Annotated in this window: 58 protein-coding genes and 4 tRNA genes (2 of these 62 only partly in view); 33 read left to right on the top strand and 29 right to left on the bottom strand. The window is 68.3% G+C overall.

Going from position 1 to position 55,452, the window contains the following annotated elements; genetic code table 11:
- A protein-coding gene (locus MAA44156_RS01175) for a DUF6541 family protein (protein WP_029248345.1) crosses the window boundary here: on the bottom strand, positions 1-391 show its beginning. 1,583 nt of this gene lie to the left of the window's left edge; only the first 391 of its 1,974 coding nucleotides appear in the window; the start codon lies at positions 389-391; the stop codon falls past the left edge of the window.
- A gap of 118 nt (positions 392-509) precedes the next feature.
- On the opposite strand from MAA44156_RS01175, the gene MAA44156_RS01170 reads away from it, so the two are divergent.
- Positions 510-1,706: a cysteine desulfurase-like protein gene (locus MAA44156_RS01170; RefSeq protein WP_003872602.1), complete on the top strand. Its 1,197-nt coding sequence runs from the start codon at positions 510-512 to the stop codon at positions 1,704-1,706.
- A 4-nt stretch (positions 1,707-1,710) separates the two neighbouring features.
- Here MAA44156_RS01170 and MAA44156_RS01165 read toward each other — a convergent pair whose 3' ends face one another.
- Positions 1,711-2,682, bottom strand: coding sequence for an NAD(P)H-quinone oxidoreductase (locus MAA44156_RS01165; protein WP_031344654.1), 972 nt, complete (start codon positions 2,680-2,682; stop codon positions 1,711-1,713).
- Positions 2,683-2,719: 37 nt separating this feature from the next.
- Here MAA44156_RS01165 and MAA44156_RS01160 point away from each other — a divergent pair.
- Positions 2,720-2,806, top strand: a tRNA-Ser gene (locus tag MAA44156_RS01160).
- A gap of 8 nt (positions 2,807-2,814) precedes the next feature.
- Here the strand turns inward: MAA44156_RS01160 and MAA44156_RS01155 are convergent.
- The 4 genes from MAA44156_RS01155 to MAA44156_RS01140 are packed head-to-tail and all read right to left on the bottom strand — an operon-like array spanning position 2,815 to position 6,282.
- On the bottom strand, positions 2,815-3,933 hold the full coding sequence (locus MAA44156_RS01155) for an Rv2629 family ribosome hibernation factor (protein ID WP_009974499.1): 1,119 nt from the start codon (positions 3,931-3,933) through the stop codon (positions 2,815-2,817).
- Positions 3,934-3,973: 40 nt separating this feature from the next.
- Positions 3,974-4,165, bottom strand: a complete 192-nt coding sequence (locus MAA44156_RS01150; RefSeq protein ID WP_003872605.1) for a hypothetical protein — start codon at positions 4,163-4,165, stop codon at positions 3,974-3,976.
- Between the two features lie 28 nt (positions 4,166-4,193).
- Complete coding sequence (gene lipE / locus MAA44156_RS01145) at positions 4,194-5,438, bottom strand: lipase LipE (protein ID WP_009974500.1); 1,245 nt, start codon at positions 5,436-5,438, stop codon at positions 4,194-4,196.
- 19 nt (positions 5,439-5,457) lie between these two features.
- The gene (locus MAA44156_RS01140) at positions 5,458-6,282 is read right to left on the bottom strand and encodes a crotonase/enoyl-CoA hydratase family protein (protein ID WP_009974502.1); all 825 of its coding nucleotides are present in this window, start codon (positions 6,280-6,282) and stop codon (positions 5,458-5,460) included.
- A 14-nt stretch (positions 6,283-6,296) separates the two neighbouring features.
- Here MAA44156_RS01140 and MAA44156_RS01135 point away from each other — a divergent pair, with 14 nt between their 5' ends.
- Positions 6,297-6,893, top strand: coding sequence for a TIGR03086 family metal-binding protein (locus tag MAA44156_RS01135; protein ID WP_011723422.1), 597 nt, complete (start codon positions 6,297-6,299; stop codon positions 6,891-6,893).
- Positions 6,894-6,973: 80 nt separating this feature from the next.
- Here MAA44156_RS01135 and MAA44156_RS01130 read toward each other — a convergent pair whose 3' ends face one another.
- Together MAA44156_RS01130 and hisC are read right to left on the bottom strand one after the other, a co-directional pair.
- Positions 6,974-7,435, bottom strand: a complete 462-nt coding sequence (locus MAA44156_RS01130) for a DUF4334 domain-containing protein (RefSeq protein WP_003872609.1) — start codon at positions 7,433-7,435, stop codon at positions 6,974-6,976.
- Between the two features lie 10 nt (positions 7,436-7,445).
- On the bottom strand, positions 7,446-8,513 hold the full coding sequence (gene hisC / locus MAA44156_RS01125; RefSeq protein WP_009974504.1) for a histidinol-phosphate transaminase: 1,068 nt from the start codon (positions 8,511-8,513) through the stop codon (positions 7,446-7,448).
- Between the two features lie 83 nt (positions 8,514-8,596).
- Between hisC and MAA44156_RS01120 the strand changes: the two genes are divergently transcribed.
- Both MAA44156_RS01120 and MAA44156_RS01115 read left to right on the top strand, forming a co-directional pair.
- Positions 8,597-8,685: transfer RNA gene (locus MAA44156_RS01120), tRNA-Ser, on the top strand.
- A 34-nt stretch (positions 8,686-8,719) separates the two neighbouring features.
- Positions 8,720-8,792: transfer RNA gene (locus MAA44156_RS01115), tRNA-Arg, on the top strand.
- Positions 8,793-8,816: 24 nt separating this feature from the next.
- Here MAA44156_RS01115 and MAA44156_RS01110 read toward each other — a convergent pair.
- Together MAA44156_RS01110 and MAA44156_RS01105 are read right to left on the bottom strand one after the other, a co-directional pair.
- A complete protein-coding gene (locus tag MAA44156_RS01110; RefSeq protein ID WP_009974505.1) occupies positions 8,817-9,335 on the bottom strand; it encodes a hypothetical protein in 519 nt (172 codons plus the stop codon).
- 19 nt (positions 9,336-9,354) lie between these two features.
- Complete coding sequence (locus tag MAA44156_RS01105; protein ID WP_009974507.1) at positions 9,355-10,419, bottom strand: phosphotransferase family protein; 1,065 nt, start codon at positions 10,417-10,419, stop codon at positions 9,355-9,357.
- A gap of 90 nt (positions 10,420-10,509) precedes the next feature.
- Here MAA44156_RS01105 and MAA44156_RS01100 point away from each other — a divergent pair, with 90 nt between their 5' ends.
- From MAA44156_RS01100 to MAA44156_RS01080, 5 genes are all read left to right on the top strand, one after another.
- Positions 10,510-11,454 (top strand): class I SAM-dependent methyltransferase, encoded by a 945-nt coding sequence (locus MAA44156_RS01100; protein WP_009974509.1) that lies wholly within the window; start codon positions 10,510-10,512, stop codon positions 11,452-11,454.
- Positions 11,455-11,610: 156 nt separating this feature from the next.
- A complete protein-coding gene (locus tag MAA44156_RS01095; RefSeq protein WP_009974510.1) occupies positions 11,611-11,850 on the top strand; it encodes a hypothetical protein in 240 nt (79 codons plus the stop codon).
- Between the two features lie 21 nt (positions 11,851-11,871).
- Positions 11,872-12,027 carry a DUF6131 family protein gene (locus tag MAA44156_RS01090; RefSeq protein WP_003873402.1) on the top strand — a complete coding sequence of 52 codons (156 nt, stop codon included), beginning with the start codon at positions 11,872-11,874 and terminating at the stop codon, positions 12,025-12,027.
- Between the two features lie 110 nt (positions 12,028-12,137).
- Positions 12,138-12,842 (top strand): two-component system response regulator TcrX, encoded by a 705-nt coding sequence (gene tcrX, locus MAA44156_RS01085; RefSeq protein WP_003876976.1) that lies wholly within the window; start codon positions 12,138-12,140, stop codon positions 12,840-12,842.
- Between the two features lie 100 nt (positions 12,843-12,942).
- A complete protein-coding gene (locus tag MAA44156_RS01080) occupies positions 12,943-14,433 on the top strand; it encodes a sensor histidine kinase (protein WP_009974514.1) in 1,491 nt (496 codons plus the stop codon).
- Between the two features lies 1 nt (position 14,434).
- Here MAA44156_RS01080 and MAA44156_RS01075 read toward each other — a convergent pair whose 3' ends face one another.
- The gene (locus MAA44156_RS01075) at positions 14,435-14,920 is read right to left on the bottom strand and encodes a lipoprotein LpqH (RefSeq protein WP_003873405.1); all 486 of its coding nucleotides are present in this window, start codon (positions 14,918-14,920) and stop codon (positions 14,435-14,437) included.
- A gap of 141 nt (positions 14,921-15,061) precedes the next feature.
- Between MAA44156_RS01075 and MAA44156_RS01070 the strand changes: the two genes are divergently transcribed.
- Positions 15,062-16,936 (top strand): alkyl/aryl-sulfatase, encoded by a 1,875-nt coding sequence (locus MAA44156_RS01070; RefSeq protein WP_029248346.1) that lies wholly within the window; start codon positions 15,062-15,064, stop codon positions 16,934-16,936.
- 10 nt (positions 16,937-16,946) lie between these two features.
- On the opposite strand, the gene MAA44156_RS01065 is transcribed toward MAA44156_RS01070, so the two are convergent.
- From MAA44156_RS01065 to MAA44156_RS01040, 6 genes are read right to left on the bottom strand one after another with little or no spacing between them, the layout of a single operon-like run.
- The gene (locus MAA44156_RS01065) at positions 16,947-17,915 is read right to left on the bottom strand and encodes an NADPH:quinone oxidoreductase family protein (protein ID WP_009974517.1); all 969 of its coding nucleotides are present in this window, start codon (positions 17,913-17,915) and stop codon (positions 16,947-16,949) included.
- Complete coding sequence (locus MAA44156_RS01060; RefSeq protein ID WP_010948797.1) at positions 17,915-18,538, bottom strand: TetR/AcrR family transcriptional regulator; 624 nt, start codon at positions 18,536-18,538, stop codon at positions 17,915-17,917. Before MAA44156_RS01060 ends, MAA44156_RS01065 begins: the two co-directional genes overlap by 1 nt.
- Positions 18,519-19,802, bottom strand: coding sequence for an acyl-CoA dehydrogenase family protein (locus MAA44156_RS01055; RefSeq protein ID WP_009974518.1), 1,284 nt, complete (start codon positions 19,800-19,802; stop codon positions 18,519-18,521). The genes MAA44156_RS01060 and MAA44156_RS01055 overlap by 20 nt, the downstream gene beginning before the upstream one ends.
- A gap of 21 nt (positions 19,803-19,823) precedes the next feature.
- Positions 19,824-20,588, bottom strand: a complete 765-nt coding sequence (locus MAA44156_RS01050; RefSeq protein WP_009974520.1) for an SDR family NAD(P)-dependent oxidoreductase — start codon at positions 20,586-20,588, stop codon at positions 19,824-19,826.
- 1 nt (position 20,589) lies between these two features.
- Complete coding sequence (locus MAA44156_RS01045; protein WP_009974521.1) at positions 20,590-21,648, bottom strand: phosphotransferase family protein; 1,059 nt, start codon at positions 21,646-21,648, stop codon at positions 20,590-20,592.
- A gap of 55 nt (positions 21,649-21,703) precedes the next feature.
- Complete coding sequence (locus tag MAA44156_RS01040) at positions 21,704-22,387, bottom strand: methyltransferase domain-containing protein (RefSeq protein ID WP_009974523.1); 684 nt, start codon at positions 22,385-22,387, stop codon at positions 21,704-21,706.
- Between the two features lie 76 nt (positions 22,388-22,463).
- On the opposite strand from MAA44156_RS01040, the gene MAA44156_RS01035 reads away from it, so the two are divergent.
- Both MAA44156_RS01035 and MAA44156_RS01030 read left to right on the top strand, forming a co-directional pair.
- Positions 22,464-23,072 (top strand): histidine phosphatase family protein, encoded by a 609-nt coding sequence (locus tag MAA44156_RS01035; RefSeq protein ID WP_009974524.1) that lies wholly within the window; start codon positions 22,464-22,466, stop codon positions 23,070-23,072.
- Positions 23,073-23,106: 34 nt separating this feature from the next.
- Positions 23,107-24,159 carry a phosphotransferase family protein gene (locus MAA44156_RS01030; protein WP_009974526.1) on the top strand — a complete coding sequence of 351 codons (1,053 nt, stop codon included), beginning with the start codon at positions 23,107-23,109 and terminating at the stop codon, positions 24,157-24,159.
- Here the strand turns inward: MAA44156_RS01030 and MAA44156_RS01025 are convergent.
- Positions 24,156-24,506 carry a LapA family protein gene (locus tag MAA44156_RS01025; RefSeq protein ID WP_003873747.1) on the bottom strand — a complete coding sequence of 117 codons (351 nt, stop codon included), beginning with the start codon at positions 24,504-24,506 and terminating at the stop codon, positions 24,156-24,158. The genes MAA44156_RS01030 and MAA44156_RS01025 overlap by 4 nt on opposite strands.
- 98 nt (positions 24,507-24,604) lie before the next feature.
- On the opposite strand from MAA44156_RS01025, the gene MAA44156_RS01020 reads away from it, so the two are divergent.
- The 5 genes from MAA44156_RS01020 to MAA44156_RS01000 are packed head-to-tail and all read left to right on the top strand — an operon-like array spanning position 24,605 to position 28,647.
- Positions 24,605-25,552: an ABC transporter substrate-binding protein gene (locus MAA44156_RS01020; RefSeq protein ID WP_009974530.1), complete on the top strand. Its 948-nt coding sequence runs from the start codon at positions 24,605-24,607 to the stop codon at positions 25,550-25,552.
- Position 25,553: 1 nt separating this feature from the next.
- Positions 25,554-26,648, top strand: a complete 1,095-nt coding sequence (locus MAA44156_RS01015; protein WP_009974532.1) for an ABC transporter ATP-binding protein — start codon at positions 25,554-25,556, stop codon at positions 26,646-26,648.
- Positions 26,648-27,334: an ABC transporter permease gene (locus MAA44156_RS01010; protein WP_009974533.1), complete on the top strand. Its 687-nt coding sequence runs from the start codon at positions 26,648-26,650 to the stop codon at positions 27,332-27,334. The genes MAA44156_RS01015 and MAA44156_RS01010 overlap by 1 nt, the downstream gene beginning before the upstream one ends.
- Complete coding sequence (locus MAA44156_RS01005; protein ID WP_003874135.1) at positions 27,331-28,047, top strand: ABC transporter permease; 717 nt, start codon at positions 27,331-27,333, stop codon at positions 28,045-28,047. Before MAA44156_RS01010 ends, MAA44156_RS01005 begins: the two co-directional genes overlap by 4 nt.
- Positions 28,048-28,647 (top strand): putative glycolipid-binding domain-containing protein, encoded by a 600-nt coding sequence (locus tag MAA44156_RS01000; RefSeq protein WP_003876987.1) that lies wholly within the window; start codon positions 28,048-28,050, stop codon positions 28,645-28,647.
- Here MAA44156_RS01000 and MAA44156_RS00995 read toward each other — a convergent pair.
- The gene (locus MAA44156_RS00995) at positions 28,610-29,554 is read right to left on the bottom strand and encodes a prephenate dehydrogenase (protein WP_011723483.1); all 945 of its coding nucleotides are present in this window, start codon (positions 29,552-29,554) and stop codon (positions 28,610-28,612) included. The genes MAA44156_RS01000 and MAA44156_RS00995 overlap by 38 nt on opposite strands.
- 142 nt (positions 29,555-29,696) lie before the next feature.
- Between MAA44156_RS00995 and MAA44156_RS00990 the strand changes: the two genes are divergently transcribed.
- From MAA44156_RS00990 to MAA44156_RS00965, 6 genes are all read left to right on the top strand, one after another.
- Positions 29,697-30,218: a tRNA adenosine deaminase-associated protein gene (locus MAA44156_RS00990; RefSeq protein ID WP_003874138.1), complete on the top strand. Its 522-nt coding sequence runs from the start codon at positions 29,697-29,699 to the stop codon at positions 30,216-30,218.
- Complete coding sequence (locus MAA44156_RS00985) at positions 30,215-30,673, top strand: nucleoside deaminase (protein WP_009974536.1); 459 nt, start codon at positions 30,215-30,217, stop codon at positions 30,671-30,673. The genes MAA44156_RS00990 and MAA44156_RS00985 overlap by 4 nt, the downstream gene beginning before the upstream one ends.
- 29 nt (positions 30,674-30,702) lie before the next feature.
- A tRNA-Ser gene (locus tag MAA44156_RS00980) sits at positions 30,703-30,792 on the top strand.
- A gap of 100 nt (positions 30,793-30,892) precedes the next feature.
- Entirely contained in the window at positions 30,893-31,882 is a 990-nt protein-coding gene (locus tag MAA44156_RS00975) for a glycoside hydrolase family 6 protein (protein WP_023862022.1), read from the top strand.
- A 92-nt stretch (positions 31,883-31,974) separates the two neighbouring features.
- Positions 31,975-32,448 (top strand): CAP domain-containing protein, encoded by a 474-nt coding sequence (locus MAA44156_RS00970; RefSeq protein ID WP_009974538.1) that lies wholly within the window; start codon positions 31,975-31,977, stop codon positions 32,446-32,448.
- Between the two features lie 584 nt (positions 32,449-33,032).
- Complete coding sequence (locus MAA44156_RS00965; protein WP_009974539.1) at positions 33,033-33,929, top strand: hypothetical protein; 897 nt, start codon at positions 33,033-33,035, stop codon at positions 33,927-33,929.
- 27 nt (positions 33,930-33,956) lie between these two features.
- Here the strand turns inward: MAA44156_RS00965 and MAA44156_RS00960 are convergent, their stop codons facing one another.
- From MAA44156_RS00960 to MAA44156_RS00945, 4 genes are all read right to left on the bottom strand, one after another.
- Positions 33,957-34,478, bottom strand: coding sequence for a hypothetical protein (locus MAA44156_RS00960; RefSeq protein ID WP_023880452.1), 522 nt, complete (start codon positions 34,476-34,478; stop codon positions 33,957-33,959).
- A 40-nt stretch (positions 34,479-34,518) separates the two neighbouring features.
- On the bottom strand, positions 34,519-36,153 hold the full coding sequence (locus tag MAA44156_RS00955) for a putative alpha/beta hydrolase (RefSeq protein ID WP_029248348.1): 1,635 nt from the start codon (positions 36,151-36,153) through the stop codon (positions 34,519-34,521).
- A 185-nt stretch (positions 36,154-36,338) separates the two neighbouring features.
- Positions 36,339-36,527 carry a hypothetical protein gene (locus tag MAA44156_RS00950; protein ID WP_009974545.1) on the bottom strand — a complete coding sequence of 63 codons (189 nt, stop codon included), beginning with the start codon at positions 36,525-36,527 and terminating at the stop codon, positions 36,339-36,341.
- A 188-nt stretch (positions 36,528-36,715) separates the two neighbouring features.
- The gene (locus MAA44156_RS00945; RefSeq protein WP_023880451.1) at positions 36,716-37,849 is read right to left on the bottom strand and encodes a glycoside hydrolase 5 family protein; all 1,134 of its coding nucleotides are present in this window, start codon (positions 37,847-37,849) and stop codon (positions 36,716-36,718) included.
- Between the two features lie 327 nt (positions 37,850-38,176).
- On the opposite strand from MAA44156_RS00945, the gene MAA44156_RS00935 reads away from it, so the two are divergent.
- From MAA44156_RS00935 to MAA44156_RS00915, 5 genes are read left to right on the top strand one after another with little or no spacing between them, the layout of a single operon-like run.
- The gene (locus tag MAA44156_RS00935; RefSeq protein WP_009974548.1) at positions 38,177-38,563 is read left to right on the top strand and encodes a DUF2237 family protein; all 387 of its coding nucleotides are present in this window, start codon (positions 38,177-38,179) and stop codon (positions 38,561-38,563) included.
- Positions 38,564-38,570: 7 nt separating this feature from the next.
- Positions 38,571-39,836 (top strand): sulfotransferase family protein, encoded by a 1,266-nt coding sequence (locus MAA44156_RS00930; RefSeq protein WP_009974549.1) that lies wholly within the window; start codon positions 38,571-38,573, stop codon positions 39,834-39,836.
- An 11-nt stretch (positions 39,837-39,847) separates the two neighbouring features.
- Positions 39,848-41,086 carry an MBL fold metallo-hydrolase gene (locus MAA44156_RS00925; protein ID WP_023880450.1) on the top strand — a complete coding sequence of 413 codons (1,239 nt, stop codon included), beginning with the start codon at positions 39,848-39,850 and terminating at the stop codon, positions 41,084-41,086.
- Positions 41,083-41,565 (top strand): VOC family protein, encoded by a 483-nt coding sequence (locus MAA44156_RS00920; RefSeq protein ID WP_009974551.1) that lies wholly within the window; start codon positions 41,083-41,085, stop codon positions 41,563-41,565. Before MAA44156_RS00925 ends, MAA44156_RS00920 begins: the two co-directional genes overlap by 4 nt.
- A 13-nt stretch (positions 41,566-41,578) precedes the next feature.
- Positions 41,579-42,553 (top strand): LLM class flavin-dependent oxidoreductase, encoded by a 975-nt coding sequence (locus MAA44156_RS00915; RefSeq protein ID WP_009974552.1) that lies wholly within the window; start codon positions 41,579-41,581, stop codon positions 42,551-42,553.
- A gap of 11 nt (positions 42,554-42,564) precedes the next feature.
- Here MAA44156_RS00915 and MAA44156_RS00910 read toward each other — a convergent pair whose 3' ends face one another.
- A complete protein-coding gene (locus MAA44156_RS00910) occupies positions 42,565-43,221 on the bottom strand; it encodes a GntR family transcriptional regulator (RefSeq protein WP_009974553.1) in 657 nt (218 codons plus the stop codon).
- Between the two features lie 61 nt (positions 43,222-43,282).
- On the opposite strand from MAA44156_RS00910, the gene MAA44156_RS00905 reads away from it, so the two are divergent.
- Genes MAA44156_RS00905 through MAA44156_RS00895 form a run of 3 tightly spaced genes read left to right on the top strand, consistent with a single transcriptional unit; the run spans position 43,283 to position 46,759 of the window.
- Complete coding sequence (locus MAA44156_RS00905) at positions 43,283-44,638, top strand: LLM class flavin-dependent oxidoreductase (protein WP_009974557.1); 1,356 nt, start codon at positions 43,283-43,285, stop codon at positions 44,636-44,638.
- The gene (locus MAA44156_RS00900) at positions 44,631-45,815 is read left to right on the top strand and encodes a CaiB/BaiF CoA transferase family protein (RefSeq protein ID WP_009974558.1); all 1,185 of its coding nucleotides are present in this window, start codon (positions 44,631-44,633) and stop codon (positions 45,813-45,815) included. Before MAA44156_RS00905 ends, MAA44156_RS00900 begins: the two co-directional genes overlap by 8 nt.
- A 17-nt stretch (positions 45,816-45,832) precedes the next feature.
- On the top strand, positions 45,833-46,759 hold the full coding sequence (locus MAA44156_RS00895) for an HpcH/HpaI aldolase/citrate lyase family protein (RefSeq protein ID WP_009974559.1): 927 nt from the start codon (positions 45,833-45,835) through the stop codon (positions 46,757-46,759).
- On the opposite strand, the gene MAA44156_RS00890 is transcribed toward MAA44156_RS00895, so the two are convergent.
- From MAA44156_RS00890 to prpD, 4 genes are read right to left on the bottom strand one after another with little or no spacing between them, the layout of a single operon-like run.
- Positions 46,756-50,139, bottom strand: a complete 3,384-nt coding sequence (locus tag MAA44156_RS00890) for a pyruvate carboxylase (protein ID WP_023880448.1) — start codon at positions 50,137-50,139, stop codon at positions 46,756-46,758. The genes MAA44156_RS00895 and MAA44156_RS00890 overlap by 4 nt on opposite strands.
- A 5-nt stretch (positions 50,140-50,144) precedes the next feature.
- On the bottom strand, positions 50,145-51,272 hold the full coding sequence (locus MAA44156_RS00885; RefSeq protein WP_009974560.1) for a bifunctional 2-methylcitrate synthase/citrate synthase: 1,128 nt from the start codon (positions 51,270-51,272) through the stop codon (positions 50,145-50,147).
- Positions 51,273-51,283: 11 nt separating this feature from the next.
- A complete protein-coding gene (gene prpB, locus MAA44156_RS00880; protein WP_009974562.1) occupies positions 51,284-52,186 on the bottom strand; it encodes a methylisocitrate lyase in 903 nt (300 codons plus the stop codon).
- Positions 52,186-53,691, bottom strand: coding sequence for a 2-methylcitrate dehydratase PrpD (gene prpD, locus MAA44156_RS00875; protein ID WP_031351809.1), 1,506 nt, complete (start codon positions 53,689-53,691; stop codon positions 52,186-52,188). The genes prpB and prpD overlap by 1 nt, the downstream gene beginning before the upstream one ends.
- Positions 53,692-53,801: 110 nt before the next feature.
- Here prpD and MAA44156_RS00870 point away from each other — a divergent pair, with 110 nt between their 5' ends.
- A complete protein-coding gene (locus MAA44156_RS00870; RefSeq protein WP_009974563.1) occupies positions 53,802-55,235 on the top strand; it encodes a short-chain fatty acyl-CoA regulator family protein in 1,434 nt (477 codons plus the stop codon).
- On the opposite strand, the gene MAA44156_RS00865 is transcribed toward MAA44156_RS00870, so the two are convergent.
- Positions 55,225-55,452, bottom strand: the 3' portion of a protein-coding gene (locus tag MAA44156_RS00865) for a ribokinase (protein WP_009974569.1). It continues 657 nt past the right edge of the window; only the last 228 of its 885 coding nucleotides appear in the window; its start codon lies off the right edge, out of view; the stop codon is at positions 55,225-55,227. The genes MAA44156_RS00870 and MAA44156_RS00865 overlap by 11 nt on opposite strands.

Here is a 55,452-nt window from a genome sequence, read left to right as displayed (position 1 = left end):
TGCTCGGGATGGTCTGCCAGTGGGCGGCCAGGCCGCGGTAGGCCGCCCACATGATCAGGAACGCGCCCAGCAGCACACCGGCCGCCACGGCGGCGGCCGGCCAGCGGCTCACCGCGCGGGCTTCGGCGTCGCGGTCGCGGAAGCGGGCCAGCAGCAGCTGCAAACCGGTCATCAGCAGGCACACGACCACCAGCGCGGCCAGCGCGGTCCAGCCGTTCCACGGTATTCCGATGGCGCCGAACGGAATAATGGCCAGCGCGACCATGCCGTAGGTCAGCGCCGGGCCCACCGCGACAGCGATCGGCCACGTCAACTGACTGATACGTGCGATGATCGCTCCGGGCGCTATCAGCAAAAACAATGCAATGAGCGTTCCGAACCAGAGCCCCACTCGACTAGTATGGCTGGCCGGGTGCCCTGGCTCGGGAGGCCACCGACTGGCCGGAACGTGTGTGGCACCCGCTACCGTCACAGTTTCGCGGAAAAGCGGAAGCTTTAAGGTGGCCTGCATGGCATACGACGTCGCCCGGGTGCGCGGACTGCATCCGTCGCTGGGTGACGGGTGGGTGCACTTCGACGCCCCGGCCGGGATGCTGATCCCCGACTCCGTTGCGACCACCGTGTCGACGGCTTTCCGCAGGTCCGGACCCACCACCGTGGGGGCGCACCCGTCGGCGCAGCGCAGCGCCGCCATCTTGGAGGCGGCCCGGGCGGCGGTGGCCGACCTGTTCAACGCCGAACCCGCGGGCGTGGTGCTCGGCGCCGACCGGGCGATCCTGTTGTCGGCGCTGGCCGAGGCCTCGTCGTCGCGGGCCGGGCTGGGCTACGAGGTGATCGTCAGCCGCCTCGACGACGAAGCCAACATCGCGCCCTGGCTGCGGGCGGCGCACCGGTACGGCGCCAAGGTCAAGTGGGCCGAGATCGACATCGAGACCGGTGAGCTGCCGACCTGGCAGTGGGAGGGGCTGATCGGCAAGTCCACCCGGCTGGTGGCCGTCGCGTCGGCGTCGGCCACGCTGGGCACCGTCACCGACCTGCGGGCGATGACCAAGCTGGTGCACGACGTCGGCGGGCTGGTGGTGGTCGACCATTCCGCCGCGGCGCCCTACCGGCTGCTCGACGTGAAGGAGACCGACGCCGACGTGGTGGCGGTGAACGCCGCCGCGTGGGGCGGCCCGCCGATCGGGGCGATGGTGTTCCGCGACCCGGCGCTGCTGAATTCGTTCAGTTCCATCTCGGCCGACCCCAAAGCGACCGGCGCGGCCCGGCTGGAGATCGGTGCACACCAGTTCGGCCTGCTCGCCGGGGTGGTGGCCAGCATCGAGTACCTGGCCTCGCTGGACGAATCCGCGCGCGGCACCCGGCGCGAACGTCTGGCGGTGTCCATGCAGTCGGCCACCTCGTATCTGAATCGGATCTATGACTACCTGATGGTGTCGCTGCGCTCGCTGCCGCTGGTGATGGTGATCGGGCGCCCGGAGGTGCGCATCCCGGTGGTCAGCTTCGCCTTGCACGGCGTGCCCGCCGAACGCGTCGTACAACGGTTGGCGGACAACGGAATTCTGGCCGTCACCAACGAGAGTTCCCGCGCGCTGGACGTGCTGGGCGTCAACGACGTCGGCGGCGCGGTCACGGTGGGGCTGGCGCACTACTCGACGACGGCCGAGGTCGACCAGTTGGTGCGCGCGCTGGCGTCCCTGGGCTGAACCGTCAGACGGTCAGCACGATCTTCCCGGTGACCTCCGAGGCGACCAGCCGTCGGTGCGCGTCGCCGGCCTGCTGGATGGGCAGCCGGGCGCCGATGATCGGGCGCACCCGGCCGTCGGCGATCATCGGCCACACCGAGGCGGTGACCGCCTGCACGATCTCGGTTTTGCTGTTCGGCCCGCTCACTGGGCGCCCGCGCAGCGTGGTGCCGATCACCCGGGCGCGTTTGGCGAGCAGCTTGCCGATGTTGAGTTCGGCCTTGACGCCGCCCTGCATGCCGATGATGACCAGCTGCCCGTCGGTGGCCAGCGCGTCGATGTTGCGGTCCAGATATGCCGCGCCCATGATGTCGAGAATCACGTCGGCGCCGCCGGTTTCGTCCGCCAGCCGCGCGACGAAGTCTTCGTCGCGGTAGTTGATGGTGATGTCGGCGCCGAGCTCGCGGCAGAAGCCGAGCTTCTCGGCCGACCCGGCGGTGACGGCCACCCGGGCGCCCAGCGCCCGGGCGACCTGGATGGCGTGGCTGCCGATGCCGCTGGCCCCGCCGTGCACCAGCAGCAGTTGGCCGTTGCGCAGGCCCGCGATCAGCACCAGGTTGGACCACACCGTGCAGGCGACCTCGGGCAGCCCGGCCGCATCCACCAGGTCCACCCCGGCGGGGATCGGCAGCAGCTGGCCGGCCGGCACCGCCACGTACTCGGCGTACCCGCCGCCGGCCAGCAGCGCGCAAACCTCTTGCCCCACAGACCATTCCGTGACACCGTCGCCGACCTCGGCGATGACGCCGGACACCTCCATGCCGATGGTTTCGCTGGCGCCCGGTGGCGGCGGGTACTTGCCGGCGGCCTGCAGCACGTCGGCGCGGTTCACGCCGGCGGCGGCCACCTTGACGACGACCTCGCCGGGCCCGGCGGAGACGTCGGCTACTTCTTGCCAGGAAAGCTGATCGGCGGATTCGGCGACGATGGCGCGCATGGTGGCCACGCTACCGAGCCCCGTTACCCTTAGCAGCGGTGGCGTGGCAGAGCGGCCTAATGCACTCGCCTTGAAAGCGAGAGACGGCTAACACCGTCCGGGGGTTCAAATCCCTCCGCCACCGCCGCGCGCTCACTCGACGCTTTGGTGCAGCGTCGGTGCGTAGCGCAGCACCGCGCCCACCCCGTCGGCCGGGGCGATCCGCTCGTCGGTGCGCACCAGGTTGGCGCCCACCTTGATCGCGGAGAACGGCAGCGCCTCGTCGGCGCGCAGCGTCCTGGCCGGGGCGGCGCCCTGCTCGGACAGCACGTTCTCGTTGGGGGCGACGGTGGTCAGGCCCTCGTCGGCGACCACGGTGGCGTCACCGATGTCACCGATGATCAGCGTTTCCACCGCGCCCTGACGCAGCGCCGAGCAAACTGCGTCGAGCCCCTGGGCCGCCAGCCCCGATTGCCGCCCGATCTCGGCGGTAAACCGCTGTGCGGCATCGTCGATGGCGCGCAGCTGACGTTTGACGAACTCGGCCTCGATGGCCCGCTCGATCTCGGTGAAGTCGTGGCCGCTGTGCCGCGCCCCGACCTCGAGTGTCACGGCGCGGTCGTGCAGCCGTTCCGGTAGCGCGGCCAGCAGGTCCGAGCGCGAGCGCACCTCGCCGACCACGAAGATCACGTCGATCGCCTTGTCGTCGGCCAGTTCGGCGACGCGGTCGGCGGCGGCGCGGACGTTCTTGCGGGCGGCCTCCTCGGTGCGCAACTGCGGGTCGCCGTATCCGGCGGTCTCGGCGCCGGCCGCCTTGTGCACCGGGTAGCCGGCGCCGTCGACGGTCTCGCTGCGCAGCGTGCCGCCGATGTGGGTGGTGATGTCGGCGTCGCTGTGGTCCACCACCACCAGCACATAGTCGGGGTGGTCAAAGCTCTGCTCCAAAATCGGTACCAGATAAGGCAATTCGGACACCCGCAATATGGTGGTGGCCGCCGGGCGGGCCAAGTGCTCGTTGATCAGCACGCCGTCGGCGCCCGCGATCACCGCCCGCCCGCTGCGCCCGATCGGCGGGCGCAGGTTCATCACCGCGTCCTCGATGCCGGCGACGATCGGCGCGCCGACGCCGCGGCGTTCCAGGTCTTCTCTGATCGCGCGCCACTTGAGCTCGAGTTGAGCCTCGGCGTCGTGGGTGTCGTGCGAGTCGTCGAAATACACCGAAACGAACGGCCCCGGTGCATCCAGCAGTTTGCGGAAGCGTTGCGAGTCCATGCTTTAGTGGTTGCCCGGCTTGCCGGGGCACAAACCCGCCCTAGTAGCTCCGGTCTCCCTCGCTGTCGTCGAAGAAGTGCCACTGCCCGTCGTGCTCGACTTCCATGCGCCAACCCAGCTCGTTGCCTTCGACCTTCTGGTCGGCGAACCAGGCGTGTGCTTTGTCGGCGCTTTCGATGTCTTTGGTCGCGACGACGTCGCCCTTCGGGTTGAGAACTCGATAGGTAGCCATGGCGGCAGTGTTCCCACTGCCGCGGGCGTCAATCGCGGGGGATGGCGGCGGTGATCGTGTCCATCAGCGCTGTGTACCGGCGCGCTTCCGGGTCGCGTCCGGGTTTGCCGCTGCTGATGACGCCGGCCGCCAGGCCGCGCGCGGGATCGGCCCAGATCGCGATGTTGGTCAGCCCCAGGCTGCCGAACGCGTGCGGCGCGTTGCGCCCGAACGGCCCCCACCGGTTGGTGCCCAGGATGAACCCGGTGCCCCACCGCGCCGGCTGCAGCCCGACCGCGAAATCCGGTCGCAGCCTTCGGCATTCGGCTACGGCGTGGTACATGGTCTCCGGGCTGATCACCCGCACGCCGTCGAGTTCGCCTCCGCGGCGCCAGATCTCGGCGAACCGCGACATCTCGTGTGCGGTCGACACGGTGTTGGACGACGGAATGATGGTCGTCAAGAACATCGGCGAGTTGGTGTAGGGGATCATCTCGTGCACGGTTCCGCCGATCGCCTTGCGGAAGATCTGCGCCACCACGGGGGGCAGGGTGCGCCCGGTGGCGTGACTCGGCGCGACCAACGGCACGTCCTGCTTGGCGACACCGAAGTTGGTCCAGCGGAAGCCCAGCGGGTCGAGGATCTCGGTGGCCAGGATCTCGCGAATCTCCTTGCCGGTGGCCGCATATACGATCTCGCGCACCAGTGGGCCCCAGGTGAGCGCGTGGTACATGTGGAACAGCCCGGGCCGGTAGAGGGGCCGCAGCTCGCCCAGCTTCTGCTGCGCGTACTCGTGGTCGTCGGCGCGGGTGACGTCGGGGCGCGGTCCGGTGGGGAAGGGCAGCCCGGCGCTGTGCGTCATCACGTGCCGGATGGTGATCCGGTGTTTGCCGTGACTGGTGAACGTGGGGATGTAGTCGCAGACCCGGTCGTCGAGGGAGAAGACGCCGCGCTCGACGAGCATGTGCACCACGGTGGCCGCGATCCCCTTGGCCGCCGAGTAGACGCAAAACGGTGTGTCCGGTGTGACCGGGATCTTCTCGGCGTCGGGCGGGTCGGTGGGCGCGTTGCCCCAGCCGTGCCCGATGGCGCGGTTGAGCACCACACGTCCGTGCCGGCGGATGCACAACTGGATGGCCGGATGGAAGCCGCCCTGATACCAGTGCCGGCCGGCCGCCCAGATCCGGTCGACGGCGGCGGCGTCGATCTCGGAGTGGTCCTCGGCGCCGATCGTCGTCACCGCGTCCAGATCGGCGGGCAGGCGGATCTTGCCGTCGAGAGTCGGGGTCGTCACCTCAGCGAGGGTACGTGTCTTACTCGCCGGTGAACTGCGCCGGCCGCTTCTCGAACGTCGCCGCGATGCCCTCGGTGAGGTCCTTGGACGGCAGGAAGGCCGCGTTCCAGGCGGCCACGTAGCGCAGGCTCTCGGCGACGGCCGAAGCGCGCTGCTGGTCGAGGACATCCTTGATGCCGTGCACGGTCAGCGGGGGGTTGGCGGCGATCTCCGCGGCCGTGGCATGCGCGGCGGCCAGGCACGCGTCGGCGTCGGCGTACACGTCGTTGACCAGCCCGATCTTCTCGGCGCGGGCGGCGTCGATGTCCTTGCCGGTCAGCGCGAGCTCGCGCAGGTGGCCGTCGTTGAGGATGTACGGCAGCCGGGCCAGGCTGCCGACGTCGGCGACGATGGCCAGCTTGACCTCGCGCACCGAGAACTTGGCGTCGGCGCTGGCGTAGCGGATGTCGACCGCCGAGATGAGGTCGACGCCGCCGCCGATGCACCAGCCGTGCACCGACGCGATGGTGGGGGTGCGGCAGTCGGCGACGGCGGTGATCGCGCCCTGCATCCGCTTGACCTCGCGGTGGAAGACGGCGCGCGGCCCGGCCAGCGCGTCGCCCGACAGCAGCGGGGTGAACGATCCGCCCATCGCCGGCACGTCCAGGCCGTAGCTGAAGTTCTTGCCGGAACCGGTCAGCACGATGGCCCGCACCTCGGGGTCGGCGTCCAGCGTTTCGAACAGCTCGGGCAGCTCGGACCAGAAGGCCGGCCCCATCGCGTTACCCTTGCCCGGGCCGATCAGCGTCACCTGAGCGACGTGGCCCTTCTTCTCCACGGTGACCGATTCGTATGCTTGCGCCATATCGAGACCGTAGCGTGGCGAACATGGCTCCTGATTTGCGACCCGGACCGGACTCCCCGCCGACCGACGAGCTGGACGGCGCCGAGGCGGCGCTGCGGGTGATGCAGCAGGTGCTGCACCCCATCGCCGCCGACGACATGCCCCGCCCGACCCCGTGCGCGCAGTTCGACGTGACGCGGTTGACGGACCATCTGCTCAAGTCGCTCGAGGCGCTGGGCGGCATGGCCGGCGCCGATTTCCCGGACCATGCGGACAGCGCGGACTCGGTGGAACGCCGGGTGATCGCGGTGGCCCGCCCCGCCCTGGACGCCTGGCGGCAGCGGGGTCTGGACGGCACCGTGTCGTTCGGCGGCGGTGAGATGCCGGCCAGAAATGCCTGCGCCATTCTGGCGCTCGAATTGCTGGTCCACGCTTGGGATTACGCGCGGGCGGTGGGCCGCGACGCCCGGGCGCCCGAGCCGTTGGCCGAATACGTGCTGGGGCTGGCGCACCGGGTCATCCGTCCCGAGGTGCGCGGTCAGGCCGGGTTCGACGACCCGGTCGAGGTGCCCGCCGACGCCGATGCGTTGACCAAGCTGGTCGCGTTCACCGGCCGCAACCCGGCTCGCTAAGCGCGACGCCTTCACCGAACGTGCATTCAGTGCGAAATCCGGCGTGTTTTTTCGCGGCCAGTGCACGCTCGGCGAAGGCCCTAGACCCGCTCTAGGTAGAAGTAGTAGTACTTGCCGTTGTCGCGCACGCCCTTGCCGTTCATGATGCCCATCACGGCGTTGTCGTCGATCTTCTTGAAGTGATCGTGCACCGGCTGCCCGTCGTAGACCATGGTCGCGGTGACCTCGCCGCGGAACTCCTCCAGCCACAGGCTGGCCTCCCCCTTGCCCAGCTCGACGTTGGAGAACTTGTTCCCGTCGGCGTCCAGGCAGACCAGCGGCTGCACATCGCGCGCGGATTTGAAGGTCTTGCCGAACCATCCGGCCTTTTCCAGCTGGCCGTTCATCTTGTGGCCGGTGCGGAATTCGCCGCCCTTCCACTCGCCCAGCATTTCCTCGATGGTCGCGGGCGCGAGTTCCGCCCAGAAGTCGTCGAGCTCACTGTCCGGGATGTCGCCGCTGCGCTCTTTGAACTCGGTGAACTTCTTGCGGGCGAGGTCCACGGGTGACTCCTCAGCGTTCGGTGCGGGCGATCCAATCGCAGGCGAATTGCAACAGGGCGTCGTTTTCGGCCGGCGCCCCAATGGTGACACGGACGCCCTCGGACGCGAACGGACGCACCACCAAGCGCGCGTTCGCGGCCTCCTGCACGAAATCCTCGGTGCGCGACCCGAGCGGCAGCCAGAGGAAGTTCGCCTGCGAGGGCGGTAGCTCGAATCCGGCGTCGCGCAGGGTGGTGCTGACCCGGGTGCGCTCGGCGACCAGCGCGTCGGTGCGGGCCATCAGCTCGCCGGAGGCCTCCAGTGACGCGATGGCGGCGGCCTGCGCGACGTTGGTGACGGCGAACGGCATCACCACCTTGTCCAGCGCGGTGATCAGTTCGGGATGACCGATCGCGTAGCCGACCCGCAGCCCCGCCAGCCCGTATGCCTTCGAAAAGGTCCGCAGCACAACGACATTCGAGCGGCTCAGGGCCAGCTCCAGGCTGTTGGGCAGCAGGCCGTCGCGGATGTATTCGACGTAGGCCTCGTCGATGGCGATCAGGATGTCCGCCGGCACCGCGTCCACGAAGCGGACCAGAGCGTCCGGGTCGACGACGGTGGAGGTCGGGTTGTTCGGGTTGCACACGAAGATCAACCGGGTGCGGTCGGTGATCGCGGCGAGCATAGCGTCCAGGTCGTAGGTGTGCTCGCGCAACGGAACCTTGACGGCGATCGCGCCGGCCACCTGGACGATGGGCAGGTAGCACTCGAAGCTGCGCCAGCCCATCATCACCTCGTCACCGGCTGCGGAGGTGATCTGAACCAGCTGCTGGCACAACGTGACCGAGCCGCTGCCGACCGCGATCTGCTCGGGGGCGACATCGGAACCCAGGTGCATCGCCAGCGCCGCCTTGAGGTCCACGCACGCGTTGTCCGGGTAGCGGTTGACGATGGCTACCGCGCGCTCGATCGCCGCATGCACGCTGGGCAGCGGGCCGTACACGGTCTCGTTGCTGGCCAGTTTGATGGACCCCGGCACGTTCTTGCCGGGCACATACACTGGCAGTCCGGCCAGTTCGGGGCGCAGGCGGGCGGTCACTTCGACAGTTTATGTCCCCACTGTGTACAGTATGGCCGGTTCCGCGAGACCGGAAAGGGGTCGGTACCCTCGGAAAGTCCAAGGGAGGCGTGCCAGAGCGGCCGAATGGGGCTCACTGCTAATGAGTTGTCCCCCTTCAAGGGGACCGGAGGTTCAAATCCTCTCGCCTCCGCTGGGTCCCCTAGCGGAACCACAACTGAAGACAGGCGCCCGTAGCTCAACGGATAGAGCATCTGACTACGGATCAGAAGGTTAGGGGTTCGAATCCCTTCGGGCGCGCTTTTTCAGTCAGCTTTCTTCGCGTCAACGCCCACCGAACGGCCCGCCGAATGGGCCGCCGTACGGTCCCCGCCGCGGCGGTTCGGTCACGGTTTGGGTGACCGTGCTCGTCTCGGTGCTCGGCGACACCGTGACCGTGCTGGGCGGCTCGGTCGTGGTGGGGGTGTCGGTGCTCGACGGCGGGACGGTCTCGGTCACCGTCTGGGTCGGCGCCGGGGCGCCACCGCCGCCGTGGTGCCGGGGTTCGTGGGTCGTGGTGGTCACCGGCGTGGTGGTGGACGGAGTCGTCGTCGTGGTGGTCGCCGCCGGGCCGTGCGCCGGGGAACTCGTCGCCAGCTTGACCGCGGCGAAGACGACCGCGCCGAGCAGCAGCACCCCGAGCGCGCCGAAGGCGACCAGCGCCGCCGGGCGGCGATACCAGGGCGTCGGCGGCTCCGGCGGCGGGCGGTCCTCATACCCGCCGTACTCGCCGTACCCGCCGCCGTATCGGGCGGCCTGGGTGGGCTCGGAGTAGTAGTCCGGTTCCTCGGGATAGGGCGGCACGAAAGAAGATGTTAGACGCTCAGCCCTGCTCGTCGATGAGTCGCAGCGCCCGCTCGAACAAATGCACCGTGGCAGCGTGCAATTGGTCGCCGACCTCCTTCTCGGCCTGGCCCGCGCAGGCCCGGGCCAGCGTCCCCTCGATCACGATGCCCAGCTTGAAGCAGGCCAGCACGGTGTACCAGGCGATGTGCGACAAGTCGCGGCTGGTGTTGGCGGCATAGCGCCGGAACAGCTCGTCGGTGCTGGCCAATCCCTCCTGGCCGCCCAGGGCGTGGCTGAACACGGCCGAACCGTCCGGCTGGCGCCAGGTGGCCAGCAGCCAGCCCAGGTCCAGCAGCGGATCGCCGATCGTGCACATCTCCCAGTCGACGATGGCGACCACCTCGGGCCCGGTGCGGGAGAACATCACGTTGGCCGCGTGGTAGTCGCCGTGCATGATGCCCGGTGTCCAGTGCGCCGGCCGGTGCTGCTCCAGCCACGCCGAAACCTGGTCGATGCCGGGGATCTGCGGCCCGGGATAGCCGTCGTATTGGCTGTAGGACTCCAATTCCGAAAGCCAGCGCGGCACCTGCCGTTCCAGGAAGCCCTCCGGCTTGCCGAAGTCGGCGAGGCCGACGGCCACGTGGTCGACGGCGCCCAGCTTGGCCAGCGCGTCGGCCATCGACAGGCCCATCTGGTGGCGCACCTGCGGATTGCCGGCGTGCAGCGGTGGCAGCCCCTCGCCGGCGTTGAATCCGTCCACCGGTTCCATCAGATAGAACACCGCGTCGCCCAGCACGCCGGGGTCGTCGCACACGGCGATCAGGTGCGGGTGGGGCACATCCGAACCAGCCAGGGCGGCAAGGACTTTCGTCTCCCGCAAAATCACGTTGTTGCTGCGCGGGCGCAGGTGCCGCGGCCCGCGGCGCAACACGTAGGACCGGCCGGCCCGGCTGAACCGCAGCATGACGTTCTGGGTGCCACCGGTCAGGGTGGCGACGTCGTGCAGCGGGCCCTCGCCGAGTCCCTGCGCCGACATCCAGTCGGCGACCGCCGGTAGATCCACCGCGTCCACGGTCATGCCCTCGGGTGAGGTGGGCGTCATCGCACTCCCTTGCAACCTGTCGACCGTCCGGGAAGAAGCCGTCGACCGTCTGGGAAGAAGACTAGGACAGCGGCTGGAACAATGGCCGGTATGCCGCGGACCGACAACGATTCCTGGGACATCACCCAAAGCGTGGGCGCCACCGCACTGGGTGTGGCCGCCGCCCGCGCGGCGGAGACCGAAAGCGAAAACCCGCTCATCAGCGACCCGTTCGCGCGCATTTTCGTCGAGGCCGCCGGCAAGGGGATGTGGAGCATCTATGCCGACCCGGCGCTGCTGACCAAGGCGGACGACCTCGAGCCGGACCTGCGCGGCCGGCTGCAGCTGATGATCGACTTCATGGCCACCCGGACCGCGTTCTTCGACGAGTTCTTCCTCGCCGCGGCCGACGCCGGAGTGCGGCAGGTGGTGATCCTGGCCGCCGGCCTGGACGCGCGCAGCTGGCGGCTGCCGTGGCCGGACGGCACCGTCGTCTACGAGCTCGACCAGCCCAAGGTGCTGGATTTCAAGTCGACCACGTTGCGCGAGCACGGCGCCCAGCCCAAGGCGGAACTGGTCAACGTGCCCATCGATCTGCGTCAGGACTGGCCAAAAGCGTTGCAGGAGGCTGGATTTGACGCCTCGCGGCCGGCGGTGTGGTCGGCCGAAGGGCTGGTTCGTTACCTGCCGGCGCAGGCCCAGGACCTGCTGTTCGAGCGGATCGATGCGCTGAGCGTGCCGGGCAGTCGGCTGGCGTCCAACGTGCCCGACTCGGGATTCACCGATCCCGACCGGCTGGCCCGCCAGCGCGAGGACATGCGGCGGATGCGCGCCGCGGCGGCCAAACTGGTCGACGCCGAGATCACCGACTTCGACGACCTGTGGTATCCCGAGGAGCGCACGCCGGTCGACAGCTGGCTGCGCGAGCGCGGGTGGGACGTCGAGACGGCGACGTTCGCGGAGTTGATGGCCCGCTACGGCCGCAGCGTTCCGCAGGGGGCCCAGGATTCGATGCCGCCCACCCTCTACGTGTCCGCGCAGCGGCGGGTGGGCTGAGTCGAACGCCGACATCGTAAGCGGCGCCGTTAATTTCACGGAGCCGGCGCGGGCCGCCCGAATTCAGCGGCGGTCCCAGGCATAACCAAATGCATGTTTAAACATGGGTCCAACGGGTAATTTCAGCTGTCACGAGAAATCTTCTTCTCGACCACCTTGGAGGTCACGATGCGTGGCAGCGGGATCATCGGAACGGTCGCGTTGGTGTGGTTGCTGATCGGGGTTTTCGCGGCGTGGCAGCGTGATTACTTCAAAAACGACCAAACGACATGCGCGTCGGCGGGCACGGTTGCGGTGACCGTGATCGCCGGACCGTTGAATTACTTCGGCGTCAACCCGAAAGTTACGAATTGCCATCTGCCGCAACCAAGTTCGATGCAATCGATCAACATCTAACTGCGACCCGAAGGAATCGAAATGGTCATCTTAGGAATTGTGCTGCTGGTGCTCGGGTATTTCTTCCACGTGCCCGTGCTGTCCACGCTCGGCATCGTGCTGCTGGTGATCGGCGCGGTGCTGTGGATCCTGGGCTCGATCGGTCGCCCGGTCGCCGGCCGGCGCTACTGGTACTGACCGCCCGGCCGTTTCACAGGCCACGCAAAGGTAAGGCATAGCCGCGGCTCAGCCCGCAGCGGATACTGGGACATGTGAGCCAGCCGCGAGCCTCAGCCGAGCGGGTCGTCATGTGCCGCGCCGACGGCAACCCGATCAATGTCCTCGTCGTCGACGACGAAGCCGTGCTGGCCGAAATGGTGTCGATGGCGCTGCGCTATGAGGGCTGGAACATCGCCACCGCCAGCGACGGCGCCTCGGCCATCGCCGCCGCCCGCAACCAGCGGCCCGACGTGGTGGTCCTCGACGTGATGCTGCCCGACATGAGCGGGCTGGACGTGCTGCACAAGCTGCGGGAGGAGAACCCCCAGCTGCCGGTGCTGTTGCTGACCGCCAAGGACGCGGTGGAGGACCGGATCGCGGGCCTGACCGCCGGCGGCGACGACTACGTCACCAAACCGTTCAGCATCGAAGAGGTGGTGCTTCGGTTGCGGGCCCTGCTGCGGCGCACCGGCGTGACGACCGTGGACAGCGGCGCGCAGCTGGTGGTCGGCGACCTGGTGCTCGACGAGGACAGCCACGAGGTCACCCGCGCCGGTGAGCCGATCTCGTTGACATCCACCGAGTTCGAGCTGTTGCGGTTCATGATGCGCAACTCCAAGCGGGTGCTGAGCAAGGCTCAGATCCTGGACCGGGTGTGGAGCTACGACTTCGGCGGCCGATCCAACATCGTCGAGCTCTACATTTCCTATCTGCGTAAGAAGATCGACAACGGTCGGGAGCCGATGATTCACACCCTGCGCGGCGCGGGTTATGTCCTCAAGCCCGCCCGCTAGGAGCGATCGCAAGCGCGGCGAAGCCGGGCGCGGCGGGTCGCGACCATTGGCTAGGAGCGATCGCAAGCGCGGCGAAGCCGGGCGCGGCGGGTCGCGACCATTGGCTGACACGCGCCGGGTCTGGTCGCTACGGCTGCGGCTGCTGGTCGGACAGATCGTCGTGCTGGCGTTGGTGTGTCTGGGCATCACCGCGGTCACCGAACTGGCGCTGAACCATCACCTGGTCAAGCAGCTCGACGGCCAACTCGCCGGAACCTCGTTCCGTTCGGCGTTGATGTACCCCGAGCCCAACCATCCGCGCCACGAGCACTCGCCGTATCCGAGGCCGGGCCCCGGCCCGCGGTTCCTGGACGCCCCGGGGCAGCCGGCGGGCATGGTCGCCGCGGTGGTCGGCCACGGCAAGACCGTCGACGCCGGCTACCTGACCAGCAGCGGCACCCGGGACGCGCTGACGTCGACCGCCCAAACCCAACTCGAACAGATCGCCGGCAGCCGCGCACCGGTCACCGTGAACCTGGACGGTCTGGGCCGCTACCGCGTCGTCGCCGCCCCCAGCCGCAACGGCAGCGACATCATCGTCACCGGCCTGTCGATGGCCAACATCGACGCCACCTTGATCCGGATGCTGGTCATCTTCGGGATCGTCACCGTGATCGCGCTGGCGGCCGCCACCATCGCCGGGGTGGTGATCATCAGGCGGGCACTGGCGCCGTTGCGCCGGGTGGCACAAACCGCGCGCGAGGTGGCCGACCTGCCGCTGGCCCGCGGCGAGGTCGAATTGCCGGTGCGGGTACGCGAATCCGACGCCAACCCGTCCACCGAGGTGGGCCAGCTCGGCGCCGCGCTCAACCGGATGCTCGACCACATCGCCGACGCGCTGTCGGCGCGCCAGGCCAGCGAGACCCGGGTGCGCCAGTTCGTCGCCGACGCCAGCCACGAACTGCGCACCCCGCTGGCCGCGATCCGCGGCTACACCGAGCTGACCCAGCGCATGGGCGACGACCGCGAGGCGGTGGCACAGGCGATGAGCCGGGTGGCCTCGGAAACCGAGCGGATGACCCGGCTGGTCGAGGACCTGCTGCTACTGGCGCGGCTGGATTCCGGCCGCCCGCTGGAGCGCGAACCGGTCGACCTGTCCCGGCTCGCGGTGGACGCGGTCAACGACGCCCACGTCGCCGGCCCCGACCATCAGTGGGAACTCGACCTGCCCGAGGAACCGGTGGTGGTCACCGGGGACGCGGCGCGGCTGCACCAGGTGCTGACCAACCTGCTCGCCAACGCGCGGGTGCACACCGGCGCGGGCACCGTGGTGACCACCCGGCTGAGCACCGAGCCGGCGCACACCGTGCTGCAGGTCATCGACAACGGGCCGGGCATTCCGGCGGAGCTGCAGTCGGAGGTGTTCGAACGGTTCGCCCGCGGCGACTCCTCGCGGTCGCGCAAGGGCGGCAGCACCGGGCTGGGCCTGGCCATCGTCTCGGCGGTGGTCAAGGCGCACAACGGGACGATCTCGGTGAACAGCTCGCCAGGCCACACCGAGTTCACGGTGCGGTTGCCACCCAACGGATGGCAACCGCACGCGTCGGCGTAGGTCAGCTGTTGCAGGTCACATCGATTTCGAACGGCTTGTTGACCGGCTGCAGCGGGTTGGCCATGTCGACCCCGGTCGCGGTGCCGGTGATCTTGTAGCTGTTGCCGTTCTTCTCGGCCGACGCGTTGCCCTGGCCGGTGCCCGAGGTGTATCCGAGCGTCACGCCGTTGACATTGCCCAGCCCAACGGATTTCACCTGGGGCGGGTTGCCGTCGCTGAGCACGGCGGCGATGCCGGTCGCCGCGCCACCGATCGCGATGTTGACGGTGCCACCGGCATTCGTGCACACGACCGAACCGCTGACGTTCTGGTCCTTGCCGTCGATGATGACCTTGGTCCCGGCCGCCCCGCCGCTGCTCGCCGACGCACTGGTGCTCGAGCTGCTCGCGGAACTGCTGGGAGCCGACTTGTTGCCACTCGAACAGCCGGAAACACCCGCGGCAAGAATTGCCGCGCCCGCGACCGCGATCGTCAGTTGACGCTTCACCTGTTCTCCTTTGCCCGAAAGTTGCGGTCCTCGGCATTGAGGGCCGTCTGCGCAGTATGCGGGTTTGCCGGGTCGCGCAAAAGAGGTTCGGTGAAATTGTTTCGATTCGGTTAAGGCCGCGTTGGTGGCAAGGTTGTTGTGATGGACCACAAACCTCCCAGCCCGGTAATCGAGGCGGCCCATCGCGCATGCGTGCTGCCATTTTCCGACGACGCGGATTTCCGCGACGCCGATCGTGGATTCATCGCCGCGTTGTCGCCGTGCGTGGTGCGGGGCGCCGACGGCCGCGTGGTGTTCGACAACGACGCCTACGCCTTCCTGGACGGGCCCGCGCCCACGTCGGTGCATCCCAGCCTGTGGCGGCAATCCACGCTGGCCGCCAAACACGGCCTCTACGAAGTGGTTCCGGGCATCTATCAGGTTCGCGGTCTTGACATCTCCAACGTCACGTTCGTGGAAACCGACACCGGCATCATCGTCATCGATCCGCTGGTGTCCACCGAGGTGGCCGCGGCGGCGCTGACGCTGTACCGCACGCATCGCGGCGGCGACCGGCCCGTGGTCGCGGTGATCTACACCCACAGCCACGTCGACCATTTCGGCGGCGTCCTGGGCGTCACCACCCAAGCCGACGTCGATGCCGGCCGGGTGGAGGTGCTGGCGCCGGAGGGTTTCGTCGAACATGCGGTGCAGGAGAACGTCTACGCCGGCCCGGCGATGCTGCGCCGCGCCACCTACATGTACGGGACGCTGCTGCCGCGCGGGCCCCGTGACCATGTGGGCTGTGGGCTCGGGCAGGCCGCCTCCATGGGCGAGGTGGCCCTCATCGTGCCGACCGTCGACATCCGCGAGACGGGGGAGACACACACGATCGACGGCGTCGAGATCGAGTTCCAGATGGCGCCCGGCACCGAGGCGCCCGCCGAAATGCATTTCTACTTCCCGCAATTCCGCGCCCTGTGCATGGCCGAGAACGCCACCCACAACCTGCACAACCTGCTGACGCTGCGCGGCGCGCTGGTGCGCGACCCGCGCGCCTGGTCCGGCTACCTCACCGAGGCCATCGACACCTTCGCCGACCGCGCCGACGTCGTGTTCGCCTCCCATCACTGGCCGACGTGGGGGCGAGACGGCATCGTCGAATTCCTGTCGCTGCAGCGCGACCTGTACGCGTATCTGCACGACCAGACACTGCGCCTGCTCAACCAGGGTCACACCGGTGTCGAGATCGCCGAAATGTTCCGGCTGCCACCGGCTCTCGAGCGGGGCTGGCACGCGCGGGGGTACTACGGGTCGGTCAGCCACAACGTCAAGGCGATCTACCAGCGCTACATGGGCTGGTTCGACGGCAACCCGGCCCGGCTGTGGCCCCATCCCCCCGAGGCGCTGGGGCCCCGCTATGTCGCTGCGATGGGCGGCATCGACCGGGTCGTCGACCTCGCCCAGCAGGCGTTCGACTCCGGTGATTACCGTTGGGCGGCAACCCTTTTGGACCACGCGATGTTCACCGACGGTGAGCACGCCGGCGCCCGCGAGCTCTACGCCGACACGCTCGAGCAGCTGGCCTACGGTGCGGAGAACGCGACCTGGCGCAACTTCTTCCTCAGCGGGGCGACGGAGCTGCGCGACGGCAATTTCGGCACCGCCGGGCAGGTCACCTCGCCCACCATGCTTGCCCAGCTGACGCCGGAGCAGATCTTCGACGGCCTGGCCATCCGGGTCAACGGGCCACGCAGCTGGGGCCTCGACATCACCGTCGACGTCACCCTTGCCGACACGGCGGTCAACCATCGGCTCGCCCTGCGCAACGGCGTGCTGGTGCAACGCAAGGTGCCGGCGGATCCCGCGACCGCGACCGTTACGGTGCGGCTGGCCAACAAGATTCGGCTACTGGCGTTGGCGGCGGGGGACTTCGCCTCGCCGGGTCTGGAGCTCACCGGCGATCGGGGTGCGCTGCAGTCGTTGGTGGGAGCGCTCGACGCGCCGGACCCCGATTTCAACATCGTCACGCCGTAGCGCCGGCCGCTCACGCGACGTCGATCACCACCTTGCCCAGCACCTTGCGGTCGGCGACGTGCCGCAACGCTGCGGCGGTCCGCTCGAGCGGAAACCGCGCTCCGATGTACGGCCGGACGGTGCCGGCAGCGAACATCTGCGACAACTCCGTCAGGTCGCGCACGGCGTCGTCGGGCCGGTCGGTCATGAAGGTGCGGATCTCCATGCCGCGCACGCAGATGTCCTTGAGCAGAACGAGATTGAGCGGAATGGCCGGGATGGTGCCGGACGCGTAGCCCAGGGTGACGAAGGTGCCGCCGCGGGCCAGGCCGCGCAGGGTCGGCTCCGAGTAGGGCCCGCCGACCGGGTCCAGGACCACGCGGGCGCGGTCGCCGGTGAGCTCCCGGATCCGCGTCTTGAGGTCCTCGCGGTCGTAATCCACCGTCGCCTCCGCACCGCGCCGCCGGCACAGCTCGAGCTTCTCCGGGCTGGACGCGGCGGCCAGCACCCGGGCCTGCATCGCGACCGCCAGATCCACGGCGGCCAGCCCGACCCCGCCCGCGGCGCCGAGCACCACCACCCAATCTCCCGCCGTCACACCGGCGGTCGAGCGCAGCGCGTGATAGGCGGTGCGGTAGGTGACGCCGAAGGCCGCGGCGGAGGCGAAGTCGGCGTCGTCGGGGATGGGCTCGGCCTGATCGGCGTCCAGCAGCGCCTGCTCGGCGAACGCCCCGAACGTGGTTCCGGCCACCCGCTGCCCCGGAAGGAACCGGGCGCCTTCGCCGGCGGCGATGACCTCGCCTGCGATCTCGTTGCCGGGAATGAACGGCGGCGGAATCTTCACCTGGTATTTGCCGGCGATGAACAGTACGTCGGGGAAGTTGACCGCGGCCGCGCGGACCCGAACCAGCAGCTGGCCGGGGCCGGGCACCGGGTCGGGCACCTCGTCGAGCACCAGGTCCTCCGGTGTGCCGTAGGAACGGCAGACGACCGCCCGCATCAGCGCACCCCCAGTCCGCGCAAACAGAACCGCACCACGTGGGCGATGTCGTCCGGCGCGGGCTGCTGCGCCGAGCCCACGTAGCGGCGCAGGGTCGCTGCCGTGCAGCTGAACACCGCCTCGACGTCGCGGTCGACATCGCTACTGCCCAGCGCCGCAACGGGTTCGACGAGCAGTTCGCGAAGGGGCCGCATCATCTCCTGGTCGGCCGCGCGCCAACTGGTGCCCGCCGACATCTGACCGGCCGCCGCCCGGGTCATGCTGATCAGGTGCGGGTCGGCGACCTGAGCCAGCGTGCCCTCGATCCAGCGGGCGATCTTGCCCCGCGGCGTGGCCTCCTTGGCCATCTGGTGCTCGAGATAGGACACCACGATGGCCACCCCGCGCTCCATCACGGCCAGGATCAGCTCGTCCTTGCCGGCGAAATACCGGTAGAACGCCTTGTTGGACGAACCGGCCTCGGCGACGATGTCGCTGACCCGCGGCGGCTCGGGTGCGACGCGTTCCATGACGCGCACCGCGGCGGCCAGGATGCGCTCCACCTCCTCGGTGGCCTCCCGCTGGCGGTCGTCGAGCGCGCGTTCGACCGCCGCGGTCACCCGGTCAGAAATCAACGAGCTCACCGTATTTGGCGCGGGCTGCCGCGCGCCGCACGTCGAGCATCTCGCTGGGCCAGTCGCCGTCGTCGGCCTCATACCCCTTGAGCAGCATCCGGGCCAGGTTCACCTTGTGCGCCTCGGTGGGCCCGTCGGCCAGGCCCAGGGCGATCCCGCCGAGCAGCACGTTGACCAGCGGCAGTTGGTCGGTGAGCCCCAGCGCGCCGTGCACCTGAATGGCCCGCAGCGCAATCGATTTCAGCACCTGCGACGCCAGGATCTTGCAGGCGGCGATCTCGGCGCGGGCGGCGCGCTCGTCGCCGTTGTCGATCAGCCACGCCGCGTGCAGCACGGTCAGCCGGAAAGGGATCAGCTCGGTGTAGGAGTCCGCGACGAACTCCTGCACCATTTGCTTGTCGGCCAGCAGACTGCCTTGGGTGAAACGGCTTTTCGCCCGCCGCGACATCATCTCGACCGCGCGTTGCGCCATCCCGATGGAGCGCATCGCGTGATGCAGTCGCCCGCCGGCCAGCCGGGTCTGCAGGATCAAGAAGCCCTGCCCGGGCTCGCCGAGCAGGGCGTCGGCGGGCACCCGCACATCGTTGTAGTGCACCAGGGAATGCCCCGGTTCGTGCGAGTCGGCGCCCACCAGGTGGTGGTTGGCCTCCAGCACCAGGCCCTCGGTGCCGGCCGGGATCAAAAACGTCGAGGCGCCGGTGTGCACCGGCACGTCGGGATCGGTGATCGCGACGACGATGAAGAACGAGGCGACGGATGCGTTGGAGGAGAAGTACTTTCGCCCGGTGATCACCCACTCGTCACCGTCGCGGACGGCGCGGGTGGTGAACACCCGCGGGTCGGCCCCGCCCTGCGGTTCGGTCATCGAGAAGCAGGAAAAGATCTCCCCGGACAGCAGCCCCGCCAGGTAGCGGTCCTTTTGCGCCTGGGTGCCGAACCGGGCGATGATCTCGGCGTTGCCGGTGTCGGGCGCCTGGGTACCGAACACGATCGGCGCCCAGGGGCTGCGGCCCAGGATCTCGTTGATCAGCGTCAGCTTGACCGCGCCGAAACCCTGCCCGCCCAGTTCCGGACCCAGATGCGGTGCCCACAACCCGTTGTCGCGCACTTGCTGTTTGAGCGGGTCGACGATCCGGCGCCGCTCGTCGTTCAGCGGCAGGAATTCACAGCCGGGAAAGAGCACCTCGAGCGGTTCCACCTCGTCGCGGACGAACCCGCGGATCCACTCCAGCTTCTCCTCGAACTCCGGCTCGGTAGAAAAGTCCCAGGACATCTCAATCGCTCCTCATCGGGATCAGGGGATTCCACCGTCGGCCCGCAGGATCGAGCCGGTGGTGAAGCTGGACGCATCGGAGGCCAAAAACAGTGCGGCGCCGACGATTTCACGGGGATCCCCGGCGCGCTGCAGCGCGAGGTGGCGGAACGGATTCTCTTGCGCCGCTTCCAGATTCCAGGCCCTGCTCACGTCGGTCAGAAACGGCCCGGCCATCAGGGTGTTGACCCGCACCGCCGGTCCGAACGCCTTGGCCAGCGCTTCGGTCATGGCATTGAGCCCGGCCTTGGACGCGGCGTAGGGGACGATGTCCGGCGTCGGCCGCAGCGACCCGGCGGTGCTCACGTTGATGATGGAGCCGCGGCCGGCCGCCACCATGCGCTCACCGACCAACGCCGACAACCGGAACGGGCCCTTGAGGTTGAGGTTGACCACGGCGTCGAACAGCTTCTCGGTGACGTCGGTCAGCTTGTCGTACAACGGCGACATGCCCGCGTTGTTGATCAGCGTGTCGATTTTGCCGAACCGGTCGTAGCTGGCCTCGACCAGCCCGTCGAGTTGGTCCCAGCGCCCGACGTGCACCTGATACGCCATGGCGCGCCGGCCCGTCTCGTGCTCGATCTGTTGCGCGGTGGCGACGCAGTTGTCCAGGTTGCGGCTGGCGATCACCACGTCCGCGCCGCAGCGGGCCGCGCCGAAGGCCATCTCGCGTCCCAGTCCGCGGCTGCCGCCGGTGATCAGGACCACCCGATCCGTGAGGTCGAAAAGCTGTTCAGCATAACCCATTTCAGTTTCCCAGCTGCCGGGCCAGCTCGGCCGCCGTCGCGATCAGCTGCGGGATCATCGCCCCGAACGCCTCGGTGATCTTGGGGTCGACTCCTTCGTGTCGGGAGCCACCACGCACCCCCGCCGCGTACGTCTTCTCCAGCACGATGCCCAGCTTCCAGTTGGCCAGCACCAGGTAGTAGTCGATGTTCTCGGTGGACAGCCCGCTGACGGATTCGTAGTGCTCCAACAGCTCGCTGCGCGAAGGCATCCCGCGCATGTCGAGATAGAACCCGTCCTCCCGCGGGTTTTCACCGTCGTAGCCCAGCAGGCACCACGCCAAATCGAGCAGCGGATCCCCGACGGTCGTCATCTCCCAGTCCACGATGGCGGCCAGGCGCGCCGGCTCGCCGTGCGCGAACATCACATTGGCGAACTGGTAGTCGCCGTGCATGATGCCGGGCCGGTAGTGCGCCGGACGGTTGCGGCGCAACCAGTCGGAGGCCTCGTCCAGCCCGGGCAGCTCGCGGACCCGGTAGGCGTCGAGAAACGCCAGCCAGCGATCGACCTGCCGCTCGTGGAATCCGTCCGGGCGGCCGAAGCCCTCGAGTCCTTGCTTGCGCCAATCCACCCGGCCCAGCTTGGCGGCGCCCTCGACCAGTTGGAACGCCAGCCCGCGCCGCGCCCGCGGGTCGGTGTCGAACGGCGCGGGCCACCCGCCGTCCATCGGGCTCCACCCGTCGATCGCCGCCATGACGTAGAACGGCATCCCGAGCACGGTCCCGGTGTCGTCGGCGGCGATGAGCGCCGCGTGCGGGACGTCGGTCCCGGACAGTGCGCGCACCAAGCGGATCTCGCGCAGCAGCCCGTCGATGCGGGCGGCGTCCGCCCGGGCACCCGGCATGCGCAGCACCATCCGCGCCGGCCCGCGCTCGATCAGGTAGAGGGTGTTCTGGGAGCCGCCCTGCAACGGGGTCAGCCGGGTCTCTTCGCCGCTGCCCGGTGCGTCGTTCGCGTCCAGCCAGCGGGCCAGAACGCCCGCATCCAGCCCCGATTCGACCCCACCGCGTTGTCCGGCCATCGCTGCACACCCCAATCTCCTCACGGAGAATAGCATTCTCCCGCCGTCGGGGGGCTCAATCCCGCTTGTGCGCGCTCACCAGAAATCCGGGCGCCATGAAGTGGCCCTCGCCGTCGCGTTCCAGATGGGCCAGCGGGCTGTCCGGCGCCCCGGCCGAGTCGTCGTTGCCGTACACCCGCGCCGCGCGCAGGTCGTCGATGTGCCAGAGCACCGAAACCGCTTCGCGCAGCTCGGTTTCGGTGAAACCCTGCGGGCCCGGCCGGTCTGGGTGCGCCGGCGCCAACGCCCCGGCGGCGAAGGCCAGGATGTACAGCGCGGCCCCCGGAGCGGCCGCGCGGAAGATCGACCGCAGATAGTCCTGACGACGCTGCGGCGGCAGCGCGTGGAACAGCCCGCTGTCCACGATGGTGGCGAAGCGGCCCTCGGAGCCGGGCGGATAGTCGGCGAAGTCGGTCACGTCGGCGCGCGCGAACGTCGCGGTGGTCAGGCCCTGTGCGGCCGCCGCGGCGGTCGCCTCGGCGATCGCGGTGGCGCTGGCGTCCAGGCCGACGACGGTGTGGCCGAGCGCGGCCAGCCGCAGCGAGAGGGCGGCGTGGCCGCAGCCGGAGTCCAGCACGTCGCTGCGGAACTTGCCCTCGTCGATGAGCCGCTCCAGCTCCGGCTGGGGCCGCCCGATGCTCCACGGGGGTGGGGCCGCCTGGCGGTCGGCGGCGTCCCAATCCGTGTCCGGCTGCGTCATGGGTGCTCCTCGGAATCGGCGTCAGCGGACGCGATGAGAAACTGGCGCTGCCCACCATCGAACGACGGGAAGAAATATGCAAGTGCTTCTGGTCCGGCACGCGCTGCCGCTGCGCAGCGAACACGGCCAAGGCTCCGACCCGGACCTGTCCGCGGACGGGTTGGCCCAAATCGAGCGGCTGCCCAAGGCGCTTGAGCGCTTTCCCATTTCGCGGGTGGTGAGCAGTCCGCAGCGCCGCGCCGTGCAGACGGCGGCACCGGTGGCGGCCGACCGCGGGCTGAGCGTCGAGATCGACGACCGGTTCGCCGAATACGACCGCGACCTGCCGGTGTACATCCCCGTCGAACAGATCCGCGACGAAATGCCGGAGGAATGGGCGCGTTTGGCGCAGGGGCACCTGCCCAGCGCGGTCGACGAGGACGCGTTCCGCGCCCGGGTGCGCGCCGCGGTCGACGACCTCGTCGCGGCGGCCGAACCCGAGGACACTGTCGCGGTCTTCAGCCACGGCGGGGTGATCAACGTGCTGCTGCACGAGGTCCTCGGCACGGCCCGGCTGCTGTCCTTCCCCGTCGACTACGCGTCGGTGACCCGGCTGCTGTTCTCCCGGTCCGGCCAGGCGACCGTGGCCGCGGTCAACACCACCGAACACGTGTGGGACCTGCTGCCCCGAAACCAAAGGTGGTGAACGGGGTGCGGGCCGGCGATGGTAGACAAGTTCGGTGACCTCAGCTGACCAACTCGAAGGGCTCGACCTGGCGGCGCTGGATTCCTACCTGCGTTCGCTCGGCATCGACCGCGACGGCGAGTTGCGCGCGGAGTTCATCTCCGGCGGCCGTTCCAACCTGACGTTCCGGGTGTACGACGACGCCACCAGCTGGTTGGTGCGGCGCCCGCCGCTGCACGGGTTGACGCCGTCGGCGCACGACATGGCCCGCGAATACCGGGTGGTGGCCGCGCTGCAGGACACACCGGTTCCGGTGGCGCGCACGATCGGGTTGTGCGAGGACGAGTCGGTGCTGGGCGCGCCGTTCCAGATCGTCGAATTCGTTGCCGGCCAGGTGGTGCGCCGCCGCGCCCAGCTCGAGTCGTTCAGCCACACCGTGATCGAAGGCTGCGTCGATTCGCTGATCCGGGTGCTGGTGGATCTGCACAGCGTCGATCCGGACGCCGTGGGCCTGGCCGACTTCGGCAAGCCCAGCGGTTATCTCGAGCGCCAGGTGCGCCGCTGGGGGTCGCAATGGGCGCTGGTGCGGCTGCCCGAGGACCGGCGCGACGCCGACGTGGAGCGCCTGCATTCCGGTCTGGGCCAGGCCATTCCGCAGCAGAGCCGCACCTCGATCGTGCACGGCGACTACCGGATCGACAACACGATCCTGGACGCCGACGACCCGACCAAGGTGCGCGCCGTCGTCGACTGGGAGCTGTCCACGCTGGGGGATCCGCTCTCGGATGCCGCCCTGATGTGTGTGTACCGCGATCCCGCGCTGGACCTGATCGTCAACGCGCAGGCCGCGTGGACGTCGCCGTTGTTGCCGACGGCCGACGAACTGGCCGACCGCTATTCGCTGGTGGCCGGGATACCGCTGGCGCATTGGGAGTTCTACATGGCGTTGGCGTATTTCAAACTCGCCATCATCGCCGCGGGCATCGACTTCCGTCGCCGGATGTCGGATCAGGCCCGCGGCCTGGGCGAGGCCGCCGAGCACACGCCCGAGGTGGTGGCGCCGCTGATCTCGCGCGGCCTGGCCGAATTGGCCAAGCTGCCCGGCTAGCGCCCGCCGGCCGCGTGCTGCTTTTTCGCCACGCGGCGCAGCTGCAGGATCCGCGCAGTGCCGACCGCCACCGTGATCAGCCCGCCGACCACCGCGGCCAGCAGGATCGCCACCCCCAGCGGCAGGCTCCAGTGCAGGCCCAGGAACCGGAAGGCCGTCGGCGCCGTGTTCTGGGTGATGAAGATCAGCAACAGAATCAGGATCACGAAGCCGGCGATCAGCGACGACCACAGTGCGCCGGCGCGGGTGAACCCGATCGCCGGTTCCTTGGCCGGTGCGGGGGTCTTGCCCGCAGGGGTCGGTTTCGGGGGCTGCTGGCCGGGCGAGTCAGGGGTGTGGCTGCTCATGCTGCCATCTTTGCCCCATCCAGCGCAGAATGAAACCGATTCCCGTAACAGGTCCGCGCGGGCCGGCGGGTGGGGGTCGGGAAGTTAAGGTCGGCGGTATGACGATGCGGCTGCGCGTGCCTGCCGTGGTCAGGCCGGTGGCGGTGTTGCTGACGACGATGTTCGTCGTTGCGGCGTGCAGCAATTCCGACCCGCTGGGAGCGCAGGTGCGCAGCCCCGACTCGATCGTGGTGGGCTCCGGGGACTTCCCGGAATCGCAGATTATTGCCGAGATCTACGCACAAGCCTTGCAGGCCAACGGTTTCGACGTCGGAAAGCGGATGGGGATCGGCAGCCGGGAGACGTATATCCCTGCGATAAAAGACCATTCCATCGATCTGGTGCCCGAATACATCGGCAACCTCTTGCTGTATTTCGAGCCCGCGTCGAGCGCGACCACCCTGGATGCGGTCGAGCAGGAGCTGCACCGGCGCCTGCCCGCCGACCTGTCGATCCTGACGCCGGCCCCGGCCACCGACACCGACACCGTCAGCGTGACCAGCCAAGCGGCGAACTCCTGGAACCTGAGGACGATCGGCGATCTGGCCCCGCACTCGGCCGACGTGCGATTCGGGGCGCCCTCGGCGTTCGCCACCCGGCCGGCCGGCCTGCCGGGGCTGCGGCAGAAATACGGGCTGGACATCAAACCGGGCAACTTCGTCGCGATCGACGACGGCGGCGGCGCGGTCACCGTGCGCGCGCTGCTGGAGGGACGGGTGAACGCCGCCAACATCTTCACCACATCGCCGGCCATACCGCAGCACCACCTGGTGGCACTCGACGACCCCGAGCACAATTTCATAGCCGGAAACGTTGTGCCGCTGGTCAATTCGCAGAAGCACTCGGAGCGGCTCAAGCTGGTGCTGGACGCGGTATCGGCCAAGCTGACCACCCCCGGCGTGGCCGGGCTCAACGCCGCGGTGTCGGGGAACTCCGGCGTCGACCCCGACCAGGCTGCCCGAAACTGGTTGCGGGACAACGGATTAAACCACTCGATCGGACCTTGACGTGATCGTCTTCGACAACGTCAGCAAGGTGTTCGCGGACGGGACCGCCGCCGTGGACCGGCTCAGCCTGACCGTGCCCACCGGCAAGCTGACCGTCTTCGTCGGATCCTCCGGCAGCGGCAAGACCACCGCGCTGCGCATGATCAACCGGATGATCGAGCCGACGTCCGGCACCATCAGCATCGACGGTGTCGACGTGTCCACCCTCGACCCGGTCAAACTGCGCCTGGGCATCGGCTACGTCATCCAGCATGCCGGGCTGATGCCGCACCAGCGGGTGATCGACAACGTGGCAACGGTTCCCGTGCTGCGCGGCCAGCGCCGGCGGGCCGCCCGCACGGCGGCCTACCAGGTGCTCGAGCGCGTCGGGCTGGACGTCAAGCTGGCCCGGCGCTATCCCGCCCAGCTCTCCGGCGGGGAACAACAACGGGTCGGCGTGGCTCGCGCGCTGGCCGCCGACCCGCCGATCCTGCTGATGGACGAGCCGTTCTCCGCCGTCGATCCGGTGGTGCGTCACGACCTGCAAAACGAAATACTGCGGCTGCAAAGCGAATTGCACAAAACCATCGTGTTCGTCACGCACGACATCGACGAGGCGCTGCGGCTCGGCGAACGGGTCGCGGTGTTCAAGGGCGGCATGTTGCAGCAGTGTGACGAGCCCGCCCGGCTGCTGTCCCGCCCGGCAAACGACTTCGTGTCGAGGTTCATCGGCCTGGGCCGTGGCTACCGATGGCTGCAACTCATCGACGCCGCCGGACTGCCGGTGCACGACGTCCGCCGCCTGTTCGCCGAAAACCTGTCGGGTGCAGATGTTTTCGACGGTTGGGCCGTCGTGGTCGACGAGGCCGGGGCGCCGCTGGGCTGGATCGACGCCGAGGGCCTGCGCCGACACCGCGACGGCCTGGCGCTGTCCGACAGCATGACCGGCGTCGGATCGCTGTTTCGGCCGCGGGGCAACCTGAGCCAGGCGCTGGACGCCGCGCTGTCGTCGCCGTCGGGAATCGGTGTCGCCGTCGACGACGACGGCAGGGTGATCGGCGGTGTGCTGGCCGCCGACGTGCTGGCCGCGGTGGAATCGCAGCGAAAGAGCCGCTGATGCACTATCTGCTCACCCATCTCGACGACGCGGCCCGGCTCACCGTCGTGCATCTGCGGCTGTCGCTGGTGCCGGTGCTGATTGGGTTGGCGATCGCGCTGCCGCTGGGAATGCTGGTGCAGCGCAGGCGGTTTGCCCGGCGCCTGACGACGGCGGTCGCCAGCGTGGTGTTCACCATCCCGTCGCTGGCGCTGTTCGTGGTGTTGCCGATGATCATCGGAACCCGAATCCTCGACGAGGCCAACGTGATGGTCGCCCTGACCGCCTACACCGCCGCGCTGCTGGTGCGGGCGGTGCTCGAGGCGCTGGACGCGGTCCCCGCCCAGATATCCGACGCCGCCACCGCGGTCGGCTACCCGCGGCTCACCCGGATGATGAAAGTCGAACTGCCGCTTGCGGTTCCGGTCCTGATCGCCGGGCTTCGGGTGGTGGTGGTGACCAACATCGCCATGGTCTCGGTCGGCTCGGTGATCAGGATCGGCGGACTGGGCAGCTGGTTCACCCAGGGCTACCAGACCGGCAAGAGCGATCAGATCCTGGCCGGCATCATCGCGCTGTTCGCGCTGGCGGTCGCCGTCGACGGGCTCATCGTGCTGGGCGGCCGGCTGGTCACCCCGTGGGCGCACGCGGTGCGCGGCGGCGCCCGCCGCTCGGTCGTCGCGCCGGTGGTGGGGGGTGCCCGGTGAACTTCGTGCAGCGGGCCATCGCGTATCTGCTGAGCGCCGACAATTGGACCGGCCCGGTCGGGCTGGCGGCCCGCATCCTCGAGCATCTCGAGTACACCGGCATCGCGGTGGGCGCCTCGGCGCTGATCGCCGTGCCCGTCGGCCTGCTCATCGGGCACACCGGCCGCGGCACCCTGCTGGTGGTGGGCGCCGTCAACGGGCTGCGCGCGCTGCCCACCCTGGGCGTGCTGCTGTTCGGCACGCTGCTGTTCGGGCTGGGCCTGGGACCCTCGCTGGTGGCGCTGATGCTGCTGGGCGTGCCCGCGCTGCTGGCCGGAACCTATGCCGGCATCGCCAACGTCGAACCCACCGTGGTCGATGCCGCCCGGGCGATGGGCATGACCGAGTCGCAGGTGCTGCTGCGCGTCGAGGTGCCCAATGCGCTGCCGTTGATCCTGGGCGGGCTGCGCAGCGCGACGCTGCAGGTGGTCGCGACCGCCACGGTGGCCGCCTATGCCAGCCTCGGCGGGCTGGGCCGGTACCTGATCGACGGGATCAAGGAGCGCGAGTTCCACCTGGCCCTGGTCGGGGCGCTGACGGTGGCCGCGTTGGCGCTGGTGCTCGACGGTCTGCTGGCCGTGGCGGTGTGGGCGTCGGTGCCGGGTACCGGCCGGCTGCGGCGCACATACCGGCCACTTCCGCACCGGTTGGCGGGGACGTCTTACGGTAGATGAGTGAACGCAGCCCCTTCTGACCCGTCTCGCCGAGTGTGGCAGGCGATGCTCACCTGGCGCGCACAGGACGTCTCCCGGATGGAATCGGTACGACTCCAGGTGTCCGGCAACAGAATCAAGGCCAACGGCCGCATCGTCGCCGCCGCCACCGACGCCAATCCGGCGTTCGGCGCCTACTACGACCTGCAGACCGACGAAACCGGCGCCACCAAGCGGCTCGGCATGACCGTCACCCTGGCCGAGCGTGAGCGTGTCTTCTCCTTCGCCCGTGACGAGGAGAACATGTGGCTGGTCACCGACCCCCAGGGCGAGCACCGCGCGGCCTACAACGGCGCCCTCGACGTCGACGTCGAGTTCAGCCCGTTCTTCAACGCGCTGCCGATCCGGCGGCTCGGCCTGCAGGAGCGGGCGGCCTCGGTCACCCTGCCCGTGGTCTACGTCAACGTGCCGGAGATGTCCATCACCGCCGACACCGTGAGCTACAGCAGCACCGGCAGCCGCGACGAGATCAAGGTGCACTCGCCGATCTCCGACACCACGGTCAGCGTCGACGAGCAGGGATTCATCGTGGACTATCCAGGGTTGGCAGAGCGGATCTGATCACCCCGCCCGCCCGGCCGGCGGCGGCCAGTTCCTGACGCCAGTTCTCCGCGCCGATCACGACGTGGAAGATGTCGGTGCGCGGGAAGCTGTCGTAGCGGGTGCGAGCGGCGTGCCCGGCCTCGATGAGGTCGGCGACCGACTTGTGGTGGGCCAGCGAATCGCGGGCGCGGCGGAGCAACTCGATGACATGATCGGCCGTCGGGACCAGTTGGTCGGAGTTGCCCTCGCACATCGCCCGCACCAGGTCGGGGGCGGTGGCCGCCACCCGGGTGCCGTCCCGGAACGATCCCGCGGCCAACGCGAAGGCCAACGGAACGTCCCCGGCGACCACGGCCAGCGCCTCGGCGAGCAGGTGGGGCAGATGCGAGATGGCGGCCGCGGCGGCGTCGTGTTCATCGGATCGGGCCGGCACCACGACCGCGCCGCAGTCCAGCGCCAGCGTCATCACCATCGCCCACACCACCGGGTCGACATGGTCGTCGACGCTGACCACCCAGGGCGCCCCGGTGAACAGGCCCGCGTGGCCGGCGGTCCACCCCGAGTGCGCGGTGCCCGCCATCGGGTGGCCCCCGACGAAGCGGTCCCGCAGGCCGGCGGCGACGACCTCGTCGAGCACCGCCTTCTTGACGCTGGTGACGTCGGTCAACGGGCATTGCGGGGCCGTCTCCTTGACGTGGGCAAGCATGCTCGGCAGCGCCGGCATGGGCACCGCCAGCACGATCAACGCGTCGGAGTCGGCGGCCCGAGACAGGGTGGCGGTCAGGTCCGTGTCGGCGTCGAAGCCGTCGGCGGTGGCGGCCTGCGCCCCTTCGATCGAGCGGTTGTAGCCGAACACCTCGCGGCCGGCCGCGGTGGCGGCGCGCATGATCGAGCCGCCGACCAGTCCCAGCCCGAGCACGCACACCGGTGTCTTCGAACGAGGGTGGGAGCGAGGGTGTGCCACATTCCCAGGTTGGCACATCCGGCGCGCGGCGCCGCGTGCAGATGTCGGGGCGCTCGTGCTCCATCTGGTCAGGGGGCCTGGTCAGGGACTACCGTAAGCGGCCATGGGAGCACAACGGGCCTCTGCCCAGGGCCTGTCCGCGGACACGCCGGACGGTTTCGGTGTCGCGGTGGTGCGTGAAGAGGGGCAGTGGCGCTGCGCCCCGATGGCCCCCAAGTCGCTGACGAGCCTGTCGGCCGCCGAGACCGAACTGCGCGAACTGCGCAGCTCCGGCGCGGTGTTCGGGCTGCTCGACGTGGACGACGAATTCTTCGTCATCGTGCGGCCCGCGCCGTCGGGCACGCGGTTGCTGCTCTCGGACGCCACCGCCGCGCTGGACTACGACATCGCCGCCGAGGTGCTCGACAAGCTGGACGCCGACATCGACCCGGAGGACCTCGAGGATTCAGATCCCTTCGAGGAGGGCGACTTAGGCCTGCTCTCCGACATCGGCCTGCCCGAGGCGGTGTTGGGTGTCATCCTCGACGAGACCGATTTGTACGCCGACGAGCAGCTGGGCCGCATTGCCCGCGAGATGGGCTTCGCCGATCAGCTGTCGGCGGTGATCGACCGCCTCGGTCGGTGATTTCTGACGAAGACCTGATCCGTTCCGCGCTGGCGGTTGCCGCGACGGCGGGTCCCCGCGACGTGCCCATCGGCGCGGTGGTGGTCGGCGCCGACGGCACCGAACTGGCCCGGGCGGTCAACGCGCGCGAGGCGCTGGGGGATCCGACCGCGCACGCCGAAATCCTGGCGCTGCGGGCGGCGGCCGCCGCGCTCGGGGACGGGTGGCGGCTGGAAGGCGCCACGCTGGCCGTCACCGTCGAACCGTGCACCATGTGCGCGGGCGCGCTGGTGCTCGCGCGCATCGCCCGGCTGGTGTTCGGTGCCTGGGAGCCCAAGACCGGAGCGGTCGGATCGCTGTGGGATGTGGTGCGCGATCGGCGGCTCAACCACCGCCCGGAAGTGCGCGGCGGGGTGCTGGAGCGAGAGTGCGCCGCGCTGCTGGAGGGCTTCTTCGCCCGCCAGCGATTGGGGTGACCGGCATGACGTTCGGTAAGCTGCTCGACGGTGGCGTGTCCGAGCGGCCTAAGGAGCACGCCTCGAAAGCGTGTGACGGCTAACACCGTCCGAGGGTTCAAATCCCTCCGCCACCGCCAAACTTTTCGGCCGAGCTGCGCGTTGCGGTTCGGTGTGAGCCGATGGCCGTAGCCGTCCCCGGTTGGCGCTCCATCATTCCGAACCACTAATTTTCCTTGGGTGACATTCTCAGCTGCCGGCGCGGTCGCGCGATGGATCGTCCCTCTGTTCACGGTTGCGGCCCTGGTCGGCATGGGCCCGGTAGCCGAACCGGCGCCGGCGATCCGCCTGGCCGCCGACGGCAATCCGTTGGCCGGGGCGCCGTTCTATGTCAATCCCAACTCGGCCGCCATGCGCGCCGCGCAGAGCGCCGATCCGCCGAGTCCCGAGTTGACCACCATCGCCAACACGCCGCAGGCGTACTGGATCGTCCCGGGCGGCTCGGCGGCGACGGTCGGGAAGTACGTCGGCGACGCCAACGCTGCCGGCGCCATCCCGGTTTTGGCGATTTATGGAATCCCCCACCGCGATTGCGGCAGCTTCGCCGCGGGCGGCATGGCGTCGGCCGACGACTACCGCGGGTGGATCGACGGCATCGCATCCGGCGTGGGCGCCTCGAGGGTGGCGATCGTCGTCGAACCCGATGCGCTCGCGATGGCCGACTGCCTGTCGGGCGATCAGCGCCAGGAACGTTTCGACCTGGTTCGCTACGCCGTTGACACGCTGACCCGCGATCCGAACGCGGCCGTGTACGTCGACGCCGGGCACCTGCGTTGGCACAGTCCCGAGGACATGGCCGCCAGGCTGAATCAGGCCGGCGTCGCACACGCGCGAGGATTCAGCGTCAACACCGCGAACTTTTACACCACCGAGGACGAAATCGGTTACGGCGAAGCCATTTCCGGGCTCACCAATGGTGCGCACTACGTGATCGACACCTCCCGCAACGGGGCCGGACCGGCACCCGACTCCGACCTCAACTGGTGCAACCCCAGCGGTCGCGCCCTGGGCACCCCGCCCACCGCGGCCACCGCCGGTGCGCACGCCGACGCCTACTTGTGGATCAAGCGTCCCGGCGAGTCCGACGGATCATGCGGCAAGGGCGATCCGCCGGCGGGCAACTTCGTGAATCAGTACGCCATCGATCTGGTGCACAACGTCGGCCACTAGGACCGCTCGGCCGATCTCGACCCCTGATGGTCGCGAACGGGTAACATTTCGTTATCTAAAACAGATAAACGAGCATGCGGGCACGAGGCGCCATGACACGGAAAGCCGAGATCGCCGCTGTCTTCGCGATCTGTACTGCCTTCATGACCGCTTCCGGCGCATTCGGCGGCATCGCCGCCCGCGCGGACGACCCGGGGGTGCTGTACAACGGCATCAACCAGCTTCGCCAGGCGTGCGGACCGATCGCCGAGGACCCACGTTTGACGGAAGCCGCGCAGCAGCACGCCGACGACATGCTGCGCAACGGGGTGAACGGACACATTGGTTCCGACGGCTCGTCGCCGCAGGCGCGCATCGCCGCCGCGGGCTATCGCAGCAGGTATTCGGGTGAGATCGTCTTCTGGGCAACCGGTTCCGCCGCGACTCCCGGCGAAGCCCTCGACATGTGGATGCAGAGTCCTCCGCACCGGGCGATCATCCTGAATTGCGGATTCACTGCGGGTGGCTTCGCTACCGCCCGGGACGGCAACAAGATGACCGCCGTCGGTGATTTCGCGGCTTCGTAAACCCAAGCGGGTCAATCGGTTTACCGCGGCACTCCCTTGCCGAGTCGGCGGTTGGATAGTGTACTTGTCCACGTGGAGGGAAGCAGCTGGTGACTGTCCGGCGCGGTTTCGGTCGTGCACCGGCGGGACTCTGCGTTGCCGCAGCCCTTGTTCTCAGCGGTGGCGCGTGCGCAACGCATAAGCAGCAGCCTGCCGCGGCTCCAGCAACCCTTAGGGCTGCGCCCGATCAACTCGGGCCGTGCGCGCCGGATCGGTTGGCGCGCTGCGTACCCGGGCTGGCTGACGTCGACGAGAACCTCTTCGGCGGCGTCGCTGCGTACCAGCCTGATCCAGGCTTCGCCTCGGTGCCGCCCTCGGCCGCTCGGGAGGCTGCACCCGAGGAGTGCCAACACCTGCCAAGGTTTGGCGCCCAGGCCGGTCGCGAACTCGATGTGGAGTATCAGCCCGCGAGGGACACCAACGGGAGGCCTTTAAGCAACCGGTTCCCGGCCAATGGTGGCGATTACGTTCGACTTCGGTTCACGGTCGCCGGCGACGGCGATGATATCGGGACTGCGATGGCGGCGTGGGCCCGTCGATGTCCGATGTGGGCCGTGGCCCAGTCGATGAATGACAGCGGGATCCAGGGCTGGCTCGTCGCCGAGTCCGGCGAGCACCTGAGCCGGTACCAATCGGGCGATGTCGCGTCGCAGTGGCCCTATGTCTCGAACACGGCAGCGGTAGTGCTACCCAACAAGGTGATCGTCCAGGCCTGGTATACAACCAACGACCCGTCCGCCGCATCGCGGAACCAGTTGCTGTCGCAGTTGATCGGGGCGTCTGGGCATCCACGGCCACGCTCTGCTCTGCCGCCCAAACTCGCCGACTGGAGCCAAGCGCAGATCTCGACGCTGCTTCCTGCAATCGCGATGGAGGTTGGCATCGACACCGCTTCCGGCGACAAACGGCCGTCTGCCGACGAGCCGGGCGGACAGTTCTGGGCGCTCTGCACGTCCAACGACCATGCGGCCGTCCCGCGCTACGATCCCCTTGCGAGCTGGCAGGACTTTGACCAGTCGAAGTGGGATCAGAAGGGAAAGCCACCGCACCCGACGGTCGTGATCAGCCGGGCGCACGTTGGTGATGACTTTTTGACCGATCTGCGACGTGAGATCGCGAGCTGCACCGCGCATTTGACCGAGAAATCGACCATGTGCGGGGACCGGGAGAATCGCCAACTCCTGCAAGCGGATTCGGCTGTGGCAGAGGGAGTGGACACAGTGCGGCTCACGCATCGGTGGATGAGGGATGTCGACGTGCGCGGCCATAGCGTGTGCGGCGAAGGTGTCGAGGCGATCAGAGTTGCTCAGGTAAGAGGACTGATCGTGATAAGCAGCGCAAGCAAAGGTGGATGGCTGTTCAAGGGGGAGACGCCGGCACTGCCGCTGAGTACTCTCGATGAGCTTCTCGCCGAGACCGTGCGAAGGATCAAGGCAGCATAACGACAATCCGGTTTGGCTAGGTGGCAATCACACGTGCGGAAGCCATCCGGAGCCATGCGGCGACAACACGAAGCCCCGACCTTGCGGGTCCTTGCAAGCCGTCGTCCCTGAGTTGTCGACGCCGCAGATGAAGCCATTCACGGTGAGCGAGTGGGACGGAGGAAGTGTTTTGATGGTCTGCCCATTGATCACACGAGACGGTTCGCCTCCACTGGTCTGATTTAGTCCGCTAGCGGTTCCTATCCAATTGACTCCATTCATCCCGGCTTCTGGGTTTGATGCCGCAGGGGGGATCTCTGGCAAGTTGTTCCCAATGCACGATGCTTGATCGAGGGTGAATTTGCAGACTATGCCATCAGGTGTGAGGAAATAGACGGTCGCGTCAGGCGAACGCCCAGGATTGGGCACCGAGATTTCGTAGTCCTTGACGTTGGCGGGAGTGTATCCGCTCAGATCGGGAAAATTAACCGGATTGGCATGCGCCGTGCACGCGCCGACGGTAGCGGTGGCGACAAGTGCGTTAATGCTGATGAGCGTCTTTACGAACATACCATTCCTATCAACTGTGCCGGCTCAGCGGGCCACGCGGTCAGTGAAACGGATTGACTTGAAACTCCCGCGTGTCGTACGGCGTTCCGATCGGCACATTATTACCGTCCTTACCCGTATTCCATTGACTGACAAATATTTTCATATCATCCAAGGTTGAGCCTGGCATGATGTACCCACCGTACGGTTGCGGCATGAACTTAGGAGCGCCTGGATCACCATTCTGCGCGATGATAGTGGTCGGTACGTTACCGAATATACCGGTCGGATTAGGTCCAACCCGTACTTCCATGCGTCCGCCTTGGGCGTCTCGGTTGAAGCCGGAGAATACCGGCTTACCATCAATCTCGCGGAAACTAAATTCGCCATAGCGATCAGTGGTTACTGGTACGGCCTGGTCCCGGGGATTGCCCCAATCCTTGCCAGTCCATGGCTGCCACTTGTCGCGTTCGAAGACGTTCGCAGGGTCCGCGCGGTACATGGTGATGCCCCGACTGCGGTCGAAGGAGTCGGCAGCGATGTAGACCTTGCCGTCCGAGCCCTTATACCCGCTGACCTGGGTGGGGGCGTCCCCAGCGCCCCGAAATGAACCTGGAACCATTGTCCACCCCTTGCCCGGGTCACCATTCACTTCGACCAGCCACGAAGCCACTGGCTTTAGATCGTCCTTAGTGCCCGTCACCATCATGTAGGTTTTGTCTCCCAGCGTGATCGTCCCCGAGGGCAGCGTGTCAGTGACACCTTTCGCGTCGCTCGGGATGGGAAAAAGCTCGTGACCGCTGCCTTCTGGTCCCGTCAATGGCGCCCCAAAATGTGGGTGGCCCTCGGCATCGAAGGTCACCGGCACGGCCACCGACCGATAGTGTTCTCCATCGCCCATCTTATTTCCGGAGAACGAATCCCCGAAGATGGCGAGGTACTTCCCGGGCTGCCCGGGTATCTCGACGACCTCTCCCAAATCCGCGGCCCCGATCCCCGGGATGCCCGGCACCCCACCTGTACCGGCGACTGGTCCCAGATCCCTCACCTCACCCGGTTTCAGCGGACTCTCCATCCAGGTGTCGACCGTGGTTGGAGGGTCGTAGCCTTCGGTGTGCAAAGAGTCCATCGATTTGCGCAACGTTTCCGAATAGCCGTTGCGAATGGAATTCATCTGCTTGAGCGCGTCGCGGACGTCGTCGACGGCGTCGGCGTGCACGGCCTTCTTGAGTGACTCTAATTCGGAGCGTTCCGACGCAGATAGGTCAAGCGTCAAATCATGGTTGATCGCACCGGTGATGTTGTCCAGCCCGCGCAGCTCACGTTCCAACTCGGCGATCTCCTGGGCCCCGGCCTTTTGCGCCTCGGCCAGGGAGGCGGCGATGCCTTCCAGATCGGCCCCGATCTTGGGCAGCTGCAAGGACTGCGCGCCAAGGGATTTGGTCACGCGCTGCACCTCGTCCGAGTCGTTGATCGGGTGGTCGCCATTTTGGTGATTCCAGGCGGCGTCGAAGCGCTTGCGGGCGTCCTCGAATGCGTGGTCGGCTTCGGCGGTGCACCGGCCGGCGGTGTGAAAGGCCTGCGCCAACTGCGAGATTTGAAACGGGCTGCCGGCCTGCAGGCTCTGGTTGATCGCCCACGGATCACCCCCGGCCGACGCGATCAATTCCGCTTCGCTCAGGTTTGTCAGCTGCATGGCGCCGCCAATCGCCGCCAACCACCGACAAGCATCGCCGCCCCCTTCTGAGCAGGTATAACCCTACTACTCGGCGGGCCGGTGCAGGGCATCACCGTGGCGACCCAGGTCGCGACTCTGCTCCCGATTAGGAACGGCTGCCAGGGCGATGCCCACGCCGCGGCACCGCTGCGCCGGACGTGCGGTCAGGCGCCGCGATCCAGCATGCGTTCGGGCGATATCACCTGGCCCACGCAGCCCTTCAGGCAAATAGCCCGCTGGGCGATGGGCCGAAGAGGCACACCGCCATGCGCGTAGTCCTGCTTCATCAGGACGGCGACCGGGCCACCGCATAGCTCGCAGGTTTCCTCTTCGTCCCAGTACTCAGACGACATGACGTGCTCCTAGATCGGGCTAACGCAGCAAACCCATGCTAGGACCGAGTATCGACGCGACCCGGCATTTCCGGGGCCGAACCGTGCGCGGATATGCTCATCTGTACGGGTGAAGTCCGAGGATTGAATGCGAAATACCGTGTACCACTTGAGAATTAGTCAGGCAACGCGGGCCGCCCTCCCACGGTTCAGGTCTGGTTACCGGCCAGCTTCCGCACCGTCAGGGCTTCGATGTCCTGGAACGGCCGCCCCTCGGGCCGGATCAGGTCGTGGAACCACACCTTGGGCACCGAGGTGTACGGATGATCCCATGAATCCCAGGGGAAGTAGGTCTGCGTCTTGCCGGCGACCAGGCCCCAGTTGATGGCGCCGACGTTGTGCCGCTTGGCCACCGGCAGGATGCTCTCGACGGTGCTGCCCCGCGGCCGGGCCATGTACTCGGTGCACAGGATCGGCCGGCCCAGCGGGGTGAGCTCGTTGATCCTCGACTCGAAGCCCGCAGGCTCGGCATACGAATGGAAGGTGATGACGTCGGCATTGGCCAGCTGGATGTCGCTGATTGCGCTGCGGCCCTGCGGTTGTCCCCAATCCCCGCGCCACACCCCACTGGTGAGCGGCTGACTGGCATCGACCGCTCGCGCCCACCGAAACACCTGCGGCAGCAGGTTGGCGACGAGCTGCTCCTTGTCGCTCCGTTCGACGTTGCGGTACTGCCGCGCCGGGTTGTCCGGCTCGTTCCACAGGTCCCAGCCCAAAACCCGGTCGTCGTTGCGGAATTGGGTCATCACCGAGGTGACGTAGTCACGCATGACGGGGATGTAGCGGGGGTCGCCGAGACGCTCGGCGCCCGGACTCTGCACCCACCCGGAGTTGTGCACGCCCGGCCGCGGCGGGCGCTGCCGGCCGGCCCGGGGCTGCGGGTCCCAACACGAGTCGAAGAAGACGAACAGCGGCTTGATGCGATGTCGTGCGGCGATGTCGACGAATTGCCCAAGGCGGGTTTGGAACCCGCGCTGATCGGCGGCCCAGAGCTGATCATGAAGGAACACTCGCGCCGTGTTGTGACCGTAGAACTGCGCCCAGCCCAGCTCGGTGTCGATGCGCCGGGGATCGAAGGTGTCGGGCTGGAACATCTCCAGCTGGTTGATGGCGTTGGCCGGAATGTAGTTTGCTCCCACCAGCCAACCCTGCGCCTGATACCAGCGGTTGGCGCGCTCGGGCGACCACCGGCCAGCTTCCTCCGCCGAGGCCCGGGGCGCCCGGGCAACTGCGGCGCCCGCCGCCAGCAGCAAGGGAAGCTTCAGGGCCGTTCGTCGTTCCACGATGTGACGATAAGTTTTCGGGGCGATTTCCCCGGGATTTGCTCAGCGCGTCGCGACAGGTTGAAGATAACGATTGTTACCGGGCCGTCATCGTGACCAATCCGTGACCATCCGCCTCCGGCGCGCCCCGGCCCATCGCGAACGTCGGCAAGGTTACAATCTCCCGGTCGCGCCCTAACCCGTTGGTGGACAACGAGTCCGGTAACCCGATCGGTGTCTGCGGCGGCCTGCGGCCATCATCGTCGATCACGGCGCACGGGAAAATCCATCCCACCGAGTCGGCAGAATTACTTCAAACTTCACCCCCGCGAGCGCAATACTGAACGGGTGCCTGATCGAAACGTGCTAGGCGGTCCGCTGCAACCCTGTGGCACCGATCCGCTGACCGGTTTCTACCGCGACGGCTGTTGCTCGACGGGACCGCAGGACCTTGGGCGGCACACGATTTGCGCCGTGATGACCGGCGAATTCCTGGAGCACCAGCGTTCCATCGGCAACGACTTGCTGACGCCGGTCCCCGAGTACCGGTTCCCCGGTCTGCTGCCCGGCGACCGCTGGTGCGTGACCGCGCTGAATTGGCTGCGCGCGCATCACGACGGGTGCGCGGCCCCGGTGGTGTTGGCGTCGACGCACGAGAGCACCCTTGAGGTGGTGCCGCTGGAAGCGCTACAGGAACACAAGATCGACGTTCCCGACGACCTGGCCAACCTCTAGGATCCCGGTGGGTTCCGCGGTTGACGACATCGACTTCGACGATCTGACCTCGCCCCGGCTCACCGACGTACAACGTCAGATCCTGGAGTTCACCGAGGCCAAGCCCGTCGATCTCGACATCGACCGGATGCTCGCCGAGGCGATCGAGCAGGCCGGCCTGCGCGGCGCCGACCTCGACGACACGCACGGCTTCGTCGACCGTCTGCACGTCCACGTCGCGGCGATCGAAGCCGACCACGGGCTGCGCCAGCTCACCCGGGGGTCGCTGCGGCAGCGCGTGGTGCGGCTGCTGCGCAACCGGTTGTCGCTGACCGAGCTGCTCCAGCGGTATCCCGAGATCGAGTCCATCCCGATCGAGCAGCCGTTCATCGTCGTCGGGATGCCGCGTTCGGGCACCACGCATCTTGTGAACCTGATCGCCTGCGACCCGCGCCGGCGTGCACTGCCCTATTGGGAGAGCCAGGAGCCTATCCCGGCCCGTGGTCAGGGCCCCGACGTCTTCGGTGTCGACCCCCGGTATGCCCGCGCCAAGGCGGAACACGAGGCGCTGATGGCCAGCGCGCCCGTGGTGGCCGCCATGCACGACCGGTTTCCCGAGGCGATCGAGGAGGAAGTGGAACTGCTCGACCTCGATCTGGCCTCCTACGTCCTGGAATGGCATGCGCGGGTGCCCGCCTGGCGCGATCACTACCTGAGCCTGGACCAAACCCGGCACTACGCCTACCTGAAGAAGGTGTTGCAGGCGTTGACCTTCCTGCGCGGGCCGCGGACCTGGGTGCTCAAAAGTCCGCAGCACTGCGAGCAGCTCGGCCCGCTGATGGCGACCTTCCCCGATGCGACGATCGCGTTCACGCACCGCGACCCCGTCGCAGTGATCCAGTCGGCGATCACCATGATGGCCTACTCGGATCGGTTGCGCCGCACCAGCATTGACCCGCAGTGGCTGCTGGACTACTGGAGCGACCGGGTGCACCGACTGCTGAGCGCCTGCGTCCGCGACCGCGACCTGGTGGCCCCGGAACGCAGCGTCGACATCAGCTTCCATCAGTTGAGCGGCAACGAGATCCCGGTGATCGAACGGCTGTATGAGCGCGGCGGGGTGGAATTGCCGCAGCGGGTGCGCGACCGCTTTCAGCGCTACCTGGACGGAAATCCGCGCGGTAAGCACGGCCGCATCCGCTACCAGTTGCAGCGCCATTTCGGCATCTCCGCCGACGAGCTGCGCGCCCGTTTCGGCTTCTACTTCGACAAGTTCGACGTGCGCCCCGAATGAAGGAGTCAGCGATGCCCGAACCTGTCTATCGGAGCAGGCCGGGTGCCGAGGCGATGCGCCCGGCGTCCGCGGAGCGGGCCGACCCCATCGCCCCGGGACTGTGGTGCTCGCCCGGGCTGTCCAACTCCTATTTGCTCACCACCGCGGAGGGCCGGGTGATCGTCAATACCGGCATGGGTTTCGAGGGCCCGGTGCATCGCGCCAACTTCGACGCCGTGGATTCCTCACCGGTGCGCTACATCATCTTCACGCAGGGCCACGTGGACCACGTCGGCGGCCTGGACAGTGTTCGCGACCCGGACACCGTCGTTGTGGCGCAAGCGAACTGGACGATGTGGCGCGACGACAACGAGCGGCTGATCCCGTACCGGGCCAGCCGCAGCGCCTTTGCCTTCAAAGACACCCTGGCCGGCGGCATCAAGGCCATCCAGCGGCGCCTGGGCACCACCCGGTTGCCCGGGCAGAGCGTGCCCGTCGTCGACCTCGACTTCGAGGACACGCTGACCCTGGAGCTCGGCGGCCGGCGGATGGAGCTGATCTCGGTGCCCGGCGGCGAAACCACCGACTCGCTGGTGGTCTGGTTACCTGACGAGCGAATATGCCTGTGCGGGAACACCTTCGGGCCGCTGTTCGGTCATATTCCGAACCTGGTCACCATGCGCGGCGACCGGTACCGGGACGCGTTGACGGCCATCGCCTCGGTGGAGCGGGTTCGCGGCCTGCGGGCCGAGTTGCTGGTGACGGGTCACTTCGAGCCCATCGCGGGTGCCGACCGCATCGACGAGGAGCTCACCCGGCTGCGCGACGCCCTCGGCTACCTCCACGGTCAGACGGTGGCCGGGATGAACGCCGGCAAAGACGTCCGCACCCTGATGCGAGAAATCACGCTGCCTACGGAATACGAAGTGGGCCAGGGATACGGCAAGGTCTCCTGGGACGTGCGCGCCATCTGGGAGAACTACTCGGGCTGGTTCCACCACGAATCCACCACCGAGCTCTACCCGGTCGGGTTCGACGCGGTGGCCCACGACGTGGTCGAACTGGCCGGCGCCGATGCGCTGCTCGATCGCGCCCGGGCGCACCTGGCCGCCGACCGCGCGCTGCACGCGATTCACCTCGCCCAGCTGCTGCCCGCCGAACACTCGGGGGCACGCGAGGTGCTGCGTCAGGCCCATGAAAAACTTCTGGCCAGCAGCACGAACTTCTGGGAAAGTGCCTGGCTGCGCCACCAGATAGCGAGGAACTCATGACGGCATTCGCGCTGCGGCCCGAGGACTTTTATCACACGGGCATCATCGTGCCCGACCTCGAGGCGGCGATGGCCCGGCTGAGCGCGCTCGCCGGGTACCGGTGGATCACCCCGGTCAGCTACACGCTGCCGTTTCGCACCGTGAGCGGAACCCGGGAAGTGACTTCGACTTTCGTCTACTCGCTGCAAGCTCCCCACGTCGAGCTCATCCAGGAGGTACCGGGCACCGCCTGGGCGGCCGCCCCCGGCAACGCGGTCCATCACCTCGGCTACTGGTGCGACGATCTGGCGCAGAGCGCACAGCTGTTGGAAGACAACGGGTTTGCGTTCGAAGCGACGGCCGACACTGCCGCCCCGGATCTGGCGTTGTTCGCGTACTACGTCGATGCGGCGGGCACCCGCATCGAGATCGTCGACCGCGCCCTGTTTCCCGACTTTCCCGCCTTCCTGCAGGCCACCGCCGCGCCGGAAGCACAGTGAGGCGGTCCCCGGCATGCTGCTGACGGTGCTGCGCTTCAACTTCGCCTCCCCGCACGGTGATCCACGCACCCAGAGCCGGCTGATGAGCGCCGCGCTCGAGCTGGCGCAGTGGGGCGAATCGCACGGCATCACGTCGGTCAGCGTAGACGAACATCACGCGACCGGGCACGGCTGGAGCTGCAACCCGATCATGGCCGCGGCGATGTTCTTGGCGCGCACCTCGACGCTGATCGCCAGCGTGGATTGCGCCCTGGGCCCGCTGTGGAACCCGGTCCGGCTCGCCGAGGACATCGCGCTCGTCGACAACATGAGCCGGGGCCGGCTGCACACCACGGTGGGCTTGGGCTACCGGCCCGTCGAATACGACGCGCTGGGAGCCGATTTCGGCCGACGCGGCGCGCTGATGGACAGCCTGCTGGAGCGGATGCTGGCCGTCTGGTCCGGCGGTGGCGCGCCGGCGGGAATCTGCACCGGCACCTGGACCCGGCCGCATCCACCGTTGTACGTGGGTGGGGGCGCGCGGGCCACGGCACGCCGCGCGGCCCGGTTCCGGCTGCCGCTCAGCCTCGCCGATCACCTCCCCGACATCGCCGACTACTACCGCGAGCTGTGCGCCGAGATCGACCTGGCCCCAGTGGTTCTCATGCCGGGACCGGTCAACCGGGGCATGATCTACCTGCACGAGGATCCCGAGCGGGCGTGGGCCGAACTCGGCGACCACATCCTGTGGGAGGCGGTCACCTACGGCGGATGGTCAACCGACCAGCGTTCCCTCATGCACCTGCCGGGCGTGCAGACCCTCGACGAGGTTCGGGCATCGGGACGCTACCGCTTTCTGACTCCCGACCAGCTGATCGCCGAGGTGCGCGACGCGCCCGATTTCGGCCCGATCGTCCTGCACCCCCTGGTCGGCGGCATGCCGGTCGAGGAAGCCTGGCGGTCGGTGCAGTTGCTCACCGACAAGGCGCTGCCCGCGCTGAAGGGCTGACGCGGCGGCGCTCAGCGCTCGCCGTCGCGGCGCTGTTCCAGCCATTCGGCCAGCGAGCGCCCGGCATCCAGGACGTGTCGTTCGGCGATGACGCGGGCGCGCTCGACGTCCTTATCGCCGAGCGCGTCGAGCAACTGCGCATGCTCGTCGAGCGAATGCTTCTCGTGCTCGGGAAACAAGGTCAGGAAATTGGTCGGCACCACGCGGGCGGCGTGCTTGATCTGGTTCGCCAGCCGCGGCGAGTGCGCGGCCCGGTGGATCATCTGATGGAAATGCCAATTGGCCTCGCCGATGCTGTCGTCACCGGACTTCGCGACCACCTCGGCGGCCAGCTCGCGCAGCGTCGCCAGTTCCTCGGGGCCGATCCGTTCGGCCGCCCAGGCCGCCGCCTGGCCGGTCAGCACGCCGAGAATGGTGAAGCTGTCCAGCACGTCCTCGGGGCTGATCCCGATCACCGTGACGCCGCTGCGCGGGGCGACCTGAACCAGGCCCTCGAACGACAGCTCCAGCAGCGCCTCGCGCACCGGGGTCCGGCTGGTGGCGAATTCGGCGGTGATGGCGTCGAGGTCGATCCGCGAACCGGCCGGCAGGGCGCCGGTCAGGATGCGGTCACGCAGTTCGCGGGCCGCGCGTTCCCGCACCGTCCCGGAGATGTCGATCGCCGCCACGTCCGAACAATACCAGACGCGACATTTGATATCTGAAATATCAGATGTTACGTTTCAAACCATGCGCACCGACAAGATGGCCCTCGTCGCCTTCATGCAGGCGGGCAGCACCTCCGTGTACGCGGGATCGTGGCGGCACCCGGCCACCGAGCACCGCTACCTGGACGCCGCCTACTACGCCAAGATCGGCCGACAGCTCGAAGAGGGCTGCTTCGACCTGATGTTCTTCGACGACCGCCTCGCCATGCCGGGCGTATACGGCGGCTCGGTGGGCGAGGCCGTGCGCTACGGCGCCCGCCCGGTCAAGCTGGACCTCGGCGTGATCCTCGGCGTGCTGGCGCAGGCCACCTCCTGGATCGGGCTGGGCGCGACGTACTCGACCACCTATTACCCGCCGTTCCATGTGGCGCGCACGTTCGCGTCGCTGGATCACCTCTCCGGCGGCCGCGCCGCGTGGAACGTGGTCACCTCGGTCAACGACAGCGAGGCGCAGAACTTCGGCGTCGACGCCCATCTCGGCCACGACGAAAGATACGACCGGGCCGACGAATTCATGGACGTGGTGACCGGCCTGTGGGACACATGGGAGGACGACGCCGTGCTGCACGATCGGGTATCCGGCCGGTACGCCGACCCCGCGAAGGTGCACGAACTCGGCCACGTCGGTGAATTCTTCTCCGCGCGTGGACCGTTGACGGTGCCGCGCACCCCGCAGGGCCGGCCGGTGATCATCCAGGCCGGGTCGTCGGGACGCGGCCGCGAATTCGCTTCCCGCTGGGCGGAATTGATCTTCACCGGTGATCCGGGCATCGACGGCGCCCGCAGCCACTACGCCGACCAGAAGGACCGCATCGCCGACGCCGGCCGCGACCCCGCCGCGGTTCGGATCTGTCCGATGGCCTATGCCGTGGTGGGCGAGTCCGAGGCCCATGCCAAGGACCGCGAGGCGATGCTCCTCAACGATCTGGTGCATCCGATGGCATCGCTGACGCTGTTGTCGGAACTGATGAATTACGACTTCGCCCAACACGATCTCGACGATCCGGTGACCGACGACATCCTGGCCTCCGTCTCCGGCATCCGCGGGCTTGTGCAGAACCTACGCGCCCACATCGGCGGCGACGCCGTCACCGTGCGGGATCTCGCCAACCATCGCGCCACCCTGTTGCAGGGGCCCCGGTTCGTTGGCACCGGCCCGCAGGTCGCCGATCAGATGGCGGACTGGTTCCAAACCGGCGCCTGCGACGGATTCGTGCTGGCCGCAACGCATCTGCCCGGCGCATTCGAAGACGTGGTGCGCATGGTGGTCCCCGAGTTGCAACGCCGCGGCCTGTTCCGCACCGAATACCGGTCCGCCACGCTGCGCGGACATCTGGGGCTGCCGCGTCCCGCCAACGCCCGGGCGGCCCATGCTTGACGGGCTGCGGGTGCTCGACCTGGCCACGCTGGCCGCCGCGCCGCTGGTGGCGACCTATCTGGGCGAGTTCGGCGCCGACGTGATCAAGGTCGAAGAACCACGCCATGGCGACCCGATCCGCGGGTGGGGCAACCAGCGCGACGGTGTCGGCCTGATGTGGAAGTCCATCTCCCGCAACAAGAAATCGATCACGCTGGACCTGCGCAGCGCGGAAGGACAACAGCTGGTCCGCCGTCTGGTGGAGCACGCCGACGTCGCCATCTTCAACACCCGTCCCCAGACCCTGCGCAAATGGGGACTGGACTACGAGAGCCTGCGCGCGGTCAATGAGCGGCTCGTGATGCTGCACATCACGGGCTACGGGTTGAGCGGGCCGAAGAGCGAGCGGCCGGGGTTCGGCACGCTGGGCGAGGCGATGAGCGGTTTCGCGCACATCACCGGCCAGGCCGGCACGCCGCCCACCCTGCCGCCGTTCATGTTGGCCGACGGCGTCACCTCGCTGAATGCCGCTTACGCGGTGATGATGGCGTTGTATCACCGCGACGTGCACGGCGGGCCGGGACAATTGATCGATGTCAACCTGATCGACCCGCTGGCCCGGCTGCTGGAACAGACGCTGCTGGGCTACGACCAGCTGGGACTGGTGCCCGAGCGATCCGGCAACCGGTGGGACATCTCCGCGCCGCGCAACACCTACCAGACCGCCGACGGGCGATGGCTGGCCATGTCCGGCAGCTCACCGGCGCTGGCGCTGCGGGTGTTCCGGGCGATCGGCCGCGACGACCTGCTGGGTGACCCGGAGTTCTCCGACCCGCAGCGGCGGCTGGCACGCGCCCGCGAAGTCGACATACTCGTCGCCGATTGGGTTGCGGGCAAGACACTTTCGGAGGCGATGGCCGTGTTCGAAGCCCACGAGGTCGCCGCAGCGCCGGTCTATGACATCAGCGACCTGGTCGCTGACGAGCAGCTGGCGCACCGCGGGGTGTTCGTCTCCGTCGACGACCAACAGCTCGGACCGATGACGGTGCAGGCGCCCGTTCCGCGCTTCTCGTCGGCGTCCGGCACGGTCGAGCATCTCGGACCCCGCCTCGGTGAGCACAACGCCGAGGTCTACGGGGAGCTGCTCGGCCTCACCCCTGACGAAATCGACCAGCTACGCGCCCGGGGCGTGGTGTGACAGAAGGAATTTGATCGATGACCCAGCTTCTTCGCCGCTCGGAGCTCGCGGTGCCCGCCAGCAACGACAACATGTTCGACAAGGCCGCCGGAAGCGGTGCCGACCTGGTGTTCCTCGACCTCGAGGATGCGGTGCCGCCGGCTTTCAAGGAGGAGTCGCGCGGCAAGGCGATCAGCGCGCTCAACGACCTGGACTGGGGACGCACCGCGCGGGCGGTGCGGATCAACGGCCTCGACACCCCGTGGTGCCACGACGACCTCATCGAGGTGGTGACCGCGGCCGGCCGCAACCTCGACACCGTCATCATCCCCAAGGCGCGCCGGGCCCGCGACGTCTGGTGGGTCGACGTCCTGCTCAGCCAGCTGGAGGGAAAGCTCAACCTGGGCAACAAGATCCGGCTCGAGGTGTTGATCGAGGAGGTCGAGGGGCTGGCCAACGCCGAAGAGATCGCGGTGGCCAGTCCGCGGTTGGACGCGCTGATCTTCGGCGTCGGCGACTTCTCGCTGTCCCAGGGGGCGCGGGTGGACACCAACTTCGTGCCGCTGGGCGAATATCCCGGCGATTTCTGGCAATACGCCCGCAACAAGGTGATCGTCGCCGCGCGGATCGCCGGCATCGACGCGATCGACGCGCCCTATCCCGACTACCGCGACCTGACGGGATATGAGCGCGACGCCCGGCGGGCGGCACTGATGGGATACACCGGCAAATGGGCGATCCACCCCGACCAGGTTCCTGTCGCCAACCAGGTTTATGCGCCCACCGCCGACGAAATCGCCCGCGCCGAGGCCAATCTCGCCGCCTACCGGGAGGCCGAGAGCAACGGCCGCGGCGCCGTCGGGGTCAACGGCGTGCTGGTGGACGCCGCGCACGTGAAGATGGCGCAGCAGACGCTGGCGCGCGCCGCCCTGATCAACGGCACCGGCGGATCGAACGACCGCTAGTCGATCACCATCAGGAGGTCGCCGCCCTCGACTTGAGCGGTCCGCGACACGGCGATTCGCGCCACCTTGCCCGACTTCGGGCTGGTGACCGCGGCTTCCATCTTCATCGCCTCGATCGTCGCGATGGTCTGGCCGGCCTCGACCTGCCGGCCGACCTCGGCGGCGACCGTCACCACCCCGGCGAACGGGGCGGCGATGTGGTCCGGGTTGGCGCGGTCGGCCTTCTCGGCGGCGGGCACGTCGATGGCGATGCTGCGGTCGCGCACCACCACCGGCCGCAGCTGCCCGTTGAGAATGCACATCACGGTGCGCATGCCGCGTTCGTCGGGATCGGAGATGGCCTCCAGGCCGATCAGCAACTCCACGCCGCGCTCGAGTTCGACGCGGTGTTCGTCGCCCTGCCGCAATCCGTAGAAGAACTGGTTGGCGCTCAGCCCCGAGGTGTCACCATACTGCTCGCGGTGCTCCTCGAGCTCCTTGGTCGGTCCCGGGAACAGCAGCCGGTTCAGCGCCGCCTGCCGTCGCGCACCCGGGGCGGCCAACGCCGCTTCGTCCTCGGCCGTCAGCGGCTGCTCCGGCTTGGCCGGCCCCCGGCCCTGTAATGCCTTGGTGCGCAACGGCTCCGGCCAGCCGCCCGGCGGGTCACCGAGCTCGCCGCGCAGAAAGCCGATCACCGAATCCGGGATGTCGTAGCGAGAGGGGTCTTCGGCGAAGTCCTGCGCGCCCACACCCGCACCCACCAGGGCCAGCGCCAGGTCGCCCACCACCTTGCTGGACGGGGTGACCTTGACCAGGTGTCCCAAAATCGCGTCGGCGCCGGCGTAGGCGTTTTCGATGTCCTCGAACCGGTCGCCGAGTCCCAGCGCAATCGCCTGCTGACGCAGATTCGACAATTGGCCGCCCGGGATCTCGTGGTGATACACCCGCCCGGTCGGCGCCGGAAGCCCGGATTCGAAGGGAGCGTATACCTTTCGCAGCGCCTCCCAGTACGGCTCCAGATCGCACACCGCCGGCAGGGACAACCCGGTGTCATACTCCGTGTTGGCTGCGGCGGCCACGATCGACGACAGTGCCGGCTGGCTGGTGGTTCCGGCGAGCGGCGCGGCGGCGCCGTCGACCGCGTCGGCCCCGGCCTGCCAGGCCGCCACGTAGGTCGCCAGCTGTCCGCCCGGCGTGTCATGGGTGTGCACGTGCACCGGCAGGTCGAACCGCGACTTCAGCGCCGACACCAGCGTCGCGGCCGCCGGTGCGCGCAGCAGCCCGGCCATGTCCTTGATCGCCAGCACGTGCGCGCCCGCTTCGACGATCTGGTCGGCCAGCTTCAGGTAATAGTCCAGCGTGTACAGCTTTTCGGCCGGATCGGACAGGTCGCCGGTGTAGGACATCGCCACTTCGGCTATGGCGCTTCCGGTTTCGCGGACCGCGTCGATGGCCGGGCGCATCGAGTCGACGTTGTTCAACGCGTCGAAGATGCGGAAGATGTCGATGCCGGTCTCGGTCGCCTCCGCGACGAAGGCCGTCGTGACCGTCTCCGGATAGGGCGTGTACCCCACGGTGTTACGCCCGCGCAGCAGCATCTGAAGGCAGATGTTCGGCATCGCCTCGCGCAGCGCCGCCAGCCGCTCCCACGGGTCCTCCTTGAGAAACCGCAGCGCCACGTCGTAAGTCGCCCCGCCCCAACACTCCACCGACAACAGCTGCGGCATGGTCCGTGCGATGTAGGGCGCCACCTTGAGCAGCCCGCTGGTGCGGACCCGGGTCGCCAGCAGCGACTGGTGCGCGTCGCGGAACGTGGTGTCGGTGACGCCGACGCCGCCCGACTCGCGCAGCCAGGCCGCGAATCGCTCCGGCCCGAGTTCGGTCAACCGCTGCTTGGAGCCCGCTGGCGGGCTCGCCGCCAGGTCGATGTCGGGCAGCTTGTCATGCGGGTACACCGCCGACGGGCGCTCGCCGTGCGGCTTGTTGACGGTCACGTCGGCCAGGTAGTTGAGGATCTTGGTGCCGCGGTCGGCCGAACTGCGCGCGGTGAGCAACTGCGGCCGCTGTTCGATGAACGAGGTGGTGATGCGCCCGGCCTGAAAATCCGGGTCGTCCAGAACCGCTTGCAGGAACGGGATATTCGTCGAGACGCCGCGGATGCGGAATTCAGCGACCGCGCGCCGCGCCCGCCGCACCGCCGTGGGGAAGTCGCGTCCCCGGCAGGTCAGCTTGATCAGCATCGAATCGAAGTGCGCGCTGATCTCCGCACCCAGCGTGGTGCCGCCGTCCAGCCGGATGCCCGCGCCGCCCGGGGTGCGGTAGGCGGTGATGCGGCCGGTGTCCGGGCGGAAACCGTTGGCGGGGTCCTCGGTGGTGATCCGGCACTGCAGGGCCGCGCCGCGCGGGATGACCGAATCCTGGCTTAAGCCAATCTCTTCCAGCGTCTGGCCGGAGGCGATGCGCAGCTGCGCGGATACCAGGTCGACGTCGGTGATCTCCTCGGTCACCGTGTGCTCCACCTGGATGCGCGGGTTCATCTCGATGAACACGTGGTTGCCGCGTTCGTCGAGCAGGAACTCCACCGTGCCCGCGCAGGTGTAGCCGATGCTGCGTGCGAACGCCACCGCGTCGGCGCAGATACGTTCGCGCAGCGCCGGATCCAGGTTGGGCGCCGGGGCGATCTCGATCACCTTCTGGTGCCGGCGCTGCACGCTGCAGTCCCGCTCGTAGAGGTGCATCACGTTGCCGTGCGTGTCGGCCAGGATCTGGACCTCGATGTGCCGCGGATTGATCACCGCCTGCTCGAGAAACACCGAGGCGTCCCCGAACGCGGACTCGGCCTCACGGCTGGCCGCCTCGATCGCCTCGGCCAGCGCCCCCGGATCGGTGACCCGGCGCATCCCCCGGCCGCCGCCGCCGGCGACCGCCTTGACGAACAGCGGGAACGTCATCGTCTCGGCGGCGCTCAGCAGCTCCTGCACCGAGGTCGACGGCGGCGAGGAGGCCAGCACCGGAAGACCCGCGGCCCGCGCCGCCGCGATGGCCCGCGACTTGTCGCCGGTGAGCTCGAGCACCTCGGCGCTGGGGCCGACAAACGTGATGCCGGCCGCCGCGCACGCCGCCGCCAGATCGGGGTTCTCCGAGAGGAAGCCGTAGCCGGGGTAGATCGCATCCGCGCCGCAGGCCAGCGCCGTGCCGACGATCTCGTCGACGGACAGGTAGGCGCGGACCGGGTGGCCCTCCTCACCGATCTGGTAGGACTCGTCGGCCTTCAACCGGTGCACCGAATTGCGGTCCTCATAGGGATACACCGCCACGGTGGCCATTTCCAGCTCGTAGGCCGCGCGGAACGCGCGGATCGCGATCTCCCCGCGGTTGGCGACCAGGACTTTCGCTAACACGGTTCTTACGATAGAGCGCGTTGCGGCGGTCCGACATACTCGCTGAGCGGACGGATCAACGCGTTGGAGGCGGTCTGCTCGATGATGTGTGCCGTCCACCCGGTGATCCTGCTCATCACGAAAATCGGCGTGAACGCCCCGATGTCGAAGCCCATCAGGTAGTAGGCCGGCCCGGTGGGGAAGTCGAGGTTGGGTTTGATGCCGTTGGCCCGCGCCATTCCCCTTTCCAGGATCTGGTAGATGTCCAGCCACTTCTGGCCGTCGCGCACCGCGGCGACGCGCTGCAGGGCTTGCTTCATGGTCGGCACCCGCGAGTCGCCGTTCTTGTAGACCCGATGCCCGAAACCCATCACCTTCTCCTTGCGAGAAAGCTTGCCCTGCAACCATTCCGCAGCCCGGTCGGGGGTCCCGATTTCGAGCATGTCGTGCATGACGGCTTCGTTGGCCCCGCCGTGCAGCGAACCCTTGAGCGCGCCGATGGCGGCGGTGACCGCGCTGTAGATATCGGACTGGGTGGAGGTGACCACGCGCGCCGCGAAGGTCGAGGCATTGAAGCTGTGCTCGGCGTACAGGATCATGGACTGTTCGAACGCGTCGACGATCACCTGCTCGGGCACATCGCCGAAACACATGTGCAGAAAATTCTGCGCATAGCTCATGTGGCTGTGCGGGGCGATAGGTTCCAGACCGCGCCGGCGGCGCATGTCGGCCGCGACGATGGTGGGCAGCACCGCGAACATCCGCAGCGCCTTGGCGTGGTTGGCCGACGCGCTGTTGTCGTCCTCGTCGGGGTCCTCGGCGCCCATGGAGCTGATGAAGGTGCGCGCCACGTCCATCGGGTGGCAGGTGTCGGGCAGCTTGTGCAGCAGCGACAGTTGGGATCGGTTGAGCCGGCGGGCGGCTCGTTCGCGCTGGCTGAACAGCGCCAGCTGCTGGTCGTCGGGAAGCTCGCCGTACCACAGCAGATACGCGACCTGTTCGAAGCTGCAGTGGGCCGCCAGGTCCTGCACGGCGTAGCCGCGGTAGGTCAGCGAGTTGGTCTCCGGGACCACCTTGGAGATGGCGGTGGTGTCGACGACGACACCGGCCAGGCCCTTGTGGATGCGGGGCTGGTTGTCTTCGAGGGTGCTCATGGCACGACTCCTTACCGGGGGAAGTTGTAGATGTCGGAATCGAAGTGGTTGTAGTCGGCGTAGCGCAGCAGCTGATAGAGCCGGCTGCGGTGCTGCATGCGGTCCAGCAGGCCAGATTGCGTTCCGGTATCGGCGATTTCGCGTAGCCCGGCCTCGACGGCGTGCATGGCTAGCCGCAGCGTGGTCACCGGGTAGATCACCACGTTGTAGCCGATGTCGGCGAGCCGGTCGGCGCTGAGCAACGGCGACTTGCCGAACTCGGTCATGTTGGCCAGCAGTGGCGTGTCGAGCGCGGCGCGGAATCGCTCGAATTCCGTGGGGCTTTGCAGCGCCTCGGTGAAGATCAGGTCGGCGCCCGCGTCGGCGTAGGCCCGGGCCCGTTCGATCGCGGCGGGCAGGCCCTCGATCGCGGCGGCGTCGGTGCGGGCGCAGACGACGAAGTTCGGGTCCCTGCGGGCCGAGACGGCGGCGCGGAGCCGTCGCACCATCTCGTCGACCGGCACCACCGCCTTGCCGTCGAGATGTCCGCACCGTTTCGGGTTTACCTGGTCCTCCAGGTGGCAGCCGGCCAGCCCGGCGTCCTCGAGCATCGTCACCGTGCGGGCGGCGTTCAGCGGTTCGCCGAACCCGGTGTCGGCGTCGATGAGGGTGGGCAGCTCGGTGACCGCGGCGATCTGGGCGCCGCGGCCGCTGACCTCGGTCAGGGTGGTCAGGCCGATGTCGGGCAGGCCGAGGTCGGCCGAGAGCGCGGCGCCGGACACATACACCCCGTCGAATCCGAGTTCGGCGACCAGCTTGGCCACCAGCGGTGAGAAGGCGCCCGGAAAGCGTTGCAGCCGGCCACTTTCCAGTCCAGCGCGCAATTGCGCCCGCTTCTGTTCCGGGGAACGGGCGGCGCCGATCAGACCATGCATCAGAAGATCCCGCCCGGAATCGCCGGGGCGGTGGCCAGCACCGCCGGATCGACCACGATGTTGAGTTCACCCGCCGCGCCCGGCGGCAATGCGGGCAGGCCCTCGGCGACCGACAGGAACCGCTGCTGCTCGGCGTCGGTGACGACACCCTCGGCCAGTTCGTGGAATTTGCCGACGTACTGCGTGCGTTCGAAAGGCCGGGCCCCCAACGGGTGAGCGTCGGCGACGGCGAGCTCGTCGACGATCACCTCACCGCTTGTGAGGGTGACCACGGCGCGCGCCCCGAACGCCTTGTCGTTCGGGTCCGTGGAGTGGTAGCGCCGGGTCCACTCGGGGTCCTCGACGGTCGAGATCTTGCGCCACAGCTCGACGGTGTCGGGCCGGTGTGCGCGTTCGGGCGCGTAAGACCTTTCGTGGTGCCAGGTTCCGTCCTGCAGGGCGACCGCGAAGATGTACATCACCGAGTGGTCCAGCGTTTCCCGCGAGGCGTCCGGGTCGAATTTCTGCGGATCGCCCGCCCCGGTGCCGATCACGTAGTGGGTGTGATGGCTGGTGTGCAGCACGATCGTGGCGATCTGATTCAGATCGCCGATGCCCCCCCGCATCCGGCGGGCCAGATCGATCAGCGCCTGGCTCTGGTATTCGGCCGAGTGCTCCTTGGTGTAGCTGTCCAGGATGGCGCGCTTGGGCTCACCGGGCTCGGGCAGCGGGACCCGATAGGTGTGCTCGGGACCCGACAGCAGCCAGGCGATCACGCCGTCCTCGCCCTCCCAAATCGGTGCGGGCGCACCTTCTTTCCGCATGGCGCGGTCGACCGCCTCGATGGCGACCTTGCCGGCCCAGGCCGGCGCGTACGCCTTCCAGCTGGAGATCAGGCCCTTGCGCGACTGCCGGGTGGACGTCGTCAGGTGCAACGCCTGCCCGATCGCCTGATAGATGGTCTCGGGATCCAGCCGCAACATGGTGCCCAGGCCGGCGGCCACGGACGGGCCCAGATGCGCGACGTGGTCGATCTTGTGCTCGTGCAAGCAGATTCCCCGGGCCAGGTCGATCTGGATCTCGTAACCGGTGGCGATGCCGCGGATCAGGTCGGCGCCGCCGACCCCCAGGTGCTGGGCGACGGCCACCAGGGCGGGAATGTTGTCGCCGGGATGCGAATACTCGGCGGCCAGAAACGTGTCGTGGAAATCCAATTCGCGCACCGCGACCCCGTTGGCCCAGGCCGCCCACTCCGGGGAGTAGTCGCCCCGGATCCCGAAAACCTTGGCGCCCTTGGCCGTCGCGGGATGCGCCTGGGCCTGAGCCCGCGCGACAGTCACCGGGCGCCGGAGCACCGACGCGGCCGACACCGCCGCGTTGTCGATGACGCGGTTGATCACCATCGCCTCGGTCTCCGCCGGCACCGCGACCGGATCGGCCGCGACCTCGGCGATCTTCCACGCCAGGTGCTCGCTGCGGGGGAAGTCCTCGGCGCTGCGCCGGGTTCGAACGTCGTGGATGCGCATAAACCGCACCCTACGCATCCGGCTGAATGCGGTAAATGCCCTGTAAGGGCGTAATTTTGTGTCCTTGCCCGACTGTGTTTGCGAACTTTGTGAAAGGCGCTGGGCGTAGGGTGGTGCGGGTGGCGAAGACGTTCGCCGGGGCGCGGCTGCGGCGATTGCGCGAGGAGCAGGGGCTGACCCAGGTGGCGCTGGCGCGCGCCCTGGGGCTGTCGACCAGTTACGTCAACCAGCTGGAAAACGACCAGCGCCCGATCACCGTCCCGGTGCTGCTCACCCTCACCGAGCGTTTCGATCTGCCCACCCAGTACTTCGCGCCGGACTCCGACGCCCGCCTGATCGCCGACCTGCGGGAGGTGCTCGCCGAAACGCCCGCGACGCCCGGGCAGGTCGAGGAGCTGGTCGCGCGCATGCCGGCGATCGGTCAGACCCTGGTCAATCTGCACCGGCGGCTGCACGACACCACCGCCGATCTCGAAGCCCTGTACAGCCGCGCCAATCTGGACATCTCGGACACGCCGGGGCTACCGCATCAGCCGATGCCGTTCGAGGAGGTGCGGGACTTCTTCTACGACCGCAAGAACTACATCGGCGAGCTGGACGTGGCCGCCGAGGAAATGTTCGACCACAACCGGTTGCGAATCGGCGGGCTCGACGACCAGCTCGCCCGGCTGCTCGGCGAGCAGTTGGGTGTGGCGGTGGTGATCGACGACGGCCAGCTGCTGGCCCCGAACTCCAAGCGCCTGTTCGATCCCGAGTCGAAAACGGTGTACCTGGCCCGCTGGCTGCACCCCGGTCAGCGTGCCTTTCAATTGGCCACCCAGATCGCCCTGCTCACCCAGCCGGAATTGATCACCGCGATCATCGCCGGCGACGATCAGCTCAGCGACGATGCCCGCGGTGTGGCCCGCATCGGGCTGGCCAACTATTTCGCCGGCGCCCTGCTGTTGCCCTACCGCAGATTCCTCGACGCGGCCGAGCGCGTCCGTTACGACATCGACCAGCTGTCAAGGAGATTCGAGGTGGGCTTCGAAACCGTCTGCCATCGGCTGTCCACGCTGCAACGCCCGAACGCCCGCGGGGTGCCGTTCATCTTCGTGCGCACCGACAGCGCCGGCAACATCTCGAAACGTCAGTCCGCCACCGCTTTTCACTTCTCCCGGGTCGGCGGGAACTGCCCGTTGTGGGTGGTGCACCACGCGTTTTCCCGGCCCGGCCAGTTTTTGACCCAGGTCGCGCAGATGCCTGACGATCGGACCTATTTCTGGATCGCACGCACCACCAGCGGCGGGCCGAGCCGTTACCTCGGCCCGCACAAGAGCTTCGCCATCGGGCTGGGTTGCGACGTGGACCACGCGGACAAACTGATCTACTCCGTCGGCATCGATCTGCGCGACACCGAGTCGATCGTGCCGATCGGCGCCGGGTGCAAGATCTGCGATCGGCCGGCCTGCCCGCAACGCGCCTTCCCCTACCTCGGCCGCCCGGTCTCCGTCGACCCGCACCGCAGCACCGACCTGCCCTACCCGCCCGCGATCACGCCCTGAGCCCGGTCAGGTCGGGCCGCCCGCCCAGGCGCTGAACCGTGGCCCCGGCGGCCGCGGCCGCCCGCCGACCCGCCTCCCGCGGTGCGGCGCCCTCTCGCAGGGCGGCGACCAGCCCGGCGACGAACGCGTCACCGGCGCCGGTGGGATCCACCACTTCCACGTCGGCGAACTCGAAAAGCTCGCTGCCGCCACGCCACGTCAGCAGGTCGCCCACGTC

The organism is Mycobacterium avium subsp. avium (genome assembly GCF_009741445.1).
GTDB classification, from domain to species: domain Bacteria; phylum Actinomycetota; class Actinomycetes; order Mycobacteriales; family Mycobacteriaceae; genus Mycobacterium; species Mycobacterium avium.
Note: the sequence above shows the minus strand (reverse complement) of the source record. Positions and strands in the feature narration are given on the sequence as shown.

Bases quoted from the DNA above. Each gene is read 5' to 3' on its own strand.
- MAA44156_RS01170 (WP_003872602.1), top strand. From the start codon at position 510: ATGGCATACGACGTCGCCCGGGTGCGCGGACTGCATCCGTCGCTGGGT.
- MAA44156_RS01165 (WP_031344654.1), bottom strand. From the start codon at position 2,682: ATGCGCGCCATCGTCGCCGAATCCGCCGATCAGCTTTCCTGGCAAGAA.
- MAA44156_RS01155 (WP_009974499.1), bottom strand. From the start codon at position 3,933: ATGGACTCGCAACGCTTCCGCAAACTGCTGGATGCACCGGGGCCGTTC.
- MAA44156_RS01150 (WP_003872605.1), bottom strand. From the start codon at position 4,165: ATGGCTACCTATCGAGTTCTCAACCCGAAGGGCGACGTCGTCGCGACC.
- MAA44156_RS01140 (WP_009974502.1), bottom strand. From the start codon at position 6,282: ATGGCGCAAGCATACGAATCGGTCACCGTGGAGAAGAAGGGCCACGTC.
- MAA44156_RS01105 (WP_009974507.1), bottom strand. From the start codon at position 10,419: ATGACGCCCACCTCACCCGAGGGCATGACCGTGGACGCGGTGGATCTA.
- MAA44156_RS01100 (WP_009974509.1), top strand. From the start codon at position 10,510: ATGCCGCGGACCGACAACGATTCCTGGGACATCACCCAAAGCGTGGGC.
- MAA44156_RS01090 (WP_003873402.1), top strand. From the start codon at position 11,872: ATGGTCATCTTAGGAATTGTGCTGCTGGTGCTCGGGTATTTCTTCCAC.
- tcrX (WP_003876976.1), top strand. From the start codon at position 12,138: ATGTGCCGCGCCGACGGCAACCCGATCAATGTCCTCGTCGTCGACGAC.
- MAA44156_RS01070 (WP_029248346.1), top strand. From the start codon at position 15,062: ATGGACCACAAACCTCCCAGCCCGGTAATCGAGGCGGCCCATCGCGCA.
- MAA44156_RS01065 (WP_009974517.1), bottom strand. From the start codon at position 17,915: ATGCGGGCGGTCGTCTGCCGTTCCTACGGCACACCGGAGGACCTGGTG.
- MAA44156_RS01055 (WP_009974518.1), bottom strand. From the start codon at position 19,802: ATGTCCTGGGACTTTTCTACCGAGCCGGAGTTCGAGGAGAAGCTGGAG.
- MAA44156_RS01050 (WP_009974520.1), bottom strand. From the start codon at position 20,588: ATGGGTTATGCTGAACAGCTTTTCGACCTCACGGATCGGGTGGTCCTG.
- MAA44156_RS01045 (WP_009974521.1), bottom strand. From the start codon at position 21,648: ATGGCCGGACAACGCGGTGGGGTCGAATCGGGGCTGGATGCGGGCGTT.
- MAA44156_RS01040 (WP_009974523.1), bottom strand. From the start codon at position 22,387: ATGACGCAGCCGGACACGGATTGGGACGCCGCCGACCGCCAGGCGGCC.
- MAA44156_RS01035 (WP_009974524.1), top strand. From the start codon at position 22,464: ATGCAAGTGCTTCTGGTCCGGCACGCGCTGCCGCTGCGCAGCGAACAC.
- MAA44156_RS01025 (WP_003873747.1), bottom strand. From the start codon at position 24,506: ATGAGCAGCCACACCCCTGACTCGCCCGGCCAGCAGCCCCCGAAACCG.
- MAA44156_RS01020 (WP_009974530.1), top strand. From the start codon at position 24,605: ATGACGATGCGGCTGCGCGTGCCTGCCGTGGTCAGGCCGGTGGCGGTG.
- MAA44156_RS01010 (WP_009974533.1), top strand. From the start codon at position 26,648: ATGCACTATCTGCTCACCCATCTCGACGACGCGGCCCGGCTCACCGTC.
- MAA44156_RS00990 (WP_003874138.1), top strand. From the start codon at position 29,697: ATGGGAGCACAACGGGCCTCTGCCCAGGGCCTGTCCGCGGACACGCCG.
- MAA44156_RS00970 (WP_009974538.1), top strand. From the start codon at position 31,975: ATGACACGGAAAGCCGAGATCGCCGCTGTCTTCGCGATCTGTACTGCC.
- MAA44156_RS00965 (WP_009974539.1), top strand. From the start codon at position 33,033: ATGTGGGCCGTGGCCCAGTCGATGAATGACAGCGGGATCCAGGGCTGG.
- MAA44156_RS00960 (WP_023880452.1), bottom strand. From the start codon at position 34,478: ATGTTCGTAAAGACGCTCATCAGCATTAACGCACTTGTCGCCACCGCT.
- MAA44156_RS00955 (WP_029248348.1), bottom strand. From the start codon at position 36,153: ATGCAGCTGACAAACCTGAGCGAAGCGGAATTGATCGCGTCGGCCGGG.
- MAA44156_RS00950 (WP_009974545.1), bottom strand. From the start codon at position 36,527: ATGTCGTCTGAGTACTGGGACGAAGAGGAAACCTGCGAGCTATGCGGT.
- MAA44156_RS00925 (WP_023880450.1), top strand. From the start codon at position 39,848: ATGCCCGAACCTGTCTATCGGAGCAGGCCGGGTGCCGAGGCGATGCGC.
- MAA44156_RS00920 (WP_009974551.1), top strand. From the start codon at position 41,083: ATGACGGCATTCGCGCTGCGGCCCGAGGACTTTTATCACACGGGCATC.
- MAA44156_RS00915 (WP_009974552.1), top strand. From the start codon at position 41,579: ATGCTGCTGACGGTGCTGCGCTTCAACTTCGCCTCCCCGCACGGTGAT.
- MAA44156_RS00905 (WP_009974557.1), top strand. From the start codon at position 43,283: ATGCGCACCGACAAGATGGCCCTCGTCGCCTTCATGCAGGCGGGCAGC.
- MAA44156_RS00900 (WP_009974558.1), top strand. From the start codon at position 44,631: ATGCTTGACGGGCTGCGGGTGCTCGACCTGGCCACGCTGGCCGCCGCG.
- MAA44156_RS00895 (WP_009974559.1), top strand. From the start codon at position 45,833: ATGACCCAGCTTCTTCGCCGCTCGGAGCTCGCGGTGCCCGCCAGCAAC.
- MAA44156_RS00885 (WP_009974560.1), bottom strand. From the start codon at position 51,272: ATGAGCACCCTCGAAGACAACCAGCCCCGCATCCACAAGGGCCTGGCC.
- prpB (WP_009974562.1), bottom strand. From the start codon at position 52,186: ATGCATGGTCTGATCGGCGCCGCCCGTTCCCCGGAACAGAAGCGGGCG.
- prpD (WP_031351809.1), bottom strand. From the start codon at position 53,691: ATGCGCATCCACGACGTTCGAACCCGGCGCAGCGCCGAGGACTTCCCC.